The organism is Bifidobacterium stellenboschense, assembly GCF_000741785.1.
GTDB classification, from domain to species: Bacteria; Actinomycetota; Actinomycetes; order Actinomycetales; family Bifidobacteriaceae; genus Bifidobacterium; species Bifidobacterium stellenboschense.
Window position 1 is genome coordinate 1 of the sequence record NZ_JGZP01000023.1, and the last position, 54596, is coordinate 54596.

The following is a 54596-nucleotide window of genomic DNA, read 5'->3' on the forward strand; positions in this document are numbered from 1 at the left end:
CGGCGATCGCCGTTGCCGCACGCGCGCTGCCCGCCGCGCTGCAGGCGCTGCCGTTCATGCCGGTTCTCGTGTCCGCCACGCCGTGGTTCATGGTGATGTCCGTCGTCGCGCTGATGTGCGCGCTCGCGTCGCGACGGTTCGTCGTCGCGCTGGTCGCGGTCGCCACACTCGCCGTGAACGTGTGGTGGCAGATGCCGTTCTTCCGCACGACGGAGCCGCTGACGAGGGCCGCGGACGCCGCGACCGGTCAGGCGCACGCGATCGTCGGCGATGCCTATGCGCGCGTGATGACCTGCAACGTGTACAAGGGACGCGCCGACGCGCAGGCGATCGTCGACGCGGTGCGCGACGAGCGGGTCGAGGTGCTCGCGTTGCAGGAGACGACCGATGCGTTCGTCGCTGCGCTGGAGGACGCGGGCATCGGCGACTACCTGCCGTACAGCAAGGTCGCGAGCTCGGACGGCGTGTACGGCAACGGATTGTGGTCGGCCACGCCGCTCGTCGGCCCGGCGAACGACGACGTGAACTCCAGCGCCTCGTTCATGCCCGGCGGCACGGTCTCGTTCGCCGGCGGCGCGAGGATACGGTTCGTGTCCGTGCATACGACGGCGCCCGTGCCCGGCTATTGGGGGCAGTGGAAGCGCGCGCTCGACGAGTTGGGCGCGATGAAGGCGCATACGGATACGCGCTACGTGTTCATGGGGGATTTCAACGCGACCTACGACCATGCGCCGTTCCGCGATTTTCTCGGCGACCGGTTCCGCGACGGGGCGCGGATGGCCGGGCGCGGGTTCACGTTTACGTGGCCAGCGGACCGGGGGCTGCTGCCGCCGCGGTTCGCGGGCATCGACCATGTGGTCGTCGATCAGGGGATCGTGGCGGGACGGTTCAAGGTGCTGCCGATCGCGGGCTCCGACCACGCCGCGCTGCTCGCCACGCTGGCGGTCGAATAAAAACCGGTAAAGATCTACCGGTCATTGGGGCCGGCGTTATAGTGAGGGCATGAGTTACGACATGAACGCCAACATGCGGGGCATGGCCCCTTCGGCCGGGTACGGCGCGGGTTCCGGCGCGGTTCCGGGCGGCCGTGCGGGTGGCTATGCGGGTGGCGGCGCGCCCGCGGCTCCGGACCTGAGCCGGCCGCGCCCGCTCGACCAGCTGCCGCGGATGGCCGCCGACACCACGGCCGAGAACCCCTGGCCGGTGAGCGTGCTGAGCCAGAAGTTCCACAACGCCGTGGCGAAATGGCCGGCCGCGTGGATCTGCGGGCAGATCACCGAGATCAACACGCGCCGCTCGGGCTCCGCCTATCTCACGGTGCGCGACGATTTCGAGGACATCGCGATCTCCGTCTCCGGCTGGCGCGCGTTCGCCGCCGCCGCCGCGCAGTTCCGCCAGGGCGACCGGGTCGTCATCCACGGCCGGGCCGACATCTGGGTCAAACAGACGCGCCTGAGCTTCATCGGCGACGAGATCCGCAAGATCGGTGCCGGCGGGCTCAAGGAGCAGATCGACGAGCTGCGCAAGAAGCTCAAGGGCGAGGGCCTGTTCGACGCGGAGAACAAGGTGCCGCTGCCCGAGTTCCCCAAGTGCATCGGCCTGATCTGCGGCCCGCAGGCGCGCGCCGAAGGCGACGTGGTCACCAACGTGAACCTCAGGTGGCCGGTCGTGCGCTTCAAGATCGTGCATGCGCACGTGCAGGGCAAGCAGTGCCCGTCCGACATCATCGAGGCGATTCGGCGACTCGACGCCGACCCGGAGGTGGACGTGATCATCGTGGCGCGCGGCGGTGGCGCGTTCGAGGACCTCATCGGCTTCTCCGACGAGGGCGTGGTGCGGGCCACGGCCGCATGCTCCACGCCGATCGTCTCCGCCATCGGCCATGAGGACGACTGGACGCTCATCGACCTGGCCGCCGACCTGCGCGCCTCCACGCCCACCGACGCGGCGAAGAAGGTCGTGCCGGACGTGCGCGAGCAGTGGCAGCTCGTCGATAACGCCGTGCGTCAGATGCGCATGCGCATCTCCTCGCGCGTCGACAACGAGATCCGGCTCGTCGAAGGCTATGCGAACCGGCCGAGCCTCACCCGGCCGCTCACCATGCTCGAACCGCACCAGCGGTTCCTCGACGACGCGCGCACCCGGCTTGACATCGGCCTGCGGCGTCTCGTCGACGACGCCTCGCTCACCATCGAGAAGGCGCACGCCTCGCTCACCGCGCTGAGCCCCCAATCCACGCTGAACCGCGGGTACGCCGTCGTGCAGACCGCCGACGGGCACGTGCTCGACGACGCCGCGAACGTCCACGCCGGCGACGAGCTCACCCTGACGCTGCGCAGGGGCGTCGTCACCGCCACGGCCGACTGAGACGGTGCCGGCGCGCTGGCGGACGTACTGGCGCGGGCGCTGCCGGCGTAGGGTGTCGCCGGCGCGTGGGCGTTGAACGAACGAAACGACACGATACGAACGAAAAGGAACGGATATGACCGACAAGAACACGACGGAACAGACCGCGGCCGAGGCCGTGGCGACCGAGAACACGACCGTGCAGGCCGCGGGGGAGGCCGCCGCGGCTCCCGCCTCGACGCTCACCGACAAGGAACGCGCCGCCATCGCGCAGATGCCCTACGAGGAGGCGCGCGACAAGCTCATCCAGGCCGTGCAGGCGCTGGAGGCCGGCGGCCTCAACCTCGACCAGTCGATGCGCCAGTGGGAGATCGGCGAGGCGCTCGCCCGGCGGGCGCAGAGCCTGCTGAACGACGTGCGCGCGCGTCTCGACGCCGCGCAGAACGCCCAGGCCGCCACGGCCGACACGGCCGGCACGCAGTCGAATCTCGACTGAGCGCCCTTCGCGGCCTCATTGTCCGGGCGGGTTGGCAACATGCTTGCCGACCCTTCCGGGCATGCCCGCATGCGCGTGCCCCGGACGCCGTCGCGACACGCGGCGCATGGGATTGTTACGTTAATCACACAGATGTGATTCGGCGGTATTCCGCCGAAAACCACTACCACTAGTGTTTGGGCGGCGTGCCGCGACTAGATATAGGGGTGGGGATGCCGTACAGTATCTGAGGCTCAGGAAAACGCGGGGTCTTCGGACCGGCACGGAATCCTGAAGACATGATGTACGACAAGGCCTTTTCGGGCCGGGATGGAGATGTGAGATGGAGACAGCAACGATCAGTCCGACGACCACCACCGTCAAGGCCGGCGGTCGCCCGGTGCAGGTCGAGAAGCGTGACGGACGCGTCGTCGACTTCGACCCGATCAACATCATCTCCGCCGTCAAGGCTGCGTTCGGCGACCTCGACAAGCAGGTCGGCCCGGAGGAGGAGAAGCTCATCCGCGGCTTCGCCAACCAGGTCGAAGGCGAGATCAAGGAGCGCTACGCCGGCCCCGCCAAGATCGAGGACATCCAGAACCTCGTCGAGCACGCGCTCATCGACGCCCACCTGTACGACGTGGCCCGCGCCTACACCACCTACCGCCTCGACAAGGACATCGAGCGCGCGAAGGCCACCGATGTGAACGAGGCCGTGTCCCGCTTCATCAACCAGGACCCGACCCTCATCCACGAGAACGCCAACAAGGACGCCAACGTCTACGCCACCCAGCGCGACCTGCTGGCCGGCGCCGTCTCCAAGGCCGCTGCGTTCAACATGCTGCCGCCGGCCGTGTCCAACGCCCACATGAAGGGCGACATCCACTTCCACGACGCCGACTACTCGCCGTTCACCGCGCAGTCCAACTGCTCGCTGCCCAACTTCTGGGACATGCTCGCCAACGGCTTCACCCTCGGCAACGCGCCGATGGCTTCCCCGAAGTCCATCGCCATCGCCGCCACGCAGATCACGCAGATCATGAAGGACGTGGCCTCCAGCCAGTACGGCGGCCAGACCGCCAACCGCGCCGACGAGCACCTCGCCCGCTACGCGAAGCTCGACTACGAGAAGTTCCTCGAAGAGGCCCGCGAGATGATCCCGGACGACATGCCGATCGAGTTCGCGCGCCGCCAGGTCGCCAACGCGAAGGCCAACGAGCCGTCCAAGCTCCACTTCGAGAAGGGCCGCGAACCGCTGCCGATGGACACCCCGTTCCACACGGACGTCGACGAGCTCGAGCAGGAGCGCGAGATCCTCGCCAAGATCCGCACCCGCAAGGCCATCTACGACGCCATGCAGACCATGGAGTACCAGATCAACTCCAACCGCGTCTCCAACGGCCAGACCCCGTTCGTCACCGTCGGCTTCGGCCTCGGCACCGACTGGTTCTCCCGCGAGATCCAGCGTGCCATCCTGCTCAACCGCATCCGCGGACTCGGCCGCGAGCACCACACCGCGATTTTCCCGAAGCTCGTGTTCACCGTGCGCCACGGCGTGAACGCCGACCCGGGCGACCCGAACTACGACCTGAAGCAGCTGGCCCTCGAATCCGCCACCAAGCGCATGTACCCGGACGTCGTGTTCTACGACAACATCGTCAAGATCACCGGCTCCTTCAAGGCGCCGATGGGCTGCCGCTCCTTCCTGCAGGGCTGGATTAACCCGGAGACCGGCAAGGACGAGGAGGACGGCCGCATGAACCTCGGCGTCGTCTCCGTGAACGTGCCGCGCATCGCCCTCGAATCCCACGGCGACAAGGCCCGCTTCTGGAAGCTGTTCGAGGAGCGCATGGAGATCGCCCACCAGGCCCTCCAGTTCCGCATCATGCGCTGCAAGCAGGCCACCCCGGTGAACGCGCCCACCCTGTTCCGCTTCGGCGCTTTCGGCCGTCTCGGCGCCAACGACAGCGTCGACGCCCTGTTCAAGAACGAGCGTGCCACCGTGTCCCTCGGCTACATCGGCCTCGCGGAGACCACCGCCGTGTTCTACGGCAAGAACTGGATCCGCGACCACGGCTGGGATCCGGAAGGCAAGGAGTTCGCGCTGTCCATCGTCAAGCGCATGAGCGAGCTGTGCAAGCAGTGGAGCAAGGCGGAGGGCTACCACTACTCCGTGTACTCCACGCCGGCCGAATCCCTCACCGACCGCTTCAACCGCATGGACCGCGAGAAGTTCGGCCGCGTCGACGGCGTGACCGACCACGACTTCTACACCAACTCCTTCCACTACCCGGTGTGGCTCCAGCCCACCCCGATGGAGAAGCTCAACTACGAGAAGGACTTCCCGTACTACGCGTCCGGCGGCTTCATCAACTACTGCGAGTACCCGTGCCTGCAGGACAACCCGAAGGCGCTCGAAGCCGTGTGGGACTACGCGTACAACGTGGGCATCGGCTACCTCGGCACCAACACGCCGATCGACCACTGCTTCGTGTGCGGCTTCCAGGGCGACTTCGAACCCACCGACGAAGGCTTCAAGTGCCCCGAGTGCGGCAACTCCGACCCGGACAAGTGCAACGTGACCAAGCGCACCTGCGGCTACCTCGGCAACCCGGTCCAGCGCCCGATGGTGCACGGCCGCCACGAGGAGATCTCCCACCGCGTCAAGCACATGAGCGGCGAGACCGGCCACGTCACCCTCGGCGACGGCTCCACCCGCGAATGGTTCGAAGAGGCCAAGTAAGTCGTCAGGCGGTCGATCATCCCGCTTCCGCCGGTATCTCGGCGGAAGCGATGCGGCCAATGATTCCCGCTCCCGTCGGCGGGAGCTGTCGAACGAAGTGAGACTGAGGGTGGTTCGTGCAACGGTTGCGACCACCCTCAGTCCGTTTGCGACGGACAGCTCCCGCCGGCGGGAGCGCATCATGATGTGGGGTGGCTGATTCGTCTGCGACGGACAGCTCCCGCCGGCGGGAGCGCATCATGATGCGGGGCATCTGATTCGTCCGTGGCGGACAGCTCCCGCCGGCGGGAGCATATGTGTGAGTGAGGAGCGTGAAGCATGGTTGAGGACGGAAGAATGATCCGCCGTGATTTCGCGGCGGGGGAGACCGGGCGAGGCCCCTCCGTACCATCGAACGGACTCGCCAACGATCCGCGGGCCGGGCAATGGGACGGCCGGCGCATGTCCCATCGCATGATCGCCGACTACAAGACGTTCGTCGTCACCGACGGCGAAGGCGTGCGCAACTCGCTGTACGTCTCCGGCTGCCCGTTCCACTGCGTCGACTGCTTCAACTCGTCCATCTGGGACTTCCAGGCCGGCCACAAGTACACGCAGCGCCTCGAAGACAAGATCATCGAGGACCTGAAGGCCCCATGGGTGCAGGGCATCACCTTCCTCGGCGGCGAGCCGCTGCTTAATACCCCCGTGCTGCTGCCGCTCGCGCACCGCATCCGCGCCGAATTCGGGGATTCCAAGGACATCTGGAGCTGGACCGGCTACACGTGGGAGGAGCTCATGCGCCCCGGCGAGACCCCGGACAAGCGCGAACTGCTATCGCTCATCGACGTGCTCGTCGACGGGCGGTACTTGAAGACCCAGAAGGACTCGCTCCTGCAATTCCGCGGCTCCAAGAACCAGCGCATCCTCGACGTTCCCGCCTCCCTCGCGCAAGGCCGCACCGTCATCTGGGGCAAGCTCCACGATCAGGAGCGCGACATCCCCGAGATCTACCTCAAGGACCGCGAGGCCGGCGAAGGCACCCAAGCCTCCTGACACGCTCCCTCCCTCCTCTCCATCCCATGGTGCGGTAAAACTCCCATGGTGCGGTCGGCCAAAATGGCTTGATTCCGGGGTTGTGAAGAAAATGTGTTGCCGCACCATGGGGAGGGCGACCCCTATGGGTGGGGAGGGTGAGTGAATGGGGGAGGGGGATTCCTTCACGGGATAGGGAGGAATTCCCGCGGTATTCCGACAGGACACGCGAAGGCGTTGCGTTTACGGCTTTTCCTGTTAGATGAATCACGCCCGGCCCCCGCGTGACCCGCCTTCCTTGGGCAGGGCTTCGGACTAGAGTATGGGTTTTGAGTGGCCGGGCCATACGCGATTTGCTTGCGACTCGCAAGACGCGTCCCGGAAATCGGTTGAAGAGGTTTACATGGTGAACGAAGCACATACCGTGGCGTCGAACCACGATACGAAGCCGTTGCGCGTGGGTTTGGACATCGGCTCCACCACCGTCAAGGCGGTGGTGCTCGACCAGTCCGACTCGCTGAAGGGCACGCTGTTCTCCGACTACCGCCGCCATCACGCCAACGTGCGCGCCACCGTCGCCGGACTGCTCGTCGACATCCACGCGGAGCTGGTCAAGCTCGGCCGCGGCGACGAGCCGATCCGACTCGCCATCACCGGCTCCGGCGGCCTCGCGCTCGCCGACAACCTGCACGTGCCGTTCGTCCAGGAGGTCATCGCCGAAACCGAGGCGATCGACAAGGAATACCCGCAGGCGGACGTCATCATCGAACTCGGCGGCGAGGACGCCAAGATCACGTACCTGAAGCCCACGCCGGAACAGCGCATGAACGGCTCGTGCGCCGGCGGCACCGGCGCGTTCATCGACCAGATGGCCACCCTGCTCGACACCGACGCGGCCGGCCTCAACGAGATGGCGAAAAGCTACGAGAACCTGTACCCGATCGCGTCGCGCTGCGGCGTGTTCGCCAAGACCGACCTGCAGCCGCTCATCAACGACGGTGCCGCCAAGCCGGATCTCGCCGCCTCGATCTTCACCGCCGTGGCCACGCAGACCATCGCCGGACTCGCCTCCGGCCGCCCGATCCACGGCACCGTCATCTTCCTCGGCGGCCCGCTGTTCTTCATGAGCGAGCTTCGCGCCGCGTTCCAGCGCGCGCTCGACGGCAAGGTCGACGAGTTCATCGTCCCCACCGACGCCCACCTGTACGTCGCCTACGGTTCCGCGCTCCAGGCGGACATGGACGTCGACGACGAAGGCCACCATTTCGAGGCGCACACCTGCGACGAGATCCTCAAGCGTCTCGACGAGCTCAAGAACCTGCCCAGCAACACGCCCACCATGCCGCCGCTGTTCCCCACCGAGGCGGACCGCGAGGCATTCAACAAGCGCCACCACCGCGAGCACGTGCACATCGGCACGCTGGAGGGCGCGCACGGCCCGCACTTCCTCGGCATCGACGCGGGCTCCACCACCATCAAGGCGACGCTCGTCAACGACGACCGCGAGATCGTGTGGTCGAGCTACGCGAACAACGAAGGCAGCCCGCTGACCGCCGCCATCAACATCGTCAAGAAAATCCAGTCCGAACTGCCGCCCGAAGCGTGGATCGCCCGCTCCTGCGCCACCGGCTACGGCGAGGGCCTCATCACCACCGGCCTGCACCTCGACGAGGGCGTCGTCGAGACGATGGCCCACTACCGCGGCGCCGAGATGGTCAGCCCCGGCGTCACCGCCGTCATCGACATCGGCGGCCAGGACATGAAGTACCTGGCCATCACCGACGGCGTCATCGACTCGATCGCCGTCAACGAGGCCTGCTCGTCCGGCTGCGGCTCGTTCCTCCAGACCTTCGCCATGTCGATGGGACTGACGATCCAGGAGTTCACGCAGAAGGCGCTCGCCTCCACGCACCCGGTGGACCTCGGCTCGCGCTGCACCGTGTTCATGAACTCGTCCGTCAAGCAGGCGCAGAAGGAGGGCGCGTCCATCGAGGACATCGCCGCCGGCCTGTGCTATTCGGTCGTGCGCAACGCCCTGTACAAGGTCATCAAGCTGCGCGACTCCGGCGAACTCGGCGACACGGTCGTCGTGCAGGGCGGCACGTTCCTCAACGACGCCGTGCTGCGCGCGTTCGAACTGCTCACCGAGCGCGAGGTGACGCGCCCGAACATCGCCGGCCTCATGGGCGCGTTCGGCGCCGCCCTCACCGCCCGCATGCACTACGAGGACGCTGCGGACGGCGACGACACCGGCACGGTCGAGCACACGCGCTCGTCGATCCTCACCGGCGACGCGCTCGACGACATGTCGATGACCACCGAACGCGACGTGTGCAAGCTGTGCCAGAACCACTGCAAGCTCACCATCACCACGTTCTCCGACGGCTCCCGCTTCGTGACCGGCAACCGCTGCGAGCGCGGCGGCGACGCGAAGAAGAAGCGCTCCGACCGTCCGAACCTGTACGACTACAAGTACAAGCGCTGCTTCGCCTACCGCAGGCTCACCGACAAGAAGGCCACGCGCGGCGAGATTGGCATCCCGCGCGCGCTCAACATGTACGAGAACTACCCGTTCTGGTTCACGCTGCTCACCTCGCTCGGCTTCAAGGTGATGATCTCCGGCCGCAGCTCCCACGAACTGTTCGAGACCGGCATCGAATCGATCGCCTCCGAGAACATCTGCTACCCGGCCAAGCTCGTGCACGGCCACATCAAGTGGCTCCTCAACAAGGGCGTCAAGACGATTTTCTACCCGTGCGTGAGCTACGAGGACAACCTCGTGCCCAACACGGACAACCACTACAACTGCCCGGTCGTCGCCAACTACCCGCTCGTCGTCGGCGCGAACATGCCCGAACTGCGCGGCGAAGGCATCCGCTACATGCATCCGTACTTCAACCTCGCCAACCACGAGCTCATGGTCGACCGCATCGTCGAGGAGTTCGCGTGGGCGAACGTGACGCGCGAGGAGGCCGAGACCGCCGTCAAGGCCGCCTACGCGGAGGACAAGGTCTTCAAGCACGACGTGCAGCAGGAGGGCCTCAAGGCGCTCGCCTATATGAAGGAGCACGACTGCCGCGGCATCGTGCTCGCCGGCCGCCCCTACCACATCGACCCGGAGATCAACCACGGCATCCCCGAGACGATCTGCTCGCTCGGCATGGTCGTGCTCTCCGAGGATTCGATCTGCGAACTGCAGCCGGGGGAGAAGCTCAACCTCACCGAATTCCTCGCGAAGGGCGAGGAGGATCCGAGGAAGAAGAACGCGAACGGCTTCCGCCACGTCGGCGACCGCAAACTCACCGTCAAACGCATGCCGCTGCGCGTCACCAACCAGTGGGCCTACCATTCCCGCCTGTACGCGGCCGCCCACTTCGTCGCCTCCTACCCGGGCCTCGAACTCGTGCAGCTCAACTCGTTCGGCTGCGGCCTCGACGCCATCACTACCGATCAGGTCGCCGAGATCCTCGCCGACAAGGCCGACGTGTACACGCTGCTCAAGATCGACGAGGTCTCCAACCTGGGCGCGGCGAAGATCCGTCTGCGCTCGCTCAAGGCCGCCGTCGAGGAGCGCGAGGCGAACAAGGCGCGCCTCGCCGCGGCCGCGTCGACCGCCGCCGGCACGTCCGGCGCGTCCGGTGCCGTCGACAAGCACGATCAGGTCGCGGACGTCACCGATGCCGCCTCCCGCAAGGCGCGGGAGAAGGCGGAAGCCGATCTCGCGGCCGCGAAGGCGGCGCTCGCCGCGGCGCAGGCCGCCGTCGACGCCGCCGAGGCGAAGGTGAAGGCGTCCGGCGCGGCCGGCGACGTCCCGGCGGACGCGCCGAAGTCCACCGGATTCCGCAGGACCGGCACGAAGGCGCCGACCGCGGGACGCCAGATCCTGCTCGACACGACGATGGCCGCCAACCCGAAGCTCACCGAGGCGATGCGCAAGGCGTCGAAGCGCGCCGCGAAGCGCGACGTCGAGAACGCGCGTCTCGCCGCGCTCGGCGACGGCACCACGGCGAACGCGACCGGCGCGAACGGCAAGGCCGCGAAGAAGTCCGGACACAACAACGCGACGATGTCGCGCTACGCGCACCGCGAGAAGTTCCTCAAGGACATGAAGAAGGACTACACGATCGTCGCCCCGCAGATGAGCCCGATCCACATGTCCCTCGTCGAGGCGGTCATCCGCTCCGGCGGCTACAAGTTCGACATTTTGAAGCACGCCTCCCGCGGCGACGTGGAGACCGGACTCAAATACGTGAACAACGACGCCTGCTACCCGGCGATCATGGTCATCGGCCAGCTCATCGACGCAATCATCGAAGGCAAGTACGATCCGGACCACGTGGCGCTCGCGATCACACAGACCGGCGGCATGTGCCGCGCGACCAACTACTTCGGCCTGATCCGCAAGGCGCTGGTCGACGCCGGCTACCCGCAGATCCCGGTCATCGCTATCTCCACGCAAGGTCTGGAGGACAATCCGGGCTTCAAGGCGACGCCGGCGCTGCTGCACCGCGCCGTCAAGGCCTTGATCCTCGGCGACCTGCTCATGAAGTGCCTGTACCGCGTGCGCCCGTACGAGGTGGAGAAGGGCTCGGCGAACCGCCTCTACGAGCAGTGGGACACGATCGTGCGCGAGACGATCGAACACCACGGCTACTCGAAGACGGCCGCGAAGACCCCGTGGCTGAAGAAGGGCTACCTGCCGTACGGCCGCCTCGCCAAGGAGATCGTCAAGTCGTTCGACGCGCTGCCGTTGAAGGACGAGCCGCGCAAGGTGCGCGTCGGCGTGGTCGGCGAGATCCTCGTCAAGTACCAGCCGGACGCGAACAACCACGTGGTCGACGTCATCGAATCGCAGGACTGCGAGGCCGTGGTGCCCGGCATCATGGAGTTCATGACGACCCGTCCGTACATCACCGACTGGAACGAGAAGCATCTCGGCACCGGCGGCAACAAGACCCTGTACGCGCTCATGCGCTGGGGCCTCGACCGCTACAACGCGCCGATCAAGGCGGCGATCGCCAGCTCGCACGGCAAGTTCAAGCAGGACGACCCGATGCCCGAACTCGTCGAGAAGGCCGCCGAGGTCACGTCGATCGGCGTGCAGGCCGGCGAAGGCTGGCTGCTCACCGCCGAGATCCTGGAGCTCATCGAACAGGGATGCCCGAACGTGATCTGCGCGCAGCCGTTCGCCTGCCTGCCGAACCACGTGACCGGCCGCGGCATGTTCGGCAAGATCCGCCGCCTGCACCCGGAGGCCAACATCGTCTCCATCGACTACGATCCGGGCGCCTCCGAGGCGAACCAGCTCAACCGCATCAAGCTGATGATCGCCGCCGCCAAGAAGGCGCACAAGGCGAAGTTCGGCGACGACGAGCCGCAGGGCTTCGTCACCGCCGACTGACGGGGAGACGCCCGCTATCGGTTTTTCATATAGCCGATTGGCGGGCGTGCGGCGGGGCGTGTAGGCACGCTCGCCTACGATACCCCTTATGGTCACTCCCAGAATCAGCTATGCGCATTTGCTCGCCAAGCCGAATCCGAAGCATGTCGAGAGCCTCCTGAAGTTCTTCGAGGCGGGATGCTCCAAGCGTGGCACGGGCGGCTTCGGCGTCGAGATCGAGCACCTGCCGGTGCACAACTCGGACGACACCGCCGTAAGCTACTACGAGCCGAACGGCATCGAGACGCTGCTCAAACGTCTCGCCCCGTACTACGACGAAAGCAAGGAGTACTGGGAGAACGGGCATCTGGTGGGCCTCGGCCGCAAGGGCGTCTCCGTCTCGCTCGAACCGGGCGGTCAGGTCGAGACCTCGATCGGCATCCTGCATCAGCCGTCCGACCTCAACCAGCTGTACGGCCAGTTCCGTCGCGAGGCCGACCCGATTCTCGACGAGCTGGGCTTCCGTCTCGTCAACTACGGTTACCAGCCGAAGTCGAGCTTCGCGGACGTTCCCGTCAACCCGAAGGACCGCTACGACGCGATGACCGACTATCTCGGCCGCGTCGGCCAGTTCGGCCCGTGCATGATGCGCTGCTCCGCCTCCACGCAGGTGAGCATCGACTTCGTCGACGAGCAGGACGCCATCGACAAGATGCGCGTCGGCACCGCCATCGGCCCGATCCTCGCCTGGTTCTTCCGCAACACCCCGTACTTCGAGGGGCGCGTCAACCCGTATCCGCTGCTGCGCCAGCGCATGTGGGACTACCTCGACTTCCAGCGCACCAACGTGATCCCCGGCCTGTACGACCAGCGGTTCACGTGGGAGGACTACGCGATCGACGTGCTGTCCACGCCGCTCATGTTCGCCGACCTCACGCACACGCCCGAGGCGGTCGCGTCCGGCGTGAGCCGCAAGGAGCTGCACCGCGCCGCCTTCCGCGAGAACGCGGGCGACGTGTACCCGGACCGCGAGCTCAACGCGTACGAGATCAACCACATCATCTCCACGCACTTCAACGACGTGCGCCTCAAGAACTTCATCGAGTTCCGTCATTGGGATTCGCTGCCGATCGAGCGCGCGGAGCGTCTCACCGAGATCATCGCCTCCCTGTACTACGTGCCGTCCAACCGCATCCGTCTCGAAAGCTACTTCGACGGGCTCACCGAGGAGGACGTGTTCGAGGCGAAGGCGAACATCCAGGCGCACGGCCGCGAATCCAACCCGTACGGCCAGCCGCTCGACTTCTGGCGCGAGTTCCTCGGCCTCGAAGGCCTGCTCGAGGACGTTCCCGGCGACCCGAAGCACCCGGACGTGTTCCAGCGCTGAGACGCGTTCCCATGCGTCGCGCATGATTCGGGGCGGGATGCCGATGGCGATGCCACGGGCATCCCGCCCCTTGTCGTATCCGGTCAGTCGGACGCCTCGTCGTCTGTCCTGCGCGTGGAGGCGCGTCTGACGAGCGTCGGTTCGAGCAGCATCGTGCCATGCACGTGCGTGATCGGATCATCGAGATAGTCGAGCATCTGCAGCATCGCCTTGCGCCCCATGTCCACGCCGGGCGCCTGCATCACGGTCAGCGGCGTCGGACTGACGGCCGGCAGGTGCGCGCCCTCCGAGCCGATGACGGCGACGTCGTCCGGCACGCGCAGCACGCCGCGCTCCTCCAGTCCGACGATGATGCCCACGGCGACCGCGTCCGCGCCGGCGACGATGCCGTCGGGCGCGTCCTCGGGCTTCTCGGACAGCGCGAGTCCCAGCTGATAGCCGTCCTCGACCATGAGTCCTCCGGAATCGATGACCGTCAGCGTCACATCGCCGCCCGCGGCCATCACCGCCTTCTGTACGCCGAGCTGGCGGTCCTGGATCTGCTCGTAGTCGAACGAGTGCGCCGCGAACGCGATGCGGCGGCATCCGGTGCGGATGAGTTCCTCGGCGGCGACGCGGCCCACGGACAGGTTGTTCTCGAGGATCGCGCACGCCGGCTCGCATCCGTGCGGATGCGAATGGTCGATGACGATGACGGGGATGCCCGCCGCGCGTGCGGCCGCCACGTCCTGCGCGGAATCCTGCACGGTGCTCAGCAGGATGCCGGCCACCTTCATGTCGATGAGGATTCCGACCAACGCGTGCTGGCGTTCGAGATCGGACGAGGCGTTCAGGGCGATCACCTGCATGCCGTTCTCCTCGCACACCTCCTGCACGCCTTCGAAGACCGAAGTGAACAGCGAATGCTCGATGTCGGTCATCACATAGCCGATGACCGGCGTGCCCTTGGCGGACGGTTCCGGCGCGGGCGCGGAACGGCGGGGCACGTAGCCGAGTTCGGCGATGGCGGCGCCGATCTTGGTCTTCAGGGTGTCCGAGACGCGTTCGGGGTAGTTGAGGTAGTTGGAGACGGTGCCGATGGAGACGCCCGCCCGTTTCGCGACGTCCGACACGCCGACCTTCCTGCGTGCTGGCATGATGCCTCCTTTGCGGTTCCGCGGGGATTGTGAGTGCTCACATCATTGGAACCCCGCCTGTTCATGCCTTCACTGTACGGCATTCAAGCGTGAAACATTCAATGAAACACGCCGGTATTTTTCAATCTGGATTGAAATATTCAATTTGAAATGGTATATTCGTCTTAACGAAATCACCGAGGATTGTCGGCCGGCGATGCGGCGGGTCTGCGGGGAAATCGCGAAAGTTCAAGTATTGATGACGATTTGTTGAACCATCTGAAAGATTGAAATCGTATTGAAATACTTGAAACAACTGAAATGGAAATCGTCTCCGTTCCGTACGAAGACGAAGGGAATGGATTCAGCAGTAAGGAAGAACACATGAACGCTTCAACGAAGCAGGGCAATGGCCTCGGCAAGTACATGCCGCTCGCCTTCGCCGCCGGCATCGGCTCGATGCTCGGCTCCGGCATCATCGTCGGCCTGTCGGCCACCATCGTCGTCTGGCAGGACGGCCTCGGCCTCGACGCCACGCAGGTCGGCCTGCTCTCCGGCATCCTGACCTTCGCCATCGCCTTCGGATCCCTGTTCGGCGGCCGCATCGCCGACCGCATCGGCCGCGTCCTGTTCTTCAACTGGATCAACCTGTTCTACGCCATCGGCGCCGCGATCTGCATCTTCGCCGGCGACTTCACCATGCTGCTCGCCGGCCTGATCGTCGCCGGCCTCGCCTCCGGCGCCGACCTTCCGGTCTCGATGACCGTCGTCTCCCACGACGCCCCCGACGACGCCACCGCCGCGCGCCTCGTCTCCACCACGCAGGTGTTCTGGCAGGTCGGCGTGTTCATCTCCTTCATCTGCGCGTTCCTCGTCTCCACGATGTCCGGCGCCACCGGCGGCCGCGTGGTCTTCGCCATCCTCGCCGTGTTCGCCGTCGTCGCCTGGCTGTGGCGCGTCGCCTCCCCGACCTTCCGCCGCTTCCACGAGGAGGCCGACGCGCGCGACGCCGCCCGCCCAGCCGGCGTCGCCGACGCGGGCAAGGTGTCCGTGACCAAGGTGCTGTTCGGCGCCGACAGGAAGATCCTGCTCACCTACTTCCTCGCCATCGTGGTCTTCTACTGCGGCTGGAACCTGCTGGCCAACACCTGGGGCCAGTTCCAGACCTACATGTTCTCCAAAGCCGGCGCCACCCAGTCGCTCGCCACCGGCCTGGGCATCATCCTCAACCTCGTCACCCTCGTCCTCAACATCATCTTCGCCTCCATCGCCGGCGGCAAGTACCGCAACAAGGCGTTCTTCGCCGGCATCGTCATCAGCGTCATCGCCATGGTGGCCATGGCGCTCGGCGGCGCGAACCTGTGGGTCATCGTCGGGGCCACCGCGTTCATGAACCTCGGCTCCCCGCTCGCCGGCGAGGCCATGTACAAGGTGTGGACGCAGGAATCCTTCCCGATCGAGATCCGCGCCTCCGTGCAGGGCTTCATCAACGGCTTCTCCCGCCTGTGCTGCGGCCTGTTCGCCCTCATCACCCCGGCACTCGTGCTGCCCGAGACCATCCAGACCACCATGTGGTGCTTCGCCGGCATCGTGGTGATCGAAGGCATCGCCGGCACGATCATGATCCGTGCCCAGAAGAAGTACGGCACCGACGAGGAGCGCCAGCTCGCCAAGGCCGCGCAGGCCGCCGCCTGACCCGCCACGGCTCCCCTCCGGAACAGGAGGGGAGCCGGCCTCGCATCGCATGCACCCGAATCCCATCGACAAAGGAGTCCTTCAGCCATGACCGGCACCGCCAACGACACCACGCGCCACGCATCCGAACCGCGGATCGTGCCCGCCACCGCCACCGACGGCCTCGACATCGCCGCCTTCACCGTCGAGCATTACCCCGGCGACGCCCTCGGCATCCCCGCCGCCCGCCCGCGCCTCAACTGGACCTATGCTCGCGAGGTCCCCGCCGACGCGCAGATCCTGCTCACGCTCACCCGCCGCACGCCCGGCTCCGCGCCCCGCGAACAGCACACCTACCTGCCCGTCGACGGCAACGTGCTCGTGCCCTGGCAGTTCGAACCGCTCGTCTCGCGCGAGGAGGCGGCCGCCACCGTGCAGGTCGTCTCCGCCTCGCACCAGCCGCTCGGCGCCCCCAGCGCCACCCTCCGCTTCGAGGCCGGCCTGTTCGACGAGCACGACCACGTCGCCGACTTCGTGGGTCCCTCCTGGGCCGAAGCGGAAAGCGACCACCGCCACCTGCCGCTCGTGCGCACCGAGATCGAACTCAAAGCCGTCCCCGTGCGCGCCCGACTCTACCTGACCGCGCTCGGCCTCGTCGAAGCGGAGATCAACGGCCGCAAGGTCGGCCATGACGCGCTCACGCCCGGCTGGACCAACTACGACAACCGTGTCGAGATGTGGACCTACGACGTGACCGACGCCCTCGACGCCGGCGCGAACGCGATGGGCTTCTGGCTCGGCGACGGCTGGTACCGCGGCCGCCTCGGCTTCGACGGTGGCTACGCGAACTACTACGGCGACCGCCTCGGTGTGTTCGCCCAGCTCGAAGTCGAATACGCCGACGGCACCACCGATGCCGTCTACTCCAACTCCTGGGACCGCCGCTGGAAGACGGCGCTCGGTCCGATCGTATGCTCCGACCTGTGCGAGGGCGAACGCTACGACGCCCGCCTCGAAATGCCCGGCTGGTCCGAACCCGGATTCGACGATTCCGACTGGAAGCCCGTCGCCGAGGTCTTCTACGACCCCGCACGCATCGAGAACCCGTCCGTCTCGCCCGTGCGCGCGCACGAGCGCCACGATCCCGTCTCCATCGAACTCATCGGCTCGACCGACGACGGCCGCGGCGTCTGGCTCGTCGATTTCGGCCAGAACTGCACGCAGCGCATCCGCCTGAACATGCGCGGTCTCGACGCCGGCCAGAGCGTCACACTGCGCCACGTCGAGGTCCTCGAACCCGACGGGACCATCGCCACGCGCACCCTGCGCCGCGGCCAGCAGTGCGACGTGTACACCTCCGATGGCGCCGACGCCTGGTGGGAGCCCCGCTTCGCGATGCACGGCTTCCGCTACGCGCAGGTCGAAGGCTTCGCCGGCGAACTCACCGCCGACGACATGGACTGCCGCGTCTACCACTCCGTCATGACGCGCGCCGGCGACCTCGAGACCTCCGACCCGCTGCTCGACCGCCTGCACGCCAACGCCGTCTGGTCGATGCGCTCCAACTTCGTGTCCATCCCCACCGACTGCCCGCAGCGCGACGAACGCATGGGCTGGACCGGCGACATCTGCCTGTTCGCGCCCACCGCCGCCTACCTGTACGACGTGCACGGCTTCCTGTCCAACTGGCTCAAGGACGTACGCGCCGACCAAGTCAAGTGGGGCACCGTGCCGTTCTACGTGCCGTTCGTCCCGCTCGGCGTCTGGGCACACCCGCAGGCCATCTCCACCTGGGGCGACTCCGCCGTCGAGGTGCCGTGGACCCTCTACATGGAATCCGGCGACCCGCAGGTGCTCGCCGACGCCTGGGAACTGAGCCGCGACTGGATCGACGAAGTCGCCGGATACCTCTCCGAGGACGGCGTGTGGGACCGCAGGCCCGACTACCCGCTCGGCCAGCTCGGCGATTGGCTCGACCCCACCGCCCCGCCCGAAGACCCCACCCAGGCCATGACCGAGAAGGAGCTCGTCGCCACCGCCTTCTACGCCCGCTCCTGCGCACAGGCCACGCGCATCGCCGAAATCCTCGGCCACGAGGAGGACGCGCGCCGCTTCGCCGCCCTGCGCGACAAGGTGACCGCAGGATTCCTCGCCCGCTTCACCCACCTCGACGGCACGATGACCTCCGACACCCAGTGCGCCTACGCGCTCGCCATCGCCTTCGGCCTGCTCGACGGCGAACCGGTGCGCAAGGTCAAGGCCGGCAACCGCCTCGCCTGCCTCGTACGCGAATCGGGCGGCAAGGTGAGCACCGGCTTCGCCGGCACCCCGTTCGTGCTGCCCGCCCTGACCATGACCGGCCACAACGAGGAGGCGTACGCGCTGCTCACCTCCACCGAATGCCCCAGCTGGCTCTACCAGGTCACGATGGGCGCCACCACCACGTGGGAGCGTTGGGACTCGATGCGCCCCGACCGCTCGCTCAACCCCGGCGGCATGACCTCGTTCAACCACTACGCGCTCGGCTCGGTGGCCGAATGGATGCACGCACATATCGGCGGACTCGAAGCCATCGAACCCGGCTGGAAGCGTTTCCGCGTCGCGCCCGTCGTCGGCGGGGGCCTCACCCACGCCTCCACCTCCCATCTGACGCCGTACGGCACCGCGGCCGTCTCGTGGGCCCTGGCCGACGACGACCCGGCGGCCGTCGACCTGACCGTCACCGTGCCGGTCGGCGCCACCGCCGTCGTGGACGTGCCCGGCCACGAGACCGAGGAGCTCGCCGCCGGCGTCCACCGACTGCGCCTCGCCCGCTGAACAGACAGCCGTCCGCCTGTACGCGAGGGCGGACGGCTCCACGCATCGCACACACGAAAGGGAATACATATCATGGCACTCAAGGAAGAGACCGCCGCCGACGTGCCGTCCGACATCGCACCGGACAGCGGCCGCCCGCTCACGACGGCCGAGAAATGGCGCTTCGGCATCGGCTTCGCACTGTTCTCGCTGATCTGGATGACCGCCGGCACCTCCGGCTCGCAGGTGCTTCTGCCGCAACGGTTCACCGAACTCGGCATCGGCGTGCCCGAGGTGATCCTCGGCACGATGAACTCCGTCGGCTGCGTGTTCGCACTCGCCGCCAACATCATCTTCGGCGCGCTGAGCGACATGACGCGCTCCCGCTTCGGCAAGCGCACCCCATGGGTCGTGCTCGGCGGCCTCGTCACCGCCGCCGGCTACCTGTTCGCCGCCAACAGCGTCGCGCTCGCCGGCATCGTCGGCGGATGGTGCGTCGTGCAGATCGGCGTGAACATGATGATCGCGCCAGCCGTCGCCGTGCTCTCCGACCGTATCCCCGAAAGCACGCGCGGCACGTTCTCCGCCTTCTATGGCGGCGCGCAGATCGTCGGCCAGTCCGCCGGCACGTTCCTGGGTGCGCAGTTCATCAAGCACATGGGCGCGGGCTTCCTCACCGGTGCCGTGCTGTTCGCCGTCACCGGCATCGTCGCGGTGCTCATCTGGCCGCGCGAACGCTCGTCGAAGAACGTGGATGTGACCGTCGAACGCCGCACCGCCGGTGACATCGCCCGCTCGTTCATCCCGCCGACGCGCAACTGCCGCGACTTCTACCTCGCGCTCGTCGGCCGCCTGCTGCTCATGGTCGGCTGGTCGATGGTCGCCACCTACCAGCTGTACATCCTGCAGAAGTACGTCGGGCTCTCCGTCGACGACTCCGGCACGGTGATCTCCACGATGTCGGTGATCTCGATGATCGTGCTCATCGTCACCTCCGTGGTCTCCGGACCGATCTCCGACCGCCTGCAGCGCCGCAAGATCATCGTCGCCGTCGGTTCGGTGATCATCGCCGCCGGCATCGCCATCCCGATCGCCATGCCCACCGCGCTGGGCATGATGCTCTACGCGGGCGTCGCCGGCACCGGCTACGGCATCTACATCGCCGTGGACCAGGCGCTCAACGTGGACGTGCTGCCCAGCCAGGAGGAGGCCGGCAAGGACCTCGGCATCCTCAACCTCGCCAACACGGTCGGCCAGGTGCTCGCCCCCGTGCTCGTCGGCGGCATCGTCGTGGCGACGGACAGCTATACGCTGATCTTCCCGATCGCCATCGCCTGCGTGCTCGTCGGCGCCGTGGTCATCATGCTCATCCGCAAGGTGAAGTGACGGCCTTCCGGCGCGCCTGTAGCGGGTCGGTCGACTGATTGGGGCCGCTACAGGCGCGCTGACGGCGCGGACGGAATCGGTCGCCGATTCGGCGATCATTGTGGTACGGCGTAACGCGTATTGCGGGCCGTGCCGGTGGTGATGATGCTGCCTTCGTGCTCGAGCTTGCGCAGCACGTAGGCGGCCCGGTTCTTGTTGATGCCGAGACGTTGCTGGATCTCCATGCGGGACATGCCGGATTGGGCTTGTGCGAGCAGTTCGAGTGTGACCTTCTCCAGTGTGCCGGATGGCGGCGTTTGCGGCTGCCGATTGTGTGGGACGCTCGTTTCGATGGGATTCGCGGTGATCGGGGAATCGGTCGGAACGGTGCCCGTGGAGGATGGGCCGGCGCCATACGCATGGGCGACAGGTGCCAAGGCGAGTGTGCCGACACCCTCGCCGGTGGGATAGCCGGCGAGCACCGCGGTCTGCATGTCGCCGTCGATGCGGATGTCCGGTCCCACCGGGAACGGATTCGTCGCGTCCGTTATGCGGGACATGCCGTTGACGGCCGGATCGGGGGACGTGCTGACCGCTCTCATGCCGCCATCGCCGTTGCCATCGAGTTTCGGCAGGCTGAGCGTGAACGCTCCCGGCGTGATGCGGATGACGGGGACTGTACTGTTGCCCGCATACTCCTCCATGATGCGGGGTATGCCGCTGCCGTACCCTTCGATGAGCTCCAGACGGTAAAGCACGTCGGCCAGGGCCTTGTTGCGCGGCTGCGAGATGCCGTTGGCGAGATCGGTCAGGGAAATGCCCTTCGCCAGTCCGCCAAGCGATACGAACTCGATTCTGTCGGAGAACACGCTGATCAGAATCGGACCCGAACGATCGTAATCCCTATGGGCCACGGCGTTGACGAGTGCCTCCCGTAGCGCCGATGGCGGGCATGCGTAGGAGTCGCTCCGATACAGGCCGATGATGTCGGAATGGGTCGGATTGTTGAGTTCCAGATAACGACTGGCCTCATCCAATTGCCGCAGCACCGAGCCGTGGAATTCCTCTCTTGCGAGAAACCGCGCCTTCGTCGTCCCCTGATAGACCGCGCACTTGATGGAGTGCCGGCATTGGTCGGACAGCAACATCGCGACGTTCGTATACAGACCATCCGCGTTGGTCAGTCCCAGTGAGCGCCGTTGCGGTTCGCCCAGTGACAGGTGCCGCCGTTGGAACGCCGTATCGGCATACCCGAACGTCAGCTCCTGATCGACGCTTACGGCGGTGTCGAACGCCGTGCCGTCGTCATCGCGGATCATCTGGCGGATGCGTTCCTCGCCCGCCGGCACGGCCGAAACTCCATGGCGGATGAAGATGCCCGCCGGCCTCATTCCCTTGGACGCCAGATAGTACGGTCGTCTCGTGCCTCTGAGCACGGTGATGTGGATGACGTCGAACGTTGTTCCGCCGTCGCCCTGCATCGGTTCGCAGTCGATGGAGGTGTACGCGGTCAGATCGGGTCTGATCGCGTTGCGGATCATGTCTCCCACAGCGCCCATCACGGCATCGGGGTCGGACACGCCGACGGGCATGCCGTCATCGTCCACGCCGATATACAGATCCCCGCCGTCCGTATTGGCGAACGCGATGATCTCGCGTTTGACGGCATCATTGAGCAGTCTCTTGAATTCGACCGTGCCGCTCTCTTTGAGTTGTGCCATCAGCGCCTCCTCGCCGTCGCCAATATATCATCGATGAATTCATCGTAACTCATCGATGGAATCGGCGCAAGGGCGGGCGTGTGGGCGTGACGATCGGACGGGGCGAGACCGCGACCGTCGCGTTCGACATCCCGGTCGCCGACTGCACCATCGTGGACGCCGACGCCAACCGCATCGTCGAGCCCGGCGAGTTCGAGCTCCTCATCGGCCACTCGTCGCGCCGCACGGACCTGAAGCGCGCCACCTTCACCGTGGCGTGACGGGGCTCCTCCCGGACGCGTGCGAAAATCGGGGGCTACGGCCTCGTCCGTCCGCCTGATTGTTTACCGCGGGATCCGTGGTCGTTGTCGTCATTCACCGTGGAGCAGCCAATCCTTGGCGTTGGCGACGGTGATGCCTTCGTCTCCGATGCCGGCCGAATACGGGTCGAGCGTGACGATCAGGCGGGGGAACGCGTCGGTGAGCGCCAGAAGCGGCGCGAACTCCCGTGCGCGGGTGGCCTCGTCCAACAGACTCGCGGTGACCTGGATGTAGAGTTTCCGCGTTCCACCCGATTCCGTGCGGCTGGCTATGAAGTCGATCTCCGCCTTGTCGCTGGTGCCGATGCTGACTGCATAGCCACGACGGACCAGTTCCATGTATACGGCGCATTCCAGCCTCGCGCCGACGTCTCGGGGCGAGAATCCGGTGACGAGTCCCCGGAAACCGTTGTCCACCGGATAGTACTTGCTGAGCGGACGCAGTACGGTCCTGCCCTGCATCCCCTCCTGGTCCGCCCGGTACAACAGGAAGGCGCGGCGCAACGCCTCGACCTGGCTGGTGACGGTCCCCGTGCTGATCGGATGCCCGGCGCTGGTCAGGGTGTGGGCCACGTTGCGTGCGGAGAACAGGGAACCCGAGGTCGAGAACAGGAAACGGCTCAGTTTCTCCAATCCGTCCAGATCGCGTATGCCGTACCGTTGCGCCACGTCCTTGAACAGGATGGACCGGTAGATATCGCGCAGTTCGGCGCCGATGGTTTCGGCGGTGCGCGTGCGGAGCGCGAACAGGCCGGGCATGCCGCCGTACAGCAGGTATTCGGCGAGCAGATCGTCGTCGGATCGTTCCGGCGTATCCGTCAGGTCGCGTGAGAATCCGAGGTATTCGCCGAACGACAGCGGGAATGTCGGAATCTCGATGTACCGGCCGGTCAGATAGGTGGCGAGGTCGCTGGAGAGCAGGTTGGCGTTGGATCCGGTGATGTACACATCCGTGCGTTCGCGGGTGTGCAGGCGTCGGACCACTTTCTCCCATCCGGGGACATCCTGGATCTCGTCCATCATCACGGTGAACGGGTATGCCGTATCGGCTTCGGCGGCCGCCCGTATGAGCTCCTCGTGGAGGTCCGCGGCATCGTAGTCGAGGGGGATGTCGAATGCGTCGAATCGCTTGTAGAACAGATTCCGATCGGGAACGCCGTCCGCGGCCAGCGCGTCGGCGAGCATGGCGAGAGCGGTCGATTTGCCGCAGCGTCTGACCCCGATGATGACCTTGATGTCGGGGGTGTCGCGATGGGCGAGTATGCGCCCCAGCAGCTCCGGCCGTGGGAGATAGTGTGTCGCGTTTCGTTCTTTTCGGCTGGTCATCACGACCTCGATTCAAGAAAATCGTCAAATATAATGTTCAATTATAGCTAAACAACCAATGTTGTCCAATGTATTTGATGACTTCGGCTTATGGGTGGGGCGGAGGCCTCGGGCGGCCGTATGCTGGGAACAGGCGAAACTGTCCGACGGAACGGAGCGACGATGCGTGGGGTGAACGGAATCACGGCCGGTGAACGGGGCGAACGTATCGGGCGCATCGACGGCGTGAACCTCGGCGGCTGGCTGGTGCTGGAGCGGTGGATGACGCCCGGCCTGTTCCGCGCGAGCGGCGAGGAGGACGAGATCTGGCTGCATCGGACGGCTGATCCGGCCGAACTGGAACGTCTGCTGCGCCGTCATCGCGACACGTACATCACCGAAAAGGATTTCCGTGCCATCGCCGCGCATGGACTGAACCTCGTGCGCATCCCCGTGCCGTATTTCATCTTCGGCGACGTGCCCGGCCATCCCGGATGCGTCGACCATCTCGACCGCGCGTTCGACTGGGCGGAGCGAGCCGGGCTCAAGGTGCTCATCGACCTGCACACCGTACCCGGCTCGCAGAACGGCTTCGACAACGGCGGCCTGACCGGCGTCGTCCGTTGGCACAGGAGCCCGCTGCAGGTCGCGTTCGCGCTGGACGTGCTCGCACGCCTCGCGCGCCGCTACCGTGACCGGTCCGCGCTGTACGGCATCGAAGTGCTCAACGAGCCGGTCGATTGGCTCACCTACCTCACGTCGCCGTCGAGCTCGCGCGCGAAGGACCCGCGTGAGGCGTGGGGAAGCGGGCATATCCCGATGCGGTTCCTCAAACGGTTCTACCGTGCGGCGTACCGGCGTCTGCGCCCGATACTCGGCGACGGCCCCGTCATCGTGTTCCACGACGGGTTCCGGCTCGGCCGGTGGCGCGGCTGGTTCGCGCGTGAGGGCATGCGGAACGTCCGTCTCGACACGCACGCCTATCTCGTCATGTCGGAACGGCCCGAGGCGCTGTTCCGCAGGCTGCCGGACGCGTGGCTGATGCGCTGGTACCGGCTGTTCACGGCGTGGCACGCGCGCCGCATCCGCCGCGCCGCGCGGTTCACGCCGGTCATGGTCGGCGAATGGTGCGTCGCCAACCGGCTCGCGGCGCGAATGGGGGAGCGGGCGCCGCGCGACGGCGGGCCGCGTGCGGGCGACGCCGGCGGCGTCCCGTCGTTCGCCGCGCGCCGCCGCGACGTCTACCGCGCGGTCGCCGTGATGCAGCGCGACGCGTGGGACGTCTCCGCCGGTCAGATCTATTGGAGCTACCGGCTGCGCGGCGGCCGCGACGCGACCGGCCGGCTTGATCGTCTCGCGCCGGCCGGCGGCGACGGCGTGGTGACGGACGATTCGCGTCTCGATCCGTGGGATCTGACGCACGTGTGGCACGCGGGATGGATGGAGTGACGCGTGATGACGAGCGATGGTGGCGGCCGATGATGGCGAGCGATGGCGGGCCGGCTCAGCGGTAGCCGTCCCAGAGGGGCGAGGGGAGCAGGGCGTCCTCGCAATCGGCCCACATCGTGTTGAGGTCGCGGCCGGGGGAGCGCAGCCAACGCAGCTGGACGCCGTCCATCATCGCGAAACCGGCTTCGAGCACATGCGCGACGTTCACGCCGTCCGGCACCGACCAGCGGATGTTGAGCGCGTTCGCCACGGTGCGGCGCTCGCGGTCGGCGAAATAGTCGTGCGCCGGATGCTTCGGGTCGAGGGCCTCGGCGCTCAGCGTGGAGAACATGTGCACCTGGTCGGGGCGGGTGCTGTTGAGCGCGACGATACGACGCCACATCTCGGCGATGAGCGGGCGGTCCATGGCGATCATGTCGGCCATGATCAGGTCTCCCGCACGGTCGTACTCGTCGGTGAGCGCGAGATGGAGCAGTCCCTCCTTGCTGCCCACGTAGTGCAGCACGCCGGCCTTGGTGAGTCCCACGGCGGTGGCGATGCGCTGGATCGACGTGCCGTAGTAGCCGAAGCGCCCGAAGGACAACGTGGTCGCTTCGAGGATGGAATGACGACGGTCGGTGTCGTCGGTGAGATCGTTGGTGGTCATGGTATGTACCATACGGTCGGTTTGTAGGTATTCCAAATAATTTCGGCGTGTTGTATATGGTGTTCTGATAATCTACCTACCAACCGGTTGGTTGAAAGCGGTTTGTCTGGGATTCGTGGATGAAGACCGGGCGGGCCATGCCGGAACGGACCAGCCGCACGGCTCAACGGAACACGCAAGAACTCAAGGAAAGAGGCAACGCCATGAGCGAGCACACCTACCCGTCCGTCAAGGATCTGACGCTGGAGGAGAAGGCCTCCCTCACCTCCGGCGGCGACGCCTGGCATCTGCAGGGCGTCGAAGCCAAGGGCATCCCCGGCTACATGATCACCGACGGCCCTCACGGCCTCAGGAAGTCCCTCGCCACCAGCACCGGCGAGACCGACCTCGACGACTCCGTGCCCGCCACATGCTTCCCGCCGGCCGCCGGCCTGTCCAGCTCGTGGAACCCCTCGCTCGTGCGGAAGGTCGGCGAGGCCATGGGCGAGGAATGCATCCAGGAGAAGGTCGCCGTCATCCTCGGCCCCGGCGTCAACATCAAGCGCAACCCGCTCGGCGGCCGCTGCTTCGAATATTGGAGCGAAGACCCGTACCTCGCCGGCCATGAGGCCGTCGGCATCGTCGAAGGCGTGCAGTCCAAGGGCGTGGGCACCTCGCTCAAGCATTTCGCCGTCAACAACCAGGAGACCGACCGCCTGCGCGTCGACGCGCGTGTCTCCCAGCGCGCCCTGCGCGAAATCTACCTGCCGGCCTTCGAGCACATCGTCAAGACCGCCCAGCCGTGGACCATCATGTGCTCCTACAACCGCGTCAACGGCGTTCACTCCGCCCAGAACCGTTGGCTGCTCACCGACGTGCTGCGCGACGAATGGGGCTTCAAGGGCATCGTCATGTCCGATTGGGGCGCCGACCACGACCGCGTCGCCTCCGTCAACGCCGGCCTCAACCTCGAGATGCCGCCGAGCGGCACCGACGACGAGATCGTCTACGCCGCCCGCGACGGCCGCATCGACCCCGCCCAGCTCGACCGCATGGCCCAAGGCATGATCGACCTGACCGACAAGGCCCGCGCCGCCATGAGCATCGACGGCTACCGCTTCGACGTCGACGCCCACGACGAGGTCGCCCACCAGGCCGCCGTCGAATCGATGGTCCTGCTTAAGAACGAGGACGCCATCCTGCCGCTGAAGAAGGACGCGAAGATCGCGGTCATCGGCGAATTCGCCCGCACCCCGCGCTATCAGGGCGGCGGCTCCTCCCACATCACTCCCACGAAGATGACCTCGTTCCTCGACACGCTCGCCGAACGCGGCATCAAGGCCGACTTCGCCCCCGGCTTCACGCTCGACCTCGACCCCGCCGACTCCGCGCTGGAACTCGAGGCCGTCGAGACCGCCAGGGACGCCGACGTGGCGCTCCTGTTCCTGGGCCTGCCCGAGGCCGCCGAATCCGAAGGCTTCGACCGCGAGACCCTCGACATGCCCGCCAAGCAGATCGAACTGCTCGCCAAGGTCGCCGCCGTCAACCCGAACGTCGCCGTCGTGCTGTCCAATGGCTCCGTCGTCTCCGTCGCCCCGTGGGCCGGCAACGCCAAGGGCATCCTTGAATCCTGGCTGCTCGGCCAGGCCGGCGGCCCCGCGCTCGCCGACGTGATCTTCGGCGAGGCCAGCCCGTCCGGCAAGCTCGCCCAGTCCATCCCGCTGGACATCAACGACGACCCGAGCATGCTCAACTGGCCTGGCGAGGAAGGCCACGTCGACTACGGCGAGGGCGTGTTCGTCGGCTACCGCTACTACGACACCTACGATGTCGCCGTCGACTACCCGTTCGGCTACGGCCTGAGCTATGCCTCGTTCGAGATCTCCGACGTCCATGCGGAGAAGACCGGAGCGAACACCGCGTCCGTGACCGCCACCGTAGCCAACGTCTCCGACGTGGACGGCGCCGAGACCGTGCAGGTGTACGTCGCCCCCGGCAAGGCCGAAGTGGCACGCCCGTCCCACGAGCTCAAGGGCTTCGCCAAGGTGTTCCTTAAGGCGGGCGAATCGAAGACCGTGACGTTCGATCTCGACGGTCGCGCCTTCGCCTACTGGTCCGAGAAGTACGGCGACTGGCACATCGAGGCCGGCGCATACGGCATCGAGGTCGGCACGTCCAGTCGTGACATCGCCGCGACCGCCACCGTCGAGCTCGAAGGCGACGGCAAGTCGCTGCCGCTCGACGAATGGTCCACGTACGGCGAATGGGAGGCGGACCCGGTCGGCGCGAGGGTCGTCGCTGCCGTCGAAGCCGCCGGTGAATCGGGTACGCTGCCGAAGCTGCCCGACAACACCATGATGCGTATCTTCCTCAAGTCCATGCCCATCAATTCGATGCCGATGCTGATGAGTGACGGCGGCAGGCGCATCACCGCCTTCATGCTCGACGAATACGCCAAGCTCACGAAGTAGTCGTGCGGGGGCGTCGCGCCCACGTCGCCCATGGTCCGGGTTTCCGGCCGTTCGGCCGGCCTGGGCCTGTGACGTGACGTGACGATGTCCCCGTGGCGCTTCCGAACCGCATCTCGGTCGTCGGGTCGTCCGTCCAACGGCCGTCCCCGCCGGGCGAGATGCGGTTTCCCGGGCCATGGTGCGGACCCTGTCTTTTCCCTGAATCCCCGTAAATCCCTATCCCCTTATATCCCACGAACCGCGTTCCATCCGCCATGCCGAATCGCTTCGGTCTGCGGACGGGGCGCGGTTTTTGCGTTGCATGCGGGTTTCGGGGCGGGCGTTTCGTGTCGGACCCTCATTTGACAACCCTCGAAGTGCTCTCTATAGTGTTACTTACACGTGTTAGTAACACGAGTTAGCAAATCAGCGGAACAAGCCGGAATGCGCGAGGACGCGCACCGACGCAAGGAGAAAGGCAACCGCAATGTCGCAGCAGGAACAGCAAGGGACGCAATCGACCGCGCCGCAGGAGCGCGGAGGCAAGAACAAACTCGGCAGGTACTTCGGGCTCACCGCAGCATCGGGGCTCGGATCGATCCTCGGATCGGGCATCATCAGCAGCCTGGCGACCACGCTGTCGCTGTGGCAGGCCGGACTCGGCATCGACCCGGCCCAGGTCGGCGTCCTCTCCGGAGCGCTCACCCTCGCCATCGCCGGCGGTTCGCTCGCGGGCGGCGCCGTCGCCGGCGCGCTGGGCATGGTGACCGTGTTCAACTGGATCAACGCGGTCTACGCCATCGGCGCCCTCCTGTGCGTCTTCGCCCAGAACTACGCCATGCTGCTGGCCGGCGTGATCATCGCCGGCGTCGCCTCCGGCATCGAACTGCCCGTCACGCTGTCCGTGCTCTCGCATGACGCGCCGGACAACGAGACCCAATCGCAGATGGTCTCCTACACGCAGATGTTCTGGATGATCGGCATCGGTCTGTCCGCCCTCGTCGGCTTTGCCACCTCCGCGATGGTGCCGCCGAACAACGCGCGCGTCCAGTTCGCCATCCTCGCCGCCATCGCCGTCGTCGCATGGGCCTGGAGGCTCCTGTCGCCGAAGTTCCGCACGCTGCACCGCGAAGGCGACGAGATGAGCGCGCGCAAGACCGCCTCCACGAACGACGGGACCAAGGCGAAGGTCAACATCCTGTCCGTCTTCCGTGGTGTGCAGAACCGCAAGTACGTGCTGTTCCTGGTCACCATCTTCCTGTTCTACGCGCTGTGGAACCTGCTGGCGAACACCTGGGGCCAGTTCCAGACCTACATGCTCGTCTCCTCCGGGGCCTCGCAGACCCTCGCCACCGGCGCAGGCCTGGTGCTCACCGTCGTGGCCATCGTGTTCTCCCCGATCTTCATCAAGGTGGTCTCCGGCAAGTGGCGCACCGTCGGCTACATAATTGGCGCCGCCCTGCAGATCGCGGCTCTCGTGCTCATGGCCGCCGGAGGCGGCGTGCTGTGGCTGATCGTCGCGGGCCTGCTGCTCAACAACCTCGGCAGCCCGCTCGCCGGCGAGATGCTGTACAAGGTGTGGACTCAGGAATCCTTCCCCGAGGAGGTCCGCACCAGCATCCAGGGCGTCACCAACGGCGTGTCCCGACTGCTGTGCGCGCTGTTCGCCATGGTCACCCCGATGCTCGTGCAGCCCGAGCGCCTGGTCGGCACGCTGTGGTGCTTCGTCGTGGTGATGTGCGTGAGCATGGCGCTCGGCGGCGCGGTCATCATGCTGCAGCGCAAGTACGGCATCGAACGCTGAGGCGTCTCCGACCGGCCCGTCCCGCCCTTCGCGAGGCGGGCCGGCCGGCATCGGTCGGCATCAGCCAACGTCAACCATCGATCAAACAACCAAGGAGCAGCAATGGCCATCACCCCCGTCACCCCGATCAGGCGCTTCGACACCCTCGATGACTTCCTGGGCACCCATTTCATCTACACGTACGACAACGGCTGGGAATACGAATGGTATGCGAAGAACGACCACACCGTCGACTACCGCATCCACGGCGGCATGGTCGCCGGCCGTTGGGTCAACGACCAGGAGGCGACCATCGTCCGCCTCGCCTCCGGTGTGTTCAAGATCGCCTGGACCGAGCCGACGGGCACCGACGTGGCGCTCGACTTCATGCCCAACGAGGGCAGGCTCCATGGTGTGATCTTCTTCCCGCGTTGGGTGCACGAACACCCCGAGATCACCGTATGCCACCAGAACGAGCACATCGGCCTCATGGAGGAGTCCCGCGCTAGGTATGCGACCTACCCGAAGCTCGTGGTCCCCGAATTCGCGACCATCACCTACATGGGCGACGCCGGGGTCGACAACGACGATGTGATCTGCGAGGCCCCGTACCCGGGCATGACCGACGACATCCGTGCCGGCCGGTACTACGACTCCGACTACCGGCGCATCGGCCACTGATATCACGTCACGTCCAGCGTGTGGCCCACCGGAATTGCCTTCCGGTGGGCCGCCTTTCTATATGTATTCTGTTCCTGTTCCTGTTCCCTGTTTGGCGTCGTGGCGGGGCTCGTCGTCCCATCCGTCGAAGCATATGCCCGCATGATTCGCTTGCCGGCCCGGCTCATGGGTTTGTGCGTGGTTCGGGGTGGCGCCTGCGCAGTTTGGGATCATACGTGCGCGGTTTGTGGCCTACGTGCGTGATTCGCGGCCTTACGTGCGGACGGTGGTGTTGAAAGAGGGCCGGTCGATCCTATTGCGCTGTCCTCGGATCGCTGGAATTTCAACACTGATTCGAATCCGACTTCCTCTTTGTCGGCGTCGCGGGTACTCGGGCATACTCCGCAGCAAATGCCCTTAAGTGCGCATGTGACCTTGTAACTGCGCACGTATCTTGGCAATTATGCATGTAACTCGTCAAGTGCGCACATGGCCCGTCGTTCGCTTCGGCGGGCCATGTGCGCACTTGACGGCCGGCGGCTTATATCGTGATGGTGAAGGGCAACGCCGGCACACCGGCCCGATTGACGAGGTTAACCCGGTACCAACCGGTTTGCGCGAAATCCACCGTGATCGGCGTGGAGCGTCGTGCGCCGGTCGCGGAGTCGTCGTGATTGGACGGCCTGAATGTGCCCGGGGAGTCGAATACGTCGATGATGAGATCGGATTCGTCGAGTGTGGCCCGATATCGCACCGAATGCCCGTCGAGTCGAACGTCGAGGGCCGTGATGGTGTCGGTCCCGTCGGCGCAGTGGAGTCCGCCCGGCGCGTGATCGAAGGGGATGGCGATGCGCTCATGTCCGTGCGGCACGGGGGCGGCTCCTTCCGTCGCGGGCGTGATGAGTGTGCGCATCGCGCGGGCCGTCATCGCCTCCGGCGCGTCCGCCAGGACGTCTTCCCCATACACATGCCGCCGTGCCATCAGCGCGAACCGATGCCCCGGAATGCGTTTGTCCTTGGGGTGGATGTCGTCCTCCTGGCCGGCGTCCGAAATCGAGCACAGCCATGTATCCGCCGATGCATCGACGGCCTGTTGCTGGCGGGCTCGGATGACGGGGAAATCGTTGTGTTCGATGAACCACCAATGGCCGAAACCGGGAAGCTGCATCACCAGGAACGGCAGGGTGTCGTCGTTCCATAGGGCCCGCCAGTCGTTGATCAATGCGATGAGCATGTCGGCATACAGTGTGTTGCGGCCGGGGAGGTCGTCGCTCTCTCCCTGGTACCACAGCACCCCGCGTATCGCATACGGCGCGATCGGACGCACCATATGGTCGAACAGGCTTCCGGGGCGTTGCTGGGGTTGCAGGCCGGGCAGTCCCCCAATGGGGTCCGCGGTGAGGAATGCGTCAATCTCGTCCGTGGTCGGGGTGGCAGGCAGGATGAAATCGTTGAACGTGTCCTCGACGATGTTGCCGCGGTCGTTGAACGGGTTGCCATGCTGCTTCGCCCAATAGGCGTCCATGCCTCCGGCCTGCTCGATCCCGCGTTCCCAATCCTCGATCCAAGGGCCTCCCGCCAGCTCGCAGGATCGTTCGCTGATCCATGCCTGGGAGCTGGTGCCGCCCCAGGAACAGCCGATGATGCCGATGGGGACGTTGAGGTCGGTATGGAGCTCGGTGGCGAAATAGTAGGCGATGGCGCCCCAGTAATCGAGATTCGTCTCGTTCGCCACGCGCCATAGGCCCATGCGGCTGTAATCGAACTCGTCGAGTTGACCGTCATAGCAGATTTCCGGCATGTCGATGAACCGCAGATCGGGATTGCCGCAGTGGGGTGCGACTTCGGTGCGATGGCGTTCGTGGCGCATGAAGAATTCCATGTTCGATTGGCCGGCCGCGATCCATACTTCGCCCACCGCCACATCCGACACGGTGATCGGGGTGGATGCGGCGTCGCCGGTGACGGTCATCGTGTCCCCGGAGGAGACGCCGAGCGGCGGCAGCGTGACCGACCAGTTCCCGTCCTCGTGTGTGACGGCGGATGCCGTTTCGCCCTGGAAGACGACCGTCACGCGGGTTCCCGGGGCGGCGGTGCCCCAAACTGGTACGGGGCGGCCCTGTTGCAATACCATGTGATTGCCGAACGGTGATCCCAGGGTGAGCATGGGAGACTCCTTGCGGTGGAGGACGGGGGATATGGAGGGCCGTGCCATGGAACAGGCAAGGCCTGTCGTTGTTCGTCGCGTTATCGGCGCTGTTGCAGCACAGGGCGCCGTCCGGAAGAGGGGATTCCGTTCCGGCGCGTGCGTGCGGACGGGTAGGGGCAATGGTCCGGTCAGCGGATGCCGCGGATGGCGAAGGTGCATGCGCCGCACAGCGCGGCGAGCACGACGCCCATCGCGAACAGCGGGGCGTAGCCGCCGAACGCGCCGATGAGCAGCGATCCGACGAGCGCGGCGAACATGGCGGTCGCCGAGGACGCGGCGTTGAGGATGCCCATGTCGCGTCCCTCCTTGCCGGGGCAGGGCAGCACGCGGCTCATGAGCGCCGCGTCGACGGAGAAGTACACGCCTCCGGCCGCGCCGGAGATGGCGTTGAACGCGATCATGCCGCCCCAGGTGGGCATGACGAGCGGGCATGCGTAGGCGGCGATCATGGCGAAGCCGGCGATGCCCACGATCGTCTTGGTGAGGTCGAATCTGTCGGCGATGGCGCCGCAGGTGAGCACCGCGGCGATCTGGAAGACGGTGGAGATCGTCGACAGCGTCGCGACGGCCACCGTGGCGTTGCCTCCGGGCAGCCGGTCCGCGCCGATGTAGTCGGTGAGGATGTACATGGTGTAGCTGGAGACGGCGAAGAACGCCAGGTAGAAGGTGAGCCTGGAAAGGAAGGTCATCGTGAAGTTCCAGTGCCGGAACGCCTCGAGGAAGCTCAGCGAGAATTCGCCGCGCTCCTTCTTTTCGGGGCGGGGCATGTCCGTGGAGGACGGTTCGCGCGAGCCGAGGACGAAGGCGGCGGTGGCCACGACCATGGTGGCGCCGACGGTGATGTAGGCGGTCGCCGGGGCCACGCGGGAGGCGAGGTTCACGAAGATGAGGACGCCGAGCGGCAGTCCCAGGCCGAGTACGGAGGATGCGGTGCCGCGCTTGTTCTCGGGGATGCGGTCGGGCAGCACGGCGTACAGGCATCCGGAGTACCAGTTGGTGCAGGCGCCGAACAGGCCCATGAGCGCGATGACGGCGATGATGGACGTCGAGGCGCCGATGAGGAGTAGGATGGCGCAGATGGCGACGGACAGCGCCGCCAGGTAGGGGGAGCGGCGGCCGAACCGCGTGCGCGTGCGGTCGGAGACGGCAGGTCCGATGACGATGAACAGCGTGCCCATGATGCCGGAGACCAGTGAGATGTTCGCGATGTCGGCGACCTTGCCGGCCGGGTCGAGCTGCGCGACGAGCGAGGGGACGAGCACCTGGCTCATGGACTGCATGGCGCCGTACAGCGCGACGACCGGCAGGGCGAGCAGCGCTATGGTGCGCGTGGGGGATGCGGCGCGGCGTGCGGCGTGTTGTTCCGTGCCGCCCGGGGTTTGCTGGTCGTTGTTCGTCATGGCGGTCTCCTTTGATGCTGCTGATGCTGCGGGGCGTCGTCGGCGGCGCCCGTCGTGGTCCCGGCACGTGCGTCTTGGCGTGACCTATATCGAAGAGCAGTTACTAACACGTGTCAGTAACTGCTATTGTATGACGAACCCGGACAATGTCAAATCGCCGGAAAACGGTCGTTTGACAATCTCCGCAATCACGGTATAGTGCAAGTAACACGAGTTAGTAACCTGCTTGAAGGAGCGGGTGAACATCGCGGATAGGCATCAGACGTCAGGCAGCATCGACGAGGATCCATGCAAGGCAAAGGAGTGTTCGCATGAAGGTATCGCAGATCAGGGTCAACGGCATCGACGGCCCGCTCGGATTCGACTACGGGACGCCGCGCTGTTCGTGGCTCGTCGAAGGCGCGTCGGACGAGACGATCGCCGCCACCCGCATCGAGGTGTCCGACAGCCCGGCCTTTTCGCATATCGTCCACACCGTGGAGTCCGCGCCGGGCTCTCCGCTCGACTCCGCGGCCACTCCTCTCGACTTCCGTCTCGAGCCGCGCACCAGGTACCATGTGCGGGTCACGGCGACCGGCGCCGACGGGACTGCGGCCCGCGGCGAGGGATGGTTCGAGACCGGCAAGATGGACGAGCCGTGGGAAGGCCGCTGGATCACCCCGTCCGAAGAGGACAATCGCCGCGACGACGGCTACCACCCCGAATTCGCCCGCGAATTCGCCGTCGACGGCCCCGTGGAACAGGCGAGGCTCTACATCTGCGGTCTGGGCCTGTTCGAGGCCGAACTCAACGGCCGCAAGGTGGGCGACGAGCACCTCACCCCGTACACCGGCGACTACGACCGCGAGGTGCAGTCCATCGCCTTCGACGTCACCGGCATGCTCGACGCCGCCCCCGGCGCGACCAACACGCTCTCCGTCCGCCTCGGGAACGGCTGGTACAAGGGCCGCTTCGGCCTGGCCGGCAAGGAGCATCTGTACGGCGACTCCTTCAGGCTCGTCGCCGAACTGCGCATCCGCCGTTCCGACGGCACCGAAACCGTGATCGGCACCGATGCCGGCACCTGGCGCTACCGCGGCTCCGACACCACGTTCAGCGGCATCTACGACGGCGAGACCCTCGACCGCACGCGCTGGGCCGGCGGGGACAATCCGTGGAAGCCGGCCGTGGAGACCTCCGTCGACGCGACGCTCACGGACCGGCTCAGCCTGCCCGTCACCGTGCACGAGATCCTGCCCGTGCGCGAGGTCGTCCATACGCCCGCCGGCGAGACCGTGCTCGACTTCGGCCAGAACTTCGCCGGCTGCGTCGCGTTCCGCTCCCATCTGCCCGCCGGCGTGCGCGTCACGCTCGATTTCGGCGAGATCCTGCAGCACGGCGACTTCTACAACGCCAACTACCGGTCCGCCAAGTCCCGGTTCGTGTACGTCTCCGACGGCCGCGAGGAGACGGTCGCCCCCTCGTTCACCTACTTCGGGTTCCGCTACGTGCGCGTCACCGGCTGGCCGGAGGGCACGCCCCTCGACCCGGCCGATTTCGAAGGCCGCGCCATGTACTCGGACCTGCGACGCACCGGCCGGATCGACACCGGCCGCGACGACGTCAACCGGCTGGTCTCCAACGCCCTGTGGGGCCAGCGCTCCAACTTCGTCGACCTGCCGACCGACTGCCCGCAGCGCGACGAGCGCCTCGGCTGGACCGGTGACGCGCAGGTGTTCTGCGGCACGGCCAGCTATGCGATGGACACCGCCGCGTTCTACCGCAAGTTCCTGCACGACCTGCGCGGCGACCAGCGCAAGCTCGGCGGCGGCGTCCCCGGCGTCATCCCGATGCTCGACCCGCACGGCGCGGCGATCGGCGCCGTCTGGGGAGACGCGGCCACCTTCATGCCGACCATCCTGTTCGAACGCTACGCCGACAAGACGGCGCTGCGCGAGACCTACCCGATGATGCGCGACTGGATCGACTGGATCGCCGACAACGACCGCGAACGCGGCGCGAGGTATCTGTTCGACTTCTGCCCGCAGCTCGGCGACTGGCTCGCCCTCAACGGGCGCACGCAGCAGAGCATGAAGGGCGGCACCGACGACTTCTTCATCAGCTCCTGCTACTGGGCCGAAAGCACGCGCATGACCGCCGACGCCGCGGCGATCCTCGGCCTCGACGATGACGAGCGCCGGTTCCGCGACCTGTACGGTCGCATCCGCGAAGCGGTGCTGCGCGAATACTACACGCCCACCGGCCGTCTGGCCATCGACACGCAGACCGGTTACGTGGTGGCCCTGTACAGCGGCATCTACCCGGACAAGGACCGCCTCGTCGAGGCCTTCCGCGAACGGCTGTACAAGGACTGCTACCGGATCAGCGGCGGCTTCGTCGGCGCCCCGATCATGTGCCGCGTGATGGCCGACAACGGCATGGGCGACGAGGCGATGAACCTGCTGCTCTCGCACGACTTCCCGGGCTGGATGCACTGCATCGACCTGGGCGCCACCACCATCTGGGAGCGCTGGAACTCGATGCTCGACGACGGCACGTGCAGCGGCACGATGATGAACTCGTTCAACCACTACGCCTTCGGCTCGGTCGTCGAATACCTGTACCGCAACGTCGCCGGCCTCACCGCGCTCGAGCCGGGCTTCCGCCGCGCCCGCATCGCGCCGATGCCCGACGCCCGCCTCGGCCATTGCCGCATGTCCTACGACTCCGCGTACGGCCGCTACCGCAGCGAATGGGAGATCCTCGCCGACGGCGACCTGCATGTGACGGTCGAGGTGCCGTTCGGCTGCGAGGCCGAGGTCCGCCTGCCGTTCCATCCCGACGCCGCGGAAACGCCGGACGCGGGCGGCCGCACCGTCGTGACGGTCGGTGCGGGCGTGCACGGGTTCACGTACACACCGACGCGCGACATGCGCGCACGGTACTCGCGCTCGACGCTGTTCAAGCGCATGCTCGCCGACGACGAGGCGATGGCGATCATCGCCCGCGAAACCCCGATGCTCGCCCACATGCTCGTGAACGAGCATGACGAGGACTACCTGTGCGACAGCCTCGACACCCTGGGCGTCAAGTTCTTCATGGGCTTCGACGACGCCACCGTCGCACGGCTGGCCGACGCCCTGCTCGCCCTGCGCGCGTGAACGGCGACGGAAGGAAAGCGGAAAGGAAACGGAAACCATGGAATTCTGGACCACGAAACACGTCGCCGGCCACGTCACCGCATGCGTCAGCGCGAACGGCGAGATCGCCTACCTCGTCGAAGGTTCCAGGCGCGCCGCGCTCATCGACGCGGGCCCCGGCGCCGGGCACCTCGAACGGGTCGTCGCGCGCTTGACCGACAAGCCGGTCACCGTGCTGCTCACGCACGGCCACGTCGACCACGCGATGGGAGCCCCAGCCTTCGACGACGTGTACATGAACCCCGCCGACCGCGACCTGTACCGCCGCCATTCCCCGCTCGCCGAACGGCGCGAATACCTGCGTATGGGGCTCGGCGACCGGTTCGACGCCGACTTCGCGGATCTCGAATACACCGAGCCCGCGCCCGACCGCGCGTTCGCGCCGCTCGAGGAGGGCATGTCGTTCGACTTGGGCGGCATCCACGTCGAACCGTACGCGTTCCCGGGGCACACCGCGGGCAGCATGGCGATCCTCCTGGTCGAGCCGCGCATCCTCATCACCGGCGACGCCTGCAACAACTCGACCTTCCTGTTCGGCGAGGAGTCCGGCACGGTCGAGGGGTACCTCGCCTCGCTCGCCCGCCTGCGCTCGCTGCTCGCGGGCCGCTACGACCGCGTGCTCATCTCGCATCATCAGGCCGATGTGGATCCCGGCATCCTCGACTCCATGGCGGACGTGTGCCACGACGTGCTGTCCGGCCACGCGGACGACCTGCCGTTCTCGTTCATGGGGATGAGCGCGTGCATCGCCAAGGCGTGCACACCGCGGTTCGAACGCCTCGACGGCCGGGACGGCAACCTCGTCTACTCGAAGGCCAAGGTGCGCGGGTGAGGCGGCCGGGGCCGCGTGAGGCGCCCGCCGCCCGTCCCGGCCCCGGGCCCGCGTCCCCGTGTCCCGCGGCCCATACCGCGTCCCGGCGGTAGAATGTTGCCCCGGAACGGACACGACGGGCCGGTCCGCCGGTCCTCGGAAAGGAGCTCCCATGGCCAACAAGCGCGTGAAAGCACAGGACGTCGCCAACCTCGCCGGCGTCTCGCGCACCACGGTGAGCTTCGTGCTCAACAACCGCAGTGACTCCATCCCCGAGGCGACCCGGCAGCGTGTGCTCGACGCGGCCCGCAAACTCGGATACGTCCCCTCGGCGGCGGCCCGCACCCTGCGCGCCGGCGGCAACAACATCGTGCTGGTGCTCACCCGTTACGTCGTGGCCTCCGAGGCGGGCGACGAGATGCACAACGCGATCTCCGCGGGACTCGAACGATGCGGGCTGACCTGCCTGCTGTCGCGCTCCGCCGGCGACACGAGCCCGTTGAGCCGCATGCTTTCCGAGGTGCGCCCGTGCATCATCGTCTCGTTCTTCCCCATTTCGGACGACGACCGGCGCATGCTGGAACAGCTCGACATCCCCCTGCTGGAACTGGGGGAGGGGGCGTCGTCCCCGTCGGAGTTCTCGTACGCGAACCTGCAGCACCGGATCGGTTTCGCGCAGGCCGAATACCTGATCGGCCGGGGCTGCCGCGACCTCGTCTACGTCGTCGGCGACGATTCGCTGATCGAAGGCATCCACGAATACCGCTATCAGGGCGTGGCCGAGGCCGTCGCCCGGCATGCGAGGGTGGGGCTCGCCGGCCGGGTCAACGTCGACGCGGATTCGGGCGAGGGGTTCCTCGGACTGGACGAGGGCATGCCCGACGGCGTCGACGGCGTGTGCGCGTTCAACGACACCGTGGCGGCCGCCGTGCTCGCGTGGGCGGGCAGGCGCGGCGTCGACGTGCCCGGCGACCTGCGCGTAATCGGCGTGGACAACCTGCGTTTCGGCATGTTCCTCGACCCGCCGCTCACCAGCGTCGCCATCGACGCCGACGAAGGCTGGAGCGACGCCGTGGTCGCCGCGGTGCTCGACCGGCTCGGGCGTGCGCCGGCCGGCGACGGGGCCGAGGGGTCGTCCGCCGACGCGGCGGGTCGCGCCGATGACGCGGCCGGCGGCGGCTCGGGCGATTTCGGCATCCGCGTCGTCGCGCGACGCAGCGCCTGACACGCCGATTGTTGCATCTGCAACTGTTGTATGCGGAACGTATTATCATTCCCCCTGAAAGGTTGCATATGCAACAAATCCATAGGTGAACCCGCATCGGGCCCGGGCCGTTCCCGGTCGGATGCGGCACGAATCCGTGCAATGGGGTGGAAAGGTATGGACAGTCACATCCTCAGCTTCGAGCTGAGGGCGCTGGTCAAGGCGATCAACCGCCATCTCGGCGAGACGATGCCCGAATCGGCGCGCATCGCCACGGGCGGCAACGCCCGCATCATCATGTTCCTCGCGCGCAACCGCGACAAGGACATCTACCAGCACACCATCGAACGCAAGTTCTGCATCACGCGGTCCACCGCCTCGCGCGTGCTCGCGCTGATGGAGAAGAAGGGCCTCATCGCCCGCGAATCGGTGGCGCACGACGCACGGCTCAAGAAGATCGTGCTCACCGCCAAGGCCGATTCCATCGTCGCCTGTCTCTCGGCGAACGGCGAACGGATGGAACGCCGCCTGGTGGAGGGGTTCACCGACGGGGAGCGGGCCGCCCTCATGGACTATGTGCTGCGCATGCGCGCGAACGTGGACGCGGCGCAGCGCGAGTTCGAAGAACGGTCGGCCGCCGGCATCCCGGACGGTGAGCCATGCGGGGACCTCGCCGGCGACCCCGGCGATTCCGATGACGTCCCGGTCGAGGGGACCGGCGACACGAACGATACGGACGATACGAAGGAGGAGAACGCATGAGCGACAACACGACCGCCGCCGCGACACGCGACGCGGACGGCCTGACCGCCACCGAAGCGGCCATCATGAAGTCACGCGAGAAAAACGAACCCGACCGGCCGAAGCACATCATCCGCACGCTGGCCGGATCGATGCGCGAATACACGAAGGAAAGCTGGCTGGCGCCGCTGTTCGTGTTCATCGAGGCCATCCTGGAGATCGTGATCCCCACCGTCATGGCCTCCCTGATCGACCAGGGCATCACCGGCGGCAACATGAACGCCATCGTCAAATTCGGCCTGATCCTGCTGCTGTGCTCGCTGGTCTCGCTCGCCTGCGGCTTCCTCGCCGGCAAGTACGCGGCCATCGCCGCCGCCGGATTCGCGAAGAACCTGCGCCGCGACCAGTTCGAGAAGGTGCAGGCGTTCAGCTTCACCAACATCGACCGGTTCTCCACCGGCTCGATCATCACGCGCCTGACCACCGACGTGACCAACCTGCAGATGGCCTACGGCATGATGGTCCGCATGGGCGTGCGCGCCCCGATCATGGTCGTCGTCGCGTGGATCTTCTCGTTCCGCATCTCGCCGTCCATCTCGCTCGTGTTCCTCGCCTGCGTGCCGATCCTCGCCATCGGCCTGTGCGGCCTCGCGGTGCTCGTCCACCCGGTGTTCGAGCGCGTGTTCCACACGTACGACGCGCTCAACAACGTCGTCGACGAGAACCTGCAGGGCATCCGCGTCGTCAAGTCGTACGACCGCGAATCCTACGAGATTGACAAGTTCGGCCGCATCTCCCGGCGCATCTTCAAGGACTTCACCAAGGCCGAGCACATCATGAGCTTCAACAGCCCGATCATGATGTTCTGCATCTACGCCTCGATGATCATGATCTCGTGGATGGGCGCGCAGCAGATCGTCACCTCCGGCAACAACGCGGCGCTGGGACTCACCACCGGCGACCTCACCGCCCTCGTCACCTACGCGATGCAGATCCTCATGGCCATGATGATGCTCTCCATGATCTTCGTCATGTGCATCATCTCCCAAGCCTCCGCCGAACGCATCTGCCAGGTGCTGCAGGAGGAAAGCACCGTCACCGACCCGGAGCATCCGGTCATGGACGTCAAGGACGGCTCCATCGAATTCGACCACGTCACTTTCCGCTACTCCGCATCCTCCGAGAAGCCCGTGCTCGACGACATCAACCTGAGAATCGCCTCCGGCATGACCGTCGGCATCGTCGGCGGCACCGGCTCCGCCAAATCGAGCCTCGTGCAGCTCGTGCCCCGCCTCTACGACGTGAGCCAGGGCTCGCTCAAGGTCGGCGGACGCGACGTGCGCGACTACGACCTCGTCACCCTGCGCGACCAGGTCGCCATGGTGCTCCAGAAGAACGTGCTCTTCTCCGGCACCATCACCGAGAACCTGCGCTGGGGCAACCCGGACGCCACCGACGAGGAGATCCGCCACGCCTGCGAGCTCGCGCAGGCCGACGGCTTCATCCAGGAGTTCCCCGACAAGTACGACACGTACATCGAACAGGGCGGCACCAACGTGTCCGGCGGCCAACGCCAGCGCCTGTGCATCGCCCGCGCCCTGCTCAAGAAGCCGAAGATCCTCATCCTCGACGACTCCACCAGCGCCGTCGACACGAAGACCGACAAACTGATCCGCGAGGCGTTCCACCACGAGATTCCCGACACCACGAAGATCATCATCGCCCAGCGCATCGCCTCCGTGCAGGAATCCGACATGATCCTCGTCATGGACAACGGCCGCATCATGGCCAAGGGCACGCACGACGAACTGCTTGAAACCTGCGATGAATACCGGTCCATCTACGAATCGCAGACCCGCAACACAGCCGCCGGCCAGGTCGAGCTCGAACGCGAGGCGGCCCAGCGCGCCGAGCACATGCAGCAGGCCGAACAGGAAGGAGAGAACCGATGAGCGACACGCAGACCGCGCAGAACCGCAAGCCCGCGATGCGCAAGCCCGCCCCCGGCACCACCAAGCGCATCTTCGGCTACATCATGGCCTACCGGTGGCGCGTCATCGCCATCGTCGCCTGCATCCTCGTCGGCGCCGCCGCCCAGGCCGGCTCCGCCCTCTTCCTCCAGTCCCTCATCGACACGTACATCCTGCCGATGGTCGGCGCGACCGACCCCGACTGGGGGCCGCTGATCCGCGCCATCACCCTCATGGGATGCCTGTACGTGGCCGGCATCGTGGCCAGCTGGCTGTGGCAGTGGCTCATCGTCACCGTCGAACAGGGCGTGCTCAAGAAGATCCGCGACGACATGTTCGCCCACCAGCAGTGGCTGCCGATCCGCTACTTCGACACCAACGAGCACGGCGACATCATGAGCCACTACACGAACGACACCGACACGCTGCGCCAAGCCATCAGCCAGTCGTTCCCGCAGATGTTCGCCGCCGGCATCTCCGCGATCGCCGCGATCATCTCCATGCTGTGGCTGAGCGTGCCGATCACCGCGTTCGTGCTCCTGTTCACCGTCGGCCTGTTCTTCGTCGTGCGCGCGATCGTCGGCCGAGCCGGCCGCTACTTCGTCAGGCAGCAGCACTGGCTCGGTGATGTCAACGCGTTTGTCGAGGAATCCGTCAACGGGCAGAAGGTCATCAAGGTCTTCAACCACGAGCCCGCCACCCAGAAGACCTTCGACGAGAAGAACGAGGAGCTGTTCAAGGCCGCCGCCGAGGCGAACACATGGGGCAACGTCACCATGCCCGTCGTCGGCAACATGGGCTACATCCTCTACATCCTCCTCGCCATCGTCGGCGGCGCCATGGCGCTCGCCGGAGTCGGCAACTTCGGCCTCGCCGGCGCGGGCCCGCTCACGCTCGGCACGCTCATCTCCCTGCTCACCCTGTCGCGCTCCTTCATCAACCCGCTCGGCCAGGTGTCCATGCAGCTCAACATGGTGATGATGGCGCTCGCCGGCGCCTCCCGCATCTTCCAGCTGATGGACGAGCCGGTCGAAGCCGACTCCGGCACCGTCACGCTCGTCAACGTGGAGCTCGGCGAGGACGGCCGCACGATGCGCGAGGTCGACCACGAGACCGGCCATTGGGCGTGGAAGCGCGAGGAAGGCGACGACGGCACCCGTTCGCTCAAGGCCGCGGAGAAGCTGCACGGCGCCGCCCGCGAGGTCGCGCTCAAGGCCAAGGAACAGGCCGTCACCTCGCCCGACGGACGCTACACGCTCCTCAGGGGCGACGTGCGCTTCACCAACGTGACCTTCGGCTACGATCCGGCCAAGCCGGTCCTGCACGACATCACCTGGTTCGCCAAACCGGGCCAGAAAATGGCGCTCGTCGGCGCGACCGGTGCCGGCAAGACCACGGTGACCAACCTCATCAACCGCTTCTACGACATCCAGGAAGGCCAGATCCTCTACGACGGCATCGACGTCAAGAACATCAGGAAGCCGGACCTGCGCCGCTCCCTCGGCATCGTGCTGCAGGACGTCAACCTGTTCACCGGCACCGTGATGGACAACATCCGCTACGGCCGGCTCGACGCCACCGACGAGGAGTGCATCGAGGCCGCGAAGCTCGTGAACGCGGACGGTTTCATCCGCATGCTGCCGCAGGGCTACGATACCGTGCTCTCGGGCGACGGCTCCGGCCTGTCGCAGGGCCAGCGCCAGCTCATCTCCATCGCACGCGCCGCCGTGGCCGATTCCCCGGCACTGATCCTCGACGAGGCCACCTCGTCGATCGACACGCGCACCGAGGAGGTCGTGCAGGCCGGCATGGACGCGCTGATGAAGGGACGCACGGTCTTCGTGATCGCCCACCGCCTGTCCACCGTGCGCAACTCCGACGTGATCATGGTGCTTGACCACGGCAACATCATCGAGCGCGGCTCCCACGACGAGCTCATTGCCCAGAAGGGCGAGTACTACCAGCTCTACACCGGAGCCGTGGAACTCGAGTAGGGGAGCCACCGCCGCCATATTCCACCGAGGTTCCGGTTCCCGTACGCGGTGGTGGTTCCAGTACTTGGCGGTGGCCTTGGTACCTAGCGGTGGCCTTGGTACCTAGCGTCCCGTTGTCCGGAAAACAGCCCATTGCTCCGGACAGCGGGACGCTTATGTTTGTTCAGCGGCGTTTTGTCGGGAGGTGGCGGCTGTTTTCCGGACAATGGGACGCTGTCGGCGGTTCAGCGTCCCCGGTTACGGAACAATGGGACGATTTCCCGACAATGGGACGGCCAAGCCGTAGCGGTTACGGAACAGTGGGATGGTTTCCCGACAATGGGACGGCGACGACCGTAGTAACGGTTGCCCGTCGCCAGTTATCCACAACACGCCCGGGGAAGGGGGCTCTGTCCACATTGCCGTGACGGATTGCGGCCACGGGCGACATACGCATAGCGTCGAAATCATGAAAGCACATGAAGGAGTCAAGGCGCTTCTGACCGAAGCCGAAGCAGAACGACGCTGCGCCATCGGGCGGGGCGACGCCATGAGACATGCGTTGCGTAGACGGCTGCAATCCGGGGAATTGGTCTCTCCCTATACAAACCTGTACGCGCGTTCGGCATATTGGAACCGGCTTACGGTGGAGGAGCGGTCGCTGCACACCATCCGCGCCCTGGCGATACGAAGACCGCGATGGGTGTTCGCCGGATTGAGCGCCGTATGCCTGTACGGACTCGAGCACGCGTACGATCTGCATGACGGCACGATCCACATCGCCTCGCGCAACGGTTCCCACAAGCGGGACGACAAACGGCTGCGGCGACTATACATGTCCCACACCGGGTTGTTGTGGCAATCATCCGGCATCCGCATCACTCCGCCGGCGCGCACACTCATCGATTGCGCGGTCCACCCATTCGCCAAGGCGCTCGCCATCTACGATTCCGCCTTGCGTCGGTGTCTGGTCGATGTGGAGGAGATACGTTCTCTGGCTCTGCGGACGAATTGCGACGACCAAGCGGTCGAACGGCTGCTGCGTTACGCTTCTCCGCAGAGCGAGAACGGCGGTGAATCGTTGATGCGCGGCCTGTTGATTTCCCAAGGATTCGCGGAACCGCAGCTTCAGACGGAATTCGACAATCCCGACAATCCGGGTGCCGCATATCGTGTCGATTTCTGTTGGAAACTCGCCGACGGACGCATCATCGTCGTCGAATACGATGGCATGGCCAAATACGCGGATACCAGCAATCCGAACCGGGCCAGCCTCCAGCAGAAGCTCGATTACGAACGGCGAAGGGAAGTCCATCTGCGGGAGCAGAACGTCAGTGGAGTGACGCACATCGTCTATGAGGATCTGATACGGCCGGAACGGCTCGAACGAAAGCTGCTCGCCGCCGGAGTCCCCAAAATCCGCTGACACCGCGATGCAACCGACAACGCGATGCAACCGACAACGACACCGATACACGGCCGACACTGAGATGCAGCCGACATCGTGATGTGAACGACATTGGGATAAGGCTGGCACCGGGATACAGCTGACACCGGGATGTGACCGACACCGATACACGGCCGGCACCACTTCGGCGGCGTCCCGTTGTCCGGAACGCAACCCATTGCTCCGGACAACGGGACGCTTGCGTTTGTTCAGCGGCGTTTTGTCGGGAGGTGGCGGCTGTTTTCCGGACAGCGGGACGCTGACGGCGGCTCAGCGTCCCCGGTTACGGAGCAATGGGATGGTTCCCCGACAACGGGACGGCCAAGCCGTAGCGGGGGAGCGGAGCAATGGGACGATTTCCCGTTACGGGACGGCGGGAAATTGCGCCACCGAGAAACGCCCCGGAGGGGGCCAAATGGTTCGGAATCGATTTCCACCCGTTCCTTGGCTGGAGGAGGTGTACTTTAGTCGAGAATCGGGTACACGGACGAACCGTGATGGAATCGTCACATGAACAGGGCGGTGCCGTCCTTGACGACGATTAGGACGACGATCGCGAGAATCCACACGAAGTCGACCATGAGATCGTAGTTGAGCCGGTAGTAGGTGTCGAGGCCGCGCGGCTTCGACACCGCGGTGTCACCATCGCCAGCGCCACCGGCATCGCCACGGCGCCCGCCTCCAGGCAGCCCCTGCACGACGACGGTCGCGTGGCTCAGCGCCATGAACTGGATCGTCGTGGAGAACATGAGTACCAGGCACCACGGGCATAGCGCGTTAATCACGAACAGCGACTGCGAGGTCAGCCAATACGAGTACAGCAGCGCCGCCAATCCGCCGAGCCATGTGCATGCGACGAACCAGCGCGGCACGCGGACCCTCGCCAATCCGATCACGGCGATCGTCACGAACACGGATTCCGCGGCGATACCGAAGAACGCGTTCGGGAAGCTCAATCCGGCGAACTTCACGATCTCCGACTGCCAGGATTGCGCGACCGTCGAACAGGAGAGCACCGCGTTCACATCGCAGCCGAGCTGCTCCTTGGGGTGCCTCGCCAGTTGGAGCGTCTCCGCGCTCAGTATGAACGAGACGATCAGCGCCACTGCCGAGGCGAGCAGCATGACCAGATACGTCCAGGTCGCGCCGTGCCGCCATCCGTGCGGTCTCAGGTCTCGGGTTCCGAGCGCCCGCATCTCATCCGTCGTCATATCGTGCTCCGTATTCTCGTTCGTCGTCATGTTTTCGTCGTCCGTCGCCTCATCGGTCATCCGTCATCGTCCCCTTCCGTCATCGTCCCCTTCCGTCATCGGATCATCGATCATCGTCGATGCTGTATCGAGCGCCGTATCGAACGTCGTATCGAACGTCGTTCCGTCGCGTCGCGCGCATCGCGCCGCGTTCACCGCGTCAGCGTCACGTCGCCGACGATCGTCGCGTCGCCGGTGAGCGTCACGTCCGTGTCGCTCACGTCGACGCGCAACGTGCCGCCGCGCACGGTGATGAGCCAGTGGTCGACGCCGGTCTTCGCGCGCAGCGTGACCGCCGTCGCGCACAGTCCGGTGCCGCACGACAGCGTCTCGCCGCAGCCGCGCTCGTTGACGCGCATCGTCGCCTCGCCGAGGTCGTCGGCATCGTCGTCGATGTCGTCGATGCGCACGAATTCGACGTTCTGATCGGATTCGATCGCGGGCGCGACGACCGGTTTCGTGACGAGGTCGAGCGCCTCGACGGTCGGCAGCGTGGAGAACGCGTCCTCGATGACGGCGACGACGTGCGGATTGCCCATGTCGACGAACGTGCCGCGCGCCGCGCCCGGCGTGCCGGGAATCGTGACCTCGTACGCGTCGGTCTTGCCGCGCTTCCACGCGCCCATGTCGACGCGGAACACGTGTTCGCCGAGACCTGCGACCTTCCCGAGCGAGGTGAGCGTCTTGACTCCGGCGCGCGTGCCGAGACGGAACACGTCGCCCTCGAACAGGCCCTCGCGCTGCGCGAACAGGGTGATGGCGCGCGTGCCGTTGCCGCACATCTCCGCGAGCGAGCCGTCGGCGTTGCGGTAGTCCATGAACCATTCGGCGCCGTGCGCCTCGCAGTCGGCGATCTGCTCCGCGCTCAGATCGGACACGTCGCGCGGATGGGCGAGACGGATGAGGCCGTCGCCGCCGATGCCGAAATGACGGTCGGCGAGGAAACGCACCTCCTCCTCGGTGGGCTCGAACCGCCCCTCGCGGTCGAGATAGACGACGAAATCGTTGCCGGTGGCGTGCGCCTTGGTGACATGCTGCGGAATGCTCATGCACGCCAGCATACCCGTCGCGCCGGCCCCGGGCCCCGCGCTGTTCGCCATGCGCGAGTACGCTGGGACGGCAGTGGACGATCGCGGACGCCGGACGGGACGACCGGTGGGAACAGACCGCGCGATGTCCGGTCGGAACGGCAAGGAGGATGACGATGAGTTCGACGGCGCCGATCGGCGTGTTCGATTCCGGATTGGGCGGCATCTCGGTGGTGCGCCAGCTCGTGCGCGACATGCCGCATGAGCGGGTCCTCTACTTCGGCGACTCCGCGAACGCGCCGTACGGCGTGAAATCGCCGGAACAGGTGAAGGCGTTGAGCTTCGCGATCGTGGAACGCTTCGTGAAACAGGGCGCCAAGGCGGTGGTGATCGCGTGCAACACGGCCACGTCCGCGGCGGTGAACGACCTGCGCGAAGCGTACGACATCCCGATCATCGGCATGGAGCCGGCGCTGAAGATCGCCTGCGACCGAGGCGACGTGCCCTCCGACCCGCATCACATCCCGCAGCGCGTGATCGTGGCCGCCACGCCGCTGACGCTGCGCGAGCGCAAGTTCGCGAAGCTGATGGACCGTTTCGACTCGGACAACGAGATCTATAAGGAGCCGTGCCCCGATCTGGTGGAGATCGTCGAATCGGGGCGGCTCGGCGACCATGATCTGGTGATGCGCACGCTGCACGGCTACTTCGACCAGTACGACCTCGACCGCATCGACTCGGTGGTGCTCGGCTGCACGCATTTCGTGTTCTACCGCGACTATTTCCGCGAGCTCCTGCCCGAGCGCGCGGCCGTCATCGACGGCAACGAGGGCACGGTGCGGCATCTGGGCGTCGTGCTCGAATCGCTCGGCCATCTCGCGCCGGAATCGGCGGAGGGCGGCGTGGAGCTCGCGAACTCCGACCCGTCGGAGCGCATCGCCGCGCTGTCGCGCGAGCTGTTGCACGCGTGAGATCACGTGAGTCGCGTGGAGATCGCGTGAGACGACGCGCGTGAGACGGTACGGAACCGCCCCGCGTTGCGACGGTTCCGCCACGTCTGTCCAATAACCACGGGGATGTCCCGGCTTGTGGCGTAGTGTCGGCCTGACGGATTACGGAAGGCAGGGGAGTGACATGGCGAACAGGACGGCGATGATCGATGTGGGCGGAGGATTCCGCGCGATCTTCGGATGCGGCGTGATGGACTACATGCTCGAGGAGGGCATCGACGTGGACATGTGCTACGGCGTCTCCGCGGGCGCCGCGAACATGACCTCGTTCATCGCACGCCAGCACGGCCGCAACCACACGTTCTACACGAAGTTCGCGTTCCGCAAGGAGTACGCGAGCGCGGAAAGCTTCTTCAAGAACCACAATTTCGCGAACCTCGACTACATCTACGGCACGCTGAGCAACCATGACGGCGAATACCCGGTGGATTTCGACGCGTTCGAGGCGAATCCGACCGGCTTCACCGTCATCGCCTGCAACGCCGAGGACGGTTCGACCAAGTACTTCGACAAGTCGCGCATCCGCTTCGACGATTTCGACGCGGTGAAGGCGTCGTCCGCGGTGCCGGTGGCGTGCGAGCCGTACGTGGTGGACGGCGTGCCGTACTACGATGGCGGCATCGCCGATCCGGTCCCGGTGCAGAAGGCGCTGGACGACGGCTACGACCGTGTGATCCTCATCCTGTCGCGTCTGCGCGACGAGGTACGCCAGCAGAGGAAGGACCTCGCGCCGGCGCGCATTCTCGAGCGCACGTACCCGGCGGCGGCCGAGCGTCTGCGCATGCGCTACAAGACGTACAACGACGAGATCGAACTGGCGAAGCGCTACGAGGCGGAGGGCCGCGTGCTCATCCTCGCGCCGGAGGACCTGTACGGTCTCAACACTTTGAGGAAGAGCTTCGAGGGTCTGGAGATGATGTACCGCAAGGGGTACGCGGCGGCGGAGGCGTCGGTGAGGGCGTTCCTCGCGAGCTGAACGCGGCCGTGGCGCCCCATGGCCGCGTGTCGTTCCGCCCCGCGTCACCGCCGCCTGACCGCCTACAGCCGCCTCCTTCTACCGCCGCACGTTGGTGAACGGTTCGCCGGCCGCGTAGCGCCGCACGTTCTCCAATGCGATGGCGATGATGCGCCGTTCGGTGACTTCCAGATGGTTGCCGCCGGCCACGTGCGGGGTGATGAGGCAGTGCGGCTCGTCCCACAGCGGACTGTCGGCCGGAAGAGGTTCGGGTTCGGTCACGTCGAGTCCGGCGCCGTGCAGCTGGTCCTCGGCGAGCGCGGCGGCGAGCGCGCGCGGGTCGACGGCGTTGCCGCGTCCCGCGTTGAGCAGCACGCACGTGGATTTGAGCAGGTGGAGCCGGCGCGCGTCGATGAGATGATTCGTGTCGGGCGAGGCGGGCACGGCGAGCGCGACCACGTCCGCGTCGGGCAGGAGCGCGTCGAGTTCGTCGAATCCGTGCATTTCGTCGATGCCGTCCGCGGGTTTCGTACGATTGCGGCGCACGCCGACCGTGTGCGCGCCGACCGCCTTGGCGAGCCGCGCGAAATGCGAGCCGATGTCGCCGGTGCCGATGACGAGCACGGTCGCGCCGGCCGGGCTGAGCGCGCGGCCGAGATCATGCCAGCGGTGCTCGTCCTGCTGGCGCGCGTAGGCGGGGATGTTGCGCATGAGCGCCCACATCATCGCGAACAGGTGTTCGCCGACGGTCTGTCCGTATGCGCCGGTCGCGTTGGTGACGGTGACGCCGTCGGCGAGGACGCCGGGCGCGACGTATTTGTCGACGCCGGCGCTCCACGTCTGGAGCCATTCGAGCCGCGGGTAGTCGCGGGCTTCGGCGGGCGGGATGTTGCCGATGACGGCGGTGGCGGCGCGGCGCAGTTCGGCGGGGACGTGCGCCTTCCATACCATCGTGCCGCGTTCGATCGGATTGCCGACGAACTCCTGGCGCACGTCGGGCGCGGCGGATACGAAAGCCTGCCGTTCGGCGTCGCTGAGCGGCAGGCAGTTGATGATGGTCTTCGCGGATTCGGTGCTTTCGCTCATACCGTCATTGTAGGTTCGTCGTCCGGCGCGGACCGGGCGACGACCGTCACTTGGCGGCGTGCGTGCCTTGCGTTTCGGAGGCGGTGAGCATGGCCTTGGTGACCTGCTCGTAGAGGTCTTGGTAGCCGCCGGGCGTGGAGGCGGGCAGCACCACTGTCTTCGCGTTGCTGGATTCGGAAAGCGAACGCATCACGTCGAGGTACTGGTTGAACAGCACCACGTTGTTCACGTCGTTGATGTTCATGCCCACGGCCTGCAGGCTCTTGATCTGATCGACGATGCCGTTGGCGATCTCGCGGCGGTAGTTCGCCTGGCCCTCGCCCTGCAGACGGGTCTTCTCGGCTTCGGCGGCGGCCTGCGTCTCGATCTGGATGCGCTGCGCCTCGGCGCGCTGGCGCGTGGCCTCCTTCTCGCGCTGGGCGGCGTTGATGGAGTCCATCGCGTTCTTCACCTGGGGCGAGGGGTCGATGGCGGTGATGAGCGTCTTGACGACGGTGAAGCCGAAGCGGCTCATCTCGTTGCCGACGGTCTTCTGCACGTCGAACGCGACGTCGTCCTTGCGGGCGAACGCGTCGTCGAGCGTGAGCGCCGGGATGGCGGAACGCAGCGCGTCCTCCATGTAGGAGCGCAACTGGCCGGCCGGGTCGCGCAGCTCGTAGTAGGCGGTGGCCACGTTCTGCGCGTTGACGCGGAACTGGGTGGAGGCGACGACGGTGACGAACACGTTGTCGAGCGTCTTGGTCTCCAGCTGCACGTTGAGCTGGTTGACGCGCATGTTCGTCTTCATCGCGATGCGGTCGACGAACGGGATGCGGATGTGGATGCCGGCGAACTGCACCGACTTGAACTTGCCGAAGCGTTCGATGATGTACGCCTGCTGCTGCGGGACGATGAAGATCGACGAGAACACGAGGACGAGTATGACCACCACTATGGGGACGATCACGCCTCCGAGGAGTACGCCTGCCATGATTGACTTCCCTTCTGTTGTGCCGTGACCTTCGTTAGTCACATGGCCCAGTACCGTCAATCCTACCAGCGCGCGACATGCCGGTGGAGGAGGCCGTGCACGGCGGTTCGATGAACGACCGGTGACGCGGCGGTGACGGCCATGGCGGGGCGGAATCCGACGTTTGCGGCGCGGGGCACGTCGGTGCGCGGGCGACGGCCCGTCCCGGGTTACGATAGAACGTATGACCGGATACGTTGCGCCCACCGAACCACCGAAGCGGGGATGGGATCTCCACTGCCACACCGTGTTCTCCGACGGCACGCACACGCCAGCCGAGATGCTCGCCGAGGCGGGGGAGCGGGGTCTCGTCGGCGTCGCCATCACCGACCATGACACGACGGCCGGCTGGAAGAGCGCCCAGGAGGCCGCGAAATCCCAGGGCTTGCCGCTGCTGCGCGGCAGCGAGATCACCGCATGCGACGAGGATGTGTCGGTGCATATGCTCGCCTACCAGTACGATCCGCGCAACCTGCACATCACGCGCCTGTTCGCGGCGACGCGCGAGGCCAGACTCAAGCGCACCGAACGCATGGTGGCGCGTCTCGCCGAGGATTATCCGATCAGCTGGGAGTCGGTGATGGCGCAGGTGAAGGAGGGCGGCAAGACGACGGTGGGTCGTCCGCACATCGCCGACGCGCTGGTGGCGGCCGGCGTGTACGCGAACCGTTCGGAGGCGTTCGCCGACGCGGTGAGCGCCGATTCGAAGTACTACATCCCCACGCCTTCGCCGACCACGCACGAGGTGGTGCGCGCGGTGAACGAGGCGGGCGGCGTGGTCGTCATCGCGCACGCGGGCGATCTGAGCCGCAACCGCCGGCTCCTGTCCGACGAGCAGATCGAACGGCTGATCGGCGAGGGGCTCGACGGGCTCGAGGTGTGGCATCGCGGCAACCCGCCCGAGCAGCGCGCACGTCTGCTCGCCATCGCGAACGCGCACGGGCTGCTCGTCACGGGCGGCTCCGACTGGCATGGCGCCGGCAAGCCGAACCTGCTGGGGGAGAACCTCACCGACGAGGCGACGGTGCGCCGCATCGTCGAACGCGGCGCGATCCCCCTCTGGCGGTGAGACCGCGCCGCCGATTCCGCTCCGCCGTATTCCCGTGACGGCGTGACCGTGATTTTGCTCCCGCTGGCGGGAGCTGTCCCGTGGAACGGGACTGAGGGTGGTACGACGTTTCGCCCGTGACCACCCCCAGTCGGCTCCGCCGACAGCCCCCGCCAGCGGGGGCGTAGGGGTGGCTTCGGTCAGAGGGCGCCGAAGCCGACGGCGTGCTTGGTCTCCGAGCCGACGATCGCGTAGCCGAGCGCGTCGGCGGGCACGATGATGCGGCGGCCTTTGTCGTCGGTGAGGACGACCGGCTGATGCGCGTCCAGCGCCTTGGCGATGGTCTCGTTCACCTGGTCGGCGGAATCCTCGGTGCTGAAGGTGACGGTGCGCGCCACGTTGCGGATGCCCAGTTCGATGTCCATGTTGCTCCTTTTCCTGTGTGGGGTTGTTCTTGTGCGAGGTTGTTCCCATGTGAGGTTATGCGAACTCGCGCGGGATTGTGCGGGGCCGTGTCGACCCCGATGTTCGTGCGGTGTCCGTCTCGCATGCGGCCCTGCGGCCGCGGATGCTCCCATTGTGCCCGCCCGTGGCCTGCCGCCGCGTGCGGGCGTCCATGATTACGCCGACGGCGTGGAATCCGGATAGCCCGGTGCGGCGCTCGGAGCGTCCGCTTCGGTGTCCGTCGTGGTGCGTTCCGTCCCGTCGACGTCCTTCACGTCGTCGGGGATGGTGTGCGCCTCGCCGGTGTCGTCGTCCGCCTCGTCCGCTGGAGCCGGTGCCTCGTCCGCCGGGATGTCCGGTGCGTTGACATCCGTCGCGTCATCCGTCGCGTCGTCCGTCGCGTTATCGGCCGCGTCGTTCGTCTCGTCGGAGGTCACGGTGCCGGTGGACGCGATCACCGCGACGGACGGCGCCGCCACGACGATCGGCGTGACCGACGGCGTGTCGTCGGGGTCGCCGATCGGATTCGCTGCGTCCGTCGCGTAGGCGGCGGCATCCGCACTGTTCGTGACATCGCCGATGCCCGTGACGCCGTCCGACCCCGGGTCGGTCGATTCGGCCGCCGCGGGGACCGACACCTTCGGCGTCTCGTCCCCTTCGGACGGCGTGTAGTCGCCGTCCGCATGCGGTTTGTCGTCGAACGTCTCGTCGTCGAAGTCGAGTCCGGCGCGCGCGTCGCGCAACGCGCGCTCCTCGCGTTCGAGCAGCGGGATGACGACCGTCGCGGACGTGTCCGTCGACGGTTCGTGCGGCGGCTCGACGGACGGCGCGTCGAACGTCCCCGACGTGATGACGCGCGAGAGCGGCTTGATCGGTTTGATCGTCGGCGGCATCGGCATGCCGTTCACCATGCGCGGGCCCGCGTCGCCGCCGCTCCCGGCATCGGCGTCGTTCCCGGCGGACCCGTCGGCGCCGCCGTCCGCTCCGGCCGCCTTGTCGCGGTCATCGAGCTCCTGCAGCGTGATCGTGACCGACGAATCGGGCGCCGGCATGTCCGGGTAGGCGGGACGCTGCGGCTTCGTCGAACCGGTGCCGTCGTCCGCGCCCGAAGCGCCCGGCGCGTATTCGCCGGCGGCGACGATGTCGGCCGAACCGGTGCGGTCCGCATCGTCCGCGCCCGGAGCGCCCGGAGCGCCCGCACGCGCCGCGGCGGCCGCGGTCTCGGCGGCGGCGCGGCGGCGTTCG

General features: G+C 66.4%; 35 protein-coding genes and 2 pseudogenes. 25 read left to right on the forward strand and 12 right to left on the reverse strand.

What is annotated here, in order from left to right; genetic code table 11:
* The first annotated feature begins 5 nt into the window (after window positions 1–5).
* The 7 genes from BSTEL_RS09925 to BSTEL_RS09955 all read left to right on the forward strand — a co-directional run bounded on the left by BSTEL_RS09925 (window position 6) and on the right by BSTEL_RS09955 (window position 13345).
* Entirely contained in the window at window positions 6–953 is a 948-nt protein-coding gene (locus tag BSTEL_RS09925; protein ID WP_156963275.1) for an endonuclease/exonuclease/phosphatase family protein, read from the forward strand.
* A gap of 61 nt (window positions 954–1014) precedes the next feature.
* Window positions 1015–2367, forward strand: a complete 1353-nt coding sequence (gene xseA, locus BSTEL_RS09930; protein WP_156963276.1) for an exodeoxyribonuclease VII large subunit — start codon at window positions 1015–1017, stop codon at window positions 2365–2367.
* Between the two features lie 115 nt (window positions 2368–2482).
* Window positions 2483–2842, forward strand: coding sequence for an exodeoxyribonuclease VII small subunit (locus BSTEL_RS09935; RefSeq protein WP_084686260.1), 360 nt, complete (start codon window positions 2483–2485; stop codon window positions 2840–2842).
* 322 nt (window positions 2843–3164) lie between these two features.
* Window positions 3165–5564, forward strand: coding sequence for an anaerobic ribonucleoside-triphosphate reductase (gene nrdD / locus BSTEL_RS09940; protein ID WP_034530053.1), 2400 nt, complete (start codon window positions 3165–3167; stop codon window positions 5562–5564).
* Window positions 5565–5882: 318 nt separating this feature from the next.
* Window positions 5883–6599, forward strand: coding sequence for an anaerobic ribonucleoside-triphosphate reductase activating protein (gene nrdG / locus BSTEL_RS09945; protein ID WP_084686261.1), 717 nt, complete (start codon window positions 5883–5885; stop codon window positions 6597–6599).
* A 382-nt stretch (window positions 6600–6981) separates the two neighbouring features.
* Window positions 6982–11979 (forward strand): acyl-CoA dehydratase activase-related protein, encoded by a 4998-nt coding sequence (locus BSTEL_RS09950; protein ID WP_034530055.1) that lies wholly within the window; start codon window positions 6982–6984, stop codon window positions 11977–11979.
* A gap of 88 nt (window positions 11980–12067) precedes the next feature.
* Window positions 12068–13345 carry a glutamate-cysteine ligase family protein gene (locus tag BSTEL_RS09955; RefSeq protein WP_034530056.1) on the forward strand — a complete coding sequence of 426 codons (1278 nt, stop codon included), beginning with the start codon at window positions 12068–12070 and terminating at the stop codon, window positions 13343–13345.
* Between the two features lie 83 nt (window positions 13346–13428).
* On the opposite strand, the gene BSTEL_RS09960 is transcribed toward BSTEL_RS09955, so the two are convergent.
* Window positions 13429–14481 (reverse strand): LacI family DNA-binding transcriptional regulator, encoded by a 1053-nt coding sequence (locus tag BSTEL_RS09960; protein WP_034530057.1) that lies wholly within the window; start codon window positions 14479–14481, stop codon window positions 13429–13431.
* Between the two features lie 363 nt (window positions 14482–14844).
* Between BSTEL_RS09960 and BSTEL_RS09965 the strand changes: the two genes are divergently transcribed.
* The 3 genes from BSTEL_RS09965 (at window position 14845) to BSTEL_RS09975 (ending at window position 20316) form a co-directional block, all read left to right on the forward strand.
* The gene (locus BSTEL_RS09965) at window positions 14845–16155 is read left to right on the forward strand and encodes an MFS transporter (protein WP_034530058.1); all 1311 of its coding nucleotides are present in this window, start codon (window positions 14845–14847) and stop codon (window positions 16153–16155) included.
* A gap of 87 nt (window positions 16156–16242) precedes the next feature.
* Window positions 16243–18951, forward strand: coding sequence for an alpha-L-rhamnosidase (locus BSTEL_RS09970; RefSeq protein WP_051923060.1), 2709 nt, complete (start codon window positions 16243–16245; stop codon window positions 18949–18951).
* Window positions 18952–19023: 72 nt separating this feature from the next.
* Entirely contained in the window at window positions 19024–20316 is a 1293-nt protein-coding gene (locus BSTEL_RS09975; protein ID WP_034530059.1) for an MFS transporter, read from the forward strand.
* Between the two features lie 95 nt (window positions 20317–20411).
* Here BSTEL_RS09975 and BSTEL_RS09980 read toward each other — a convergent pair whose 3' ends face one another.
* Entirely contained in the window at window positions 20412–22016 is a 1605-nt protein-coding gene (locus tag BSTEL_RS09980; protein WP_051923061.1) for an ATP-binding protein, read from the reverse strand.
* Between the two features lie 86 nt (window positions 22017–22102).
* Between BSTEL_RS09980 and BSTEL_RS12240 the strand changes: the two are divergent.
* A pseudogene (locus tag BSTEL_RS12240) lies at window positions 22103–22276 on the forward strand (fibronectin type III-like domain-contianing protein); the annotation flags it as partial.
* Window positions 22277–22366: 90 nt separating this feature from the next.
* Here the strand turns inward: BSTEL_RS12240 and BSTEL_RS09990 are convergent.
* The gene (locus tag BSTEL_RS09990) at window positions 22367–23641 is read right to left on the reverse strand and encodes an ATP-binding protein (protein WP_034530061.1); all 1275 of its coding nucleotides are present in this window, start codon (window positions 23639–23641) and stop codon (window positions 22367–22369) included.
* Window positions 23642–23803: 162 nt separating this feature from the next.
* On the opposite strand from BSTEL_RS09990, the gene BSTEL_RS09995 reads away from it, so the two are divergent.
* Window positions 23804–25069 (forward strand): glycoside hydrolase family 5 protein, encoded by a 1266-nt coding sequence (locus BSTEL_RS09995; protein WP_051923062.1) that lies wholly within the window; start codon window positions 23804–23806, stop codon window positions 25067–25069.
* A 55-nt stretch (window positions 25070–25124) separates the two neighbouring features.
* Here BSTEL_RS09995 and BSTEL_RS10000 read toward each other — a convergent pair whose 3' ends face one another.
* Window positions 25125–25715, reverse strand: a complete 591-nt coding sequence (locus BSTEL_RS10000; protein WP_034530062.1) for a TetR/AcrR family transcriptional regulator — start codon at window positions 25713–25715, stop codon at window positions 25125–25127.
* Window positions 25716–25918: 203 nt separating this feature from the next.
* Between BSTEL_RS10000 and BSTEL_RS10005 the strand changes: the two genes are divergently transcribed.
* The 3 genes from BSTEL_RS10005 (at window position 25919) to BSTEL_RS10015 (ending at window position 30608) form a co-directional block, all read left to right on the forward strand.
* Complete coding sequence (locus BSTEL_RS10005; protein WP_034530063.1) at window positions 25919–28165, forward strand: exo-alpha-(1->6)-L-arabinopyranosidase; 2247 nt, start codon at window positions 25919–25921, stop codon at window positions 28163–28165.
* 466 nt (window positions 28166–28631) lie between these two features.
* Entirely contained in the window at window positions 28632–29948 is a 1317-nt protein-coding gene (locus BSTEL_RS10010; RefSeq protein WP_034530064.1) for an MFS transporter, read from the forward strand.
* A gap of 102 nt (window positions 29949–30050) precedes the next feature.
* Window positions 30051–30608: a phenolic acid decarboxylase gene (locus BSTEL_RS10015; RefSeq protein ID WP_034530065.1), complete on the forward strand. Its 558-nt coding sequence runs from the start codon at window positions 30051–30053 to the stop codon at window positions 30606–30608.
* 520 nt (window positions 30609–31128) lie between these two features.
* Here BSTEL_RS10015 and BSTEL_RS10020 read toward each other — a convergent pair.
* Together BSTEL_RS10020 and BSTEL_RS10025 are read right to left on the reverse strand one after the other, a co-directional pair.
* Window positions 31129–32754 carry a sialate O-acetylesterase gene (locus tag BSTEL_RS10020; RefSeq protein WP_034530066.1) on the reverse strand — a complete coding sequence of 542 codons (1626 nt, stop codon included), beginning with the start codon at window positions 32752–32754 and terminating at the stop codon, window positions 31129–31131.
* A gap of 170 nt (window positions 32755–32924) precedes the next feature.
* Window positions 32925–34196 (reverse strand): MFS transporter, encoded by a 1272-nt coding sequence (locus BSTEL_RS10025; protein ID WP_051923063.1) that lies wholly within the window; start codon window positions 34194–34196, stop codon window positions 32925–32927.
* A gap of 311 nt (window positions 34197–34507) precedes the next feature.
* Between BSTEL_RS10025 and BSTEL_RS10030 the strand changes: the two genes are divergently transcribed.
* The 7 genes from BSTEL_RS10030 (at window position 34508) to BSTEL_RS10060 (ending at window position 45500) form a co-directional block, all read left to right on the forward strand.
* Window positions 34508–37336 (forward strand): alpha-L-rhamnosidase, encoded by a 2829-nt coding sequence (locus BSTEL_RS10030; protein ID WP_034530067.1) that lies wholly within the window; start codon window positions 34508–34510, stop codon window positions 37334–37336.
* Window positions 37337–37373: 37 nt separating this feature from the next.
* Window positions 37374–38207 (forward strand): MBL fold metallo-hydrolase, encoded by an 834-nt coding sequence (locus BSTEL_RS10035; protein WP_034530068.1) that lies wholly within the window; start codon window positions 37374–37376, stop codon window positions 38205–38207.
* Between the two features lie 151 nt (window positions 38208–38358).
* Window positions 38359–39411 (forward strand): LacI family DNA-binding transcriptional regulator, encoded by a 1053-nt coding sequence (locus tag BSTEL_RS10040; protein WP_034530070.1) that lies wholly within the window; start codon window positions 38359–38361, stop codon window positions 39409–39411.
* Between the two features lie 156 nt (window positions 39412–39567).
* Window positions 39568–40152: a MarR family winged helix-turn-helix transcriptional regulator gene (locus tag BSTEL_RS10045; protein WP_084686265.1), complete on the forward strand. Its 585-nt coding sequence runs from the start codon at window positions 39568–39570 to the stop codon at window positions 40150–40152.
* Window positions 40153–40217: 65 nt separating this feature from the next.
* Window positions 40218–42083: an ABC transporter ATP-binding protein gene (locus BSTEL_RS10050; protein WP_420796415.1), complete on the forward strand. Its 1866-nt coding sequence runs from the start codon at window positions 40218–40220 to the stop codon at window positions 42081–42083.
* Window positions 42080–44095, forward strand: coding sequence for an ABC transporter ATP-binding protein (locus tag BSTEL_RS10055; protein ID WP_034530072.1), 2016 nt, complete (start codon window positions 42080–42082; stop codon window positions 44093–44095). The genes BSTEL_RS10050 and BSTEL_RS10055 overlap by 4 nt, the downstream gene beginning before the upstream one ends.
* A gap of 304 nt (window positions 44096–44399) precedes the next feature.
* Window positions 44400–45500: a type IV toxin-antitoxin system AbiEi family antitoxin domain-containing protein gene (locus BSTEL_RS10060; protein WP_238567693.1), complete on the forward strand. Its 1101-nt coding sequence runs from the start codon at window positions 44400–44402 to the stop codon at window positions 45498–45500.
* A 527-nt stretch (window positions 45501–46027) separates the two neighbouring features.
* Here BSTEL_RS10060 and BSTEL_RS10065 read toward each other — a convergent pair.
* Both BSTEL_RS10065 and dapF read right to left on the reverse strand, forming a co-directional pair.
* Window positions 46028–46732 carry a vitamin K epoxide reductase family protein gene (locus BSTEL_RS10065; protein ID WP_051923066.1) on the reverse strand — a complete coding sequence of 235 codons (705 nt, stop codon included), beginning with the start codon at window positions 46730–46732 and terminating at the stop codon, window positions 46028–46030.
* A 191-nt stretch (window positions 46733–46923) separates the two neighbouring features.
* Window positions 46924–47820, reverse strand: coding sequence for a diaminopimelate epimerase (dapF, locus tag BSTEL_RS10070; protein WP_034530093.1), 897 nt, complete (start codon window positions 47818–47820; stop codon window positions 46924–46926).
* Window positions 47821–47975: 155 nt separating this feature from the next.
* Here dapF and murI point away from each other — a divergent pair, with 155 nt between their 5' ends.
* Window positions 47976–48770: a glutamate racemase gene (gene murI, locus BSTEL_RS10075; protein ID WP_034530075.1), complete on the forward strand. Its 795-nt coding sequence runs from the start codon at window positions 47976–47978 to the stop codon at window positions 48768–48770.
* A 163-nt stretch (window positions 48771–48933) separates the two neighbouring features.
* Entirely contained in the window at window positions 48934–49785 is an 852-nt protein-coding gene (locus tag BSTEL_RS10080; RefSeq protein WP_034530077.1) for a patatin-like phospholipase family protein, read from the forward strand.
* Window positions 49786–49863: 78 nt separating this feature from the next.
* On the opposite strand, the gene BSTEL_RS10085 is transcribed toward BSTEL_RS10080, so the two are convergent.
* Both BSTEL_RS10085 and BSTEL_RS10090 read right to left on the reverse strand, forming a co-directional pair.
* Window positions 49864–50850 carry a D-2-hydroxyacid dehydrogenase gene (locus BSTEL_RS10085; RefSeq protein WP_034530079.1) on the reverse strand — a complete coding sequence of 329 codons (987 nt, stop codon included), beginning with the start codon at window positions 50848–50850 and terminating at the stop codon, window positions 49864–49866.
* Window positions 50851–50896: 46 nt separating this feature from the next.
* Window positions 50897–51820 (reverse strand): SPFH domain-containing protein, encoded by a 924-nt coding sequence (locus tag BSTEL_RS10090; RefSeq protein WP_034530080.1) that lies wholly within the window; start codon window positions 51818–51820, stop codon window positions 50897–50899.
* 214 nt (window positions 51821–52034) lie between these two features.
* Between BSTEL_RS10090 and BSTEL_RS10095 the strand changes: the two genes are divergently transcribed.
* On the forward strand, window positions 52035–52928 hold the full coding sequence (locus BSTEL_RS10095) for a PHP domain-containing protein (protein ID WP_420796416.1): 894 nt from the start codon (window positions 52035–52037) through the stop codon (window positions 52926–52928).
* Window positions 52929–53107: 179 nt separating this feature from the next.
* On the opposite strand, the gene BSTEL_RS10100 is transcribed toward BSTEL_RS10095, so the two are convergent.
* Window positions 53108–53332 (reverse strand): DUF3107 domain-containing protein, encoded by a 225-nt coding sequence (locus BSTEL_RS10100; protein WP_034530082.1) that lies wholly within the window; start codon window positions 53330–53332, stop codon window positions 53108–53110.
* A gap of 195 nt (window positions 53333–53527) precedes the next feature.
* A pseudogene (locus BSTEL_RS12385) lies at window positions 53528–54596 on the reverse strand (hypothetical protein); the annotation flags it as partial.

Excerpts from the sequence above, each read along its gene's own strand:
- BSTEL_RS10090 (WP_034530080.1), bottom strand. The coding sequence starts at position 51,820 with ATGGCAGGCGTACTCCTCGGAGGCGTGATCGTCCCCATAGTGGTGGTC.
- xseA (WP_156963276.1), top strand. The coding sequence starts at position 1,015 with ATGAACGCCAACATGCGGGGCATGGCCCCTTCGGCCGGGTACGGCGCG.
- nrdD (WP_034530053.1), top strand. The coding sequence starts at position 3,165 with ATGGAGACAGCAACGATCAGTCCGACGACCACCACCGTCAAGGCCGGC.
- BSTEL_RS10045 (WP_084686265.1), top strand. The coding sequence starts at position 39,568 with ATGGACAGTCACATCCTCAGCTTCGAGCTGAGGGCGCTGGTCAAGGCG.
- BSTEL_RS10080 (WP_034530077.1), top strand. The coding sequence starts at position 48,934 with ATGGCGAACAGGACGGCGATGATCGATGTGGGCGGAGGATTCCGCGCG.
- BSTEL_RS10020 (WP_034530066.1), bottom strand. The coding sequence starts at position 32,754 with ATGCTCACCCTGGGATCACCGTTCGGCAATCACATGGTATTGCAACAG.
- BSTEL_RS10100 (WP_034530082.1), bottom strand. The coding sequence starts at position 53,332 with ATGGACATCGAACTGGGCATCCGCAACGTGGCGCGCACCGTCACCTTC.
- BSTEL_RS10010 (WP_034530064.1), top strand. The coding sequence starts at position 28,632 with ATGTCGCAGCAGGAACAGCAAGGGACGCAATCGACCGCGCCGCAGGAG.
- BSTEL_RS10015 (WP_034530065.1), top strand. The coding sequence starts at position 30,051 with ATGGCCATCACCCCCGTCACCCCGATCAGGCGCTTCGACACCCTCGAT.
- BSTEL_RS09995 (WP_051923062.1), top strand. The coding sequence starts at position 23,804 with ATGCGTGGGGTGAACGGAATCACGGCCGGTGAACGGGGCGAACGTATC.
- BSTEL_RS10000 (WP_034530062.1), bottom strand. The coding sequence starts at position 25,715 with ATGACCACCAACGATCTCACCGACGACACCGACCGTCGTCATTCCATC.
- BSTEL_RS10030 (WP_034530067.1), top strand. The coding sequence starts at position 34,508 with ATGAAGGTATCGCAGATCAGGGTCAACGGCATCGACGGCCCGCTCGGA.
- BSTEL_RS10005 (WP_034530063.1), top strand. The coding sequence starts at position 25,919 with ATGAGCGAGCACACCTACCCGTCCGTCAAGGATCTGACGCTGGAGGAG.
- BSTEL_RS10085 (WP_034530079.1), bottom strand. The coding sequence starts at position 50,850 with ATGAGCGAAAGCACCGAATCCGCGAAGACCATCATCAACTGCCTGCCG.
- BSTEL_RS10040 (WP_034530070.1), top strand. The coding sequence starts at position 38,359 with ATGGCCAACAAGCGCGTGAAAGCACAGGACGTCGCCAACCTCGCCGGC.
- nrdG (WP_084686261.1), top strand. The coding sequence starts at position 5,883 with ATGGTTGAGGACGGAAGAATGATCCGCCGTGATTTCGCGGCGGGGGAG.
- BSTEL_RS09990 (WP_034530061.1), bottom strand. The coding sequence starts at position 23,641 with ATGACCAGCCGAAAAGAACGAAACGCGACACACTATCTCCCACGGCCG.
- BSTEL_RS10055 (WP_034530072.1), top strand. The coding sequence starts at position 42,080 with ATGAGCGACACGCAGACCGCGCAGAACCGCAAGCCCGCGATGCGCAAG.
- BSTEL_RS10025 (WP_051923063.1), bottom strand. The coding sequence starts at position 34,196 with ATGACGAACAACGACCAGCAAACCCCGGGCGGCACGGAACAACACGCC.
- BSTEL_RS09970 (WP_051923060.1), top strand. The coding sequence starts at position 16,243 with ATGACCGGCACCGCCAACGACACCACGCGCCACGCATCCGAACCGCGG.
- dapF (WP_034530093.1), bottom strand. The coding sequence starts at position 47,820 with ATGAGCATTCCGCAGCATGTCACCAAGGCGCACGCCACCGGCAACGAT.
- BSTEL_RS09980 (WP_051923061.1), bottom strand. The coding sequence starts at position 22,016 with ATGGCACAACTCAAAGAGAGCGGCACGGTCGAATTCAAGAGACTGCTC.
- BSTEL_RS10050 (WP_420796415.1), top strand. The coding sequence starts at position 40,218 with ATGAAGTCACGCGAGAAAAACGAACCCGACCGGCCGAAGCACATCATC.
- murI (WP_034530075.1), top strand. The coding sequence starts at position 47,976 with ATGAGTTCGACGGCGCCGATCGGCGTGTTCGATTCCGGATTGGGCGGC.
- BSTEL_RS10035 (WP_034530068.1), top strand. The coding sequence starts at position 37,374 with ATGGAATTCTGGACCACGAAACACGTCGCCGGCCACGTCACCGCATGC.
- BSTEL_RS09955 (WP_034530056.1), top strand. The coding sequence starts at position 12,068 with ATGGTCACTCCCAGAATCAGCTATGCGCATTTGCTCGCCAAGCCGAAT.
- BSTEL_RS09960 (WP_034530057.1), bottom strand. The coding sequence starts at position 14,481 with ATGCCAGCACGCAGGAAGGTCGGCGTGTCGGACGTCGCGAAACGGGCG.
- BSTEL_RS09950 (WP_034530055.1), top strand. The coding sequence starts at position 6,982 with ATGGTGAACGAAGCACATACCGTGGCGTCGAACCACGATACGAAGCCG.
- BSTEL_RS10060 (WP_238567693.1), top strand. The coding sequence starts at position 44,400 with ATGGTTTCCCGACAATGGGACGGCGACGACCGTAGTAACGGTTGCCCG.
- BSTEL_RS09935 (WP_084686260.1), top strand. The coding sequence starts at position 2,483 with ATGACCGACAAGAACACGACGGAACAGACCGCGGCCGAGGCCGTGGCG.
- BSTEL_RS10065 (WP_051923066.1), bottom strand. The coding sequence starts at position 46,732 with ATGACGACGGATGAGATGCGGGCGCTCGGAACCCGAGACCTGAGACCG.
- BSTEL_RS09975 (WP_034530059.1), top strand. The coding sequence starts at position 19,024 with ATGGCACTCAAGGAAGAGACCGCCGCCGACGTGCCGTCCGACATCGCA.
- BSTEL_RS09965 (WP_034530058.1), top strand. The coding sequence starts at position 14,845 with ATGAACGCTTCAACGAAGCAGGGCAATGGCCTCGGCAAGTACATGCCG.